At 53.2% G+C, this 55983-nt stretch carries 59 protein-coding genes and 1 pseudogene (1 of these 60 only partly in view); 26 read left to right on the top strand and 34 right to left on the bottom strand.

Annotated features, from left to right (window positions below; genetic code table 11):
• The 4 genes in view from CKK19_RS20410 to CKK19_RS20395 are tightly spaced (at most 17 nt apart) and all read right to left on the bottom strand, a layout consistent with a single transcriptional unit that may run on beyond the window.
• On the bottom strand, positions 1–58 hold the 5' end (the start) of the coding sequence (locus tag CKK19_RS20410) for a PTS lactose/cellobiose transporter subunit IIA (protein WP_014168006.1). Its footprint begins 245 nt before the window's first position; 58 of the gene's 303 nt are visible here — the first part of the coding sequence; it begins with the start codon at positions 56–58; its stop codon lies off the left edge, out of view.
• A 5-nt stretch (positions 59–63) separates the two neighbouring features.
• Positions 64–1440 (bottom strand): glycoside hydrolase family 1 protein, encoded by a 1377-nt coding sequence (locus tag CKK19_RS20405; protein ID WP_022646564.1) that lies wholly within the window; start codon positions 1438–1440, stop codon positions 64–66.
• A gap of 17 nt (positions 1441–1457) precedes the next feature.
• Positions 1458–2783, bottom strand: coding sequence for a PTS sugar transporter subunit IIC (locus CKK19_RS20400; RefSeq protein ID WP_063854020.1), 1326 nt, complete (start codon positions 2781–2783; stop codon positions 1458–1460).
• Positions 2784–2794: 11 nt separating this feature from the next.
• Positions 2795–3109, bottom strand: coding sequence for a PTS sugar transporter subunit IIB (locus CKK19_RS20395; protein ID WP_003861034.1), 315 nt, complete (start codon positions 3107–3109; stop codon positions 2795–2797).
• Between the two features lie 293 nt (positions 3110–3402).
• Between CKK19_RS20395 and CKK19_RS20390 the strand changes: the two genes are divergently transcribed.
• Positions 3403–4353 (top strand): LacI family DNA-binding transcriptional regulator, encoded by a 951-nt coding sequence (locus CKK19_RS20390; RefSeq protein ID WP_022646566.1) that lies wholly within the window; start codon positions 3403–3405, stop codon positions 4351–4353.
• Positions 4354–4403: 50 nt separating this feature from the next.
• Here CKK19_RS20390 and CKK19_RS20385 read toward each other — a convergent pair whose 3' ends face one another.
• The 5 genes from CKK19_RS20385 to CKK19_RS20365 form a co-directional block, all read right to left on the bottom strand.
• On the bottom strand, positions 4404–4700 hold the full coding sequence (locus CKK19_RS20385) for a YicS family protein (protein WP_003861030.1): 297 nt from the start codon (positions 4698–4700) through the stop codon (positions 4404–4406).
• A gap of 120 nt (positions 4701–4820) precedes the next feature.
• Entirely contained in the window at positions 4821–6185 is a 1365-nt protein-coding gene (locus CKK19_RS20380) for an efflux transporter outer membrane subunit (RefSeq protein ID WP_063854021.1), read from the bottom strand.
• Positions 6185–9295: an efflux RND transporter permease subunit gene (locus CKK19_RS20375; protein WP_032626664.1), complete on the bottom strand. Its 3111-nt coding sequence runs from the start codon at positions 9293–9295 to the stop codon at positions 6185–6187. Before CKK19_RS20375 ends, CKK19_RS20380 begins: the two co-directional genes overlap by 1 nt.
• Positions 9295–10416: an efflux RND transporter periplasmic adaptor subunit gene (locus tag CKK19_RS20370; RefSeq protein ID WP_038414997.1), complete on the bottom strand. Its 1122-nt coding sequence runs from the start codon at positions 10414–10416 to the stop codon at positions 9295–9297. The genes CKK19_RS20375 and CKK19_RS20370 overlap by 1 nt, the downstream gene beginning before the upstream one ends.
• 147 nt (positions 10417–10563) lie before the next feature.
• On the bottom strand, positions 10564–11133 hold the full coding sequence (locus CKK19_RS20365) for a TetR/AcrR family transcriptional regulator (RefSeq protein WP_038414998.1): 570 nt from the start codon (positions 11131–11133) through the stop codon (positions 10564–10566).
• Positions 11134–11318: 185 nt separating this feature from the next.
• Here CKK19_RS20365 and CKK19_RS20360 point away from each other — a divergent pair, with 185 nt between their 5' ends.
• The gene (locus CKK19_RS20360) at positions 11319–11738 is read left to right on the top strand and encodes a GNAT family N-acetyltransferase (protein WP_063854022.1); all 420 of its coding nucleotides are present in this window, start codon (positions 11319–11321) and stop codon (positions 11736–11738) included.
• On the opposite strand, the gene CKK19_RS20355 is transcribed toward CKK19_RS20360, so the two are convergent.
• Positions 11735–12382 (bottom strand): TetR/AcrR family transcriptional regulator, encoded by a 648-nt coding sequence (locus CKK19_RS20355; RefSeq protein ID WP_032622106.1) that lies wholly within the window; start codon positions 12380–12382, stop codon positions 11735–11737. The genes CKK19_RS20360 and CKK19_RS20355 overlap by 4 nt on opposite strands.
• A gap of 78 nt (positions 12383–12460) precedes the next feature.
• Between CKK19_RS20355 and CKK19_RS20350 the strand changes: the two genes are divergently transcribed.
• On the top strand, positions 12461–13960 hold the full coding sequence (locus tag CKK19_RS20350) for an MDR family MFS transporter (protein WP_032626657.1): 1500 nt from the start codon (positions 12461–12463) through the stop codon (positions 13958–13960).
• 229 nt (positions 13961–14189) lie between these two features.
• Complete coding sequence (gene nlpA / locus CKK19_RS20345) at positions 14190–14990, top strand: lipoprotein NlpA (protein ID WP_058677108.1); 801 nt, start codon at positions 14190–14192, stop codon at positions 14988–14990.
• Between the two features lie 18 nt (positions 14991–15008).
• On the opposite strand, the gene CKK19_RS20340 is transcribed toward nlpA, so the two are convergent.
• Positions 15009–15689 (bottom strand): EAL domain-containing protein, encoded by a 681-nt coding sequence (locus CKK19_RS20340; protein WP_023298982.1) that lies wholly within the window; start codon positions 15687–15689, stop codon positions 15009–15011.
• Positions 15690–15764: 75 nt separating this feature from the next.
• Positions 15765–16385: a LuxR C-terminal-related transcriptional regulator gene (locus CKK19_RS20335; protein WP_015570093.1), complete on the bottom strand. Its 621-nt coding sequence runs from the start codon at positions 16383–16385 to the stop codon at positions 15765–15767.
• A gap of 569 nt (positions 16386–16954) precedes the next feature.
• Between CKK19_RS20335 and CKK19_RS20330 the strand changes: the two genes are divergently transcribed.
• Positions 16955–17590, top strand: a complete 636-nt coding sequence (locus CKK19_RS20330; RefSeq protein WP_032622107.1) for a LuxR C-terminal-related transcriptional regulator — start codon at positions 16955–16957, stop codon at positions 17588–17590.
• 6 nt (positions 17591–17596) lie between these two features.
• Here the strand turns inward: CKK19_RS20330 and CKK19_RS20325 are convergent, their stop codons facing one another.
• Genes CKK19_RS20325 through CKK19_RS20310 form a run of 4 tightly spaced genes read right to left on the bottom strand, consistent with a single transcriptional unit; the run spans position 17597 to position 22514 of the window.
• A complete protein-coding gene (locus tag CKK19_RS20325) occupies positions 17597–18661 on the bottom strand; it encodes a fimbrial protein (RefSeq protein WP_022646577.1) in 1065 nt (354 codons plus the stop codon).
• A gap of 15 nt (positions 18662–18676) precedes the next feature.
• Positions 18677–21169, bottom strand: coding sequence for a fimbria/pilus outer membrane usher protein (locus CKK19_RS20320; protein ID WP_032626649.1), 2493 nt, complete (start codon positions 21167–21169; stop codon positions 18677–18679).
• A 15-nt stretch (positions 21170–21184) separates the two neighbouring features.
• Positions 21185–21877 carry a molecular chaperone gene (locus tag CKK19_RS20315; protein WP_001223973.1) on the bottom strand — a complete coding sequence of 231 codons (693 nt, stop codon included), beginning with the start codon at positions 21875–21877 and terminating at the stop codon, positions 21185–21187.
• A gap of 52 nt (positions 21878–21929) precedes the next feature.
• Positions 21930–22514: a fimbrial protein gene (locus CKK19_RS20310; RefSeq protein WP_022646579.1), complete on the bottom strand. Its 585-nt coding sequence runs from the start codon at positions 22512–22514 to the stop codon at positions 21930–21932.
• Between the two features lie 374 nt (positions 22515–22888).
• Between CKK19_RS20310 and CKK19_RS20305 the strand changes: the two genes are divergently transcribed.
• From CKK19_RS20305 to CKK19_RS20240, 14 genes are all read left to right on the top strand, one after another.
• Positions 22889–23701 carry a winged helix-turn-helix domain-containing protein gene (locus tag CKK19_RS20305; protein WP_022646580.1) on the top strand — a complete coding sequence of 271 codons (813 nt, stop codon included), beginning with the start codon at positions 22889–22891 and terminating at the stop codon, positions 23699–23701.
• A gap of 18 nt (positions 23702–23719) precedes the next feature.
• Positions 23720–24190, top strand: a complete 471-nt coding sequence (locus tag CKK19_RS20300) for a hypothetical protein (protein ID WP_022646581.1) — start codon at positions 23720–23722, stop codon at positions 24188–24190.
• Between the two features lie 227 nt (positions 24191–24417).
• Entirely contained in the window at positions 24418–25041 is a 624-nt protein-coding gene (locus CKK19_RS20295; protein WP_063854023.1) for a common pilus major fimbrillin subunit EcpA, read from the top strand.
• A 45-nt stretch (positions 25042–25086) separates the two neighbouring features.
• A complete protein-coding gene (locus CKK19_RS20290; RefSeq protein WP_063854024.1) occupies positions 25087–25764 on the top strand; it encodes a fimbria/pilus periplasmic chaperone in 678 nt (225 codons plus the stop codon).
• Between the two features lie 6 nt (positions 25765–25770).
• On the top strand, positions 25771–28365 hold the full coding sequence (locus CKK19_RS20285; protein WP_063854025.1) for a CS1-pili formation C-terminal domain-containing protein: 2595 nt from the start codon (positions 25771–25773) through the stop codon (positions 28363–28365).
• Positions 28343–29941, top strand: a complete 1599-nt coding sequence (locus CKK19_RS20280) for a hypothetical protein (RefSeq protein WP_063854026.1) — start codon at positions 28343–28345, stop codon at positions 29939–29941. Before CKK19_RS20285 ends, CKK19_RS20280 begins: the two co-directional genes overlap by 23 nt.
• Before the next feature lie 6 nt (positions 29942–29947).
• Positions 29948–30601 (top strand): hypothetical protein, encoded by a 654-nt coding sequence (locus CKK19_RS20275; RefSeq protein ID WP_225455210.1) that lies wholly within the window; start codon positions 29948–29950, stop codon positions 30599–30601.
• 73 nt (positions 30602–30674) lie between these two features.
• Entirely contained in the window at positions 30675–30869 is a 195-nt protein-coding gene (locus CKK19_RS20270) for a hypothetical protein (protein ID WP_022646586.1), read from the top strand.
• A 23-nt stretch (positions 30870–30892) separates the two neighbouring features.
• On the top strand, positions 30893–31078 hold the full coding sequence (locus CKK19_RS20265) for a hypothetical protein (protein WP_001196016.1): 186 nt from the start codon (positions 30893–30895) through the stop codon (positions 31076–31078).
• Positions 31079–31145: 67 nt separating this feature from the next.
• Positions 31146–33242 (top strand): peptidase domain-containing ABC transporter, encoded by a 2097-nt coding sequence (locus CKK19_RS20260; RefSeq protein ID WP_023305164.1) that lies wholly within the window; start codon positions 31146–31148, stop codon positions 33240–33242.
• Complete coding sequence (locus CKK19_RS20255; RefSeq protein WP_023305165.1) at positions 33239–33988, top strand: hypothetical protein; 750 nt, start codon at positions 33239–33241, stop codon at positions 33986–33988. The genes CKK19_RS20260 and CKK19_RS20255 overlap by 4 nt, the downstream gene beginning before the upstream one ends.
• A 6-nt stretch (positions 33989–33994) precedes the next feature.
• Positions 33995–35245 (top strand): HlyD family secretion protein, encoded by a 1251-nt coding sequence (locus tag CKK19_RS25390; protein ID WP_023298992.1) that lies wholly within the window; start codon positions 33995–33997, stop codon positions 35243–35245.
• 123 nt (positions 35246–35368) lie between these two features.
• Complete coding sequence (locus CKK19_RS20245) at positions 35369–35821, top strand: STM2901 family protein (RefSeq protein WP_032646726.1); 453 nt, start codon at positions 35369–35371, stop codon at positions 35819–35821.
• Positions 35821–36138: a DUF1493 family protein gene (locus CKK19_RS20240; protein WP_023298994.1), complete on the top strand. Its 318-nt coding sequence runs from the start codon at positions 35821–35823 to the stop codon at positions 36136–36138. The genes CKK19_RS20245 and CKK19_RS20240 overlap by 1 nt, the downstream gene beginning before the upstream one ends.
• Before the next feature lie 24 nt (positions 36139–36162).
• Here CKK19_RS20240 and CKK19_RS20235 read toward each other — a convergent pair whose 3' ends face one another.
• The 5 genes from CKK19_RS20235 to CKK19_RS20215 form a co-directional block, all read right to left on the bottom strand.
• On the bottom strand, positions 36163–36645 hold the full coding sequence (locus tag CKK19_RS20235; RefSeq protein WP_023298995.1) for an Hcp family type VI secretion system effector: 483 nt from the start codon (positions 36643–36645) through the stop codon (positions 36163–36165).
• Positions 36646–36907: 262 nt separating this feature from the next.
• Positions 36908–37996, bottom strand: coding sequence for an AAA family ATPase (locus CKK19_RS20230; protein WP_023305168.1), 1089 nt, complete (start codon positions 37994–37996; stop codon positions 36908–36910).
• Between the two features lie 145 nt (positions 37997–38141).
• A complete protein-coding gene (locus tag CKK19_RS20225; RefSeq protein ID WP_022646596.1) occupies positions 38142–39101 on the bottom strand; it encodes a YbgA family protein in 960 nt (319 codons plus the stop codon).
• 102 nt (positions 39102–39203) lie between these two features.
• Positions 39204–39614: a hydroxyisourate hydrolase gene (gene uraH / locus CKK19_RS20220; protein WP_063854027.1), complete on the bottom strand. Its 411-nt coding sequence runs from the start codon at positions 39612–39614 to the stop codon at positions 39204–39206.
• Positions 39615–39713: 99 nt separating this feature from the next.
• Positions 39714–40439 (bottom strand): MerR family transcriptional regulator, encoded by a 726-nt coding sequence (locus tag CKK19_RS20215; protein ID WP_022646597.1) that lies wholly within the window; start codon positions 40437–40439, stop codon positions 39714–39716.
• Positions 40440–40556: 117 nt separating this feature from the next.
• Between CKK19_RS20215 and CKK19_RS20210 the strand changes: the two genes are divergently transcribed.
• A complete protein-coding gene (locus CKK19_RS20210) occupies positions 40557–41081 on the top strand; it encodes a lipocalin family protein (RefSeq protein WP_022646598.1) in 525 nt (174 codons plus the stop codon).
• A gap of 1 nt (position 41082) precedes the next feature.
• Here the strand turns inward: CKK19_RS20210 and CKK19_RS20205 are convergent, their stop codons facing one another.
• The 6 genes from CKK19_RS20205 to CKK19_RS20180 are packed head-to-tail and all read right to left on the bottom strand — an operon-like array spanning position 41083 to position 47118.
• Positions 41083–42090, bottom strand: a complete 1008-nt coding sequence (locus tag CKK19_RS20205) for a fimbrial protein (RefSeq protein ID WP_022646599.1) — start codon at positions 42088–42090, stop codon at positions 41083–41085.
• The gene (locus CKK19_RS20200; RefSeq protein WP_022646600.1) at positions 42090–42608 is read right to left on the bottom strand and encodes a fimbrial protein; all 519 of its coding nucleotides are present in this window, start codon (positions 42606–42608) and stop codon (positions 42090–42092) included. The genes CKK19_RS20205 and CKK19_RS20200 overlap by 1 nt, the downstream gene beginning before the upstream one ends.
• A complete protein-coding gene (locus CKK19_RS20195) occupies positions 42599–45124 on the bottom strand; it encodes a fimbria/pilus outer membrane usher protein (RefSeq protein ID WP_063854028.1) in 2526 nt (841 codons plus the stop codon). Before CKK19_RS20195 ends, CKK19_RS20200 begins: the two co-directional genes overlap by 10 nt.
• Before the next feature lie 23 nt (positions 45125–45147).
• Positions 45148–45825, bottom strand: a complete 678-nt coding sequence (locus tag CKK19_RS20190; protein ID WP_023299001.1) for a molecular chaperone — start codon at positions 45823–45825, stop codon at positions 45148–45150.
• 53 nt (positions 45826–45878) lie between these two features.
• Positions 45879–46463, bottom strand: a complete 585-nt coding sequence (locus CKK19_RS20185; protein WP_023299002.1) for a fimbrial protein — start codon at positions 46461–46463, stop codon at positions 45879–45881.
• 52 nt (positions 46464–46515) lie between these two features.
• Positions 46516–47118, bottom strand: a complete 603-nt coding sequence (locus CKK19_RS20180; protein WP_063854029.1) for a helix-turn-helix domain-containing protein — start codon at positions 47116–47118, stop codon at positions 46516–46518.
• A gap of 834 nt (positions 47119–47952) precedes the next feature.
• On the opposite strand from CKK19_RS20180, the gene CKK19_RS20175 reads away from it, so the two are divergent.
• From CKK19_RS20175 to CKK19_RS20165, 3 genes are all read left to right on the top strand, one after another.
• A complete protein-coding gene (locus CKK19_RS20175; RefSeq protein WP_063854030.1) occupies positions 47953–48741 on the top strand; it encodes a winged helix-turn-helix domain-containing protein in 789 nt (262 codons plus the stop codon).
• Between the two features lies 1 nt (position 48742).
• The gene (locus CKK19_RS20170; RefSeq protein ID WP_063854031.1) at positions 48743–49222 is read left to right on the top strand and encodes a hypothetical protein; all 480 of its coding nucleotides are present in this window, start codon (positions 48743–48745) and stop codon (positions 49220–49222) included.
• Between the two features lie 242 nt (positions 49223–49464).
• The gene (locus CKK19_RS20165) at positions 49465–50346 is read left to right on the top strand and encodes a GlxA family transcriptional regulator (RefSeq protein ID WP_038415011.1); all 882 of its coding nucleotides are present in this window, start codon (positions 49465–49467) and stop codon (positions 50344–50346) included.
• A 64-nt stretch (positions 50347–50410) separates the two neighbouring features.
• Here CKK19_RS20165 and CKK19_RS20160 read toward each other — a convergent pair whose 3' ends face one another.
• Both CKK19_RS20160 and CKK19_RS20155 read right to left on the bottom strand, forming a co-directional pair.
• On the bottom strand, positions 50411–50710 hold the full coding sequence (locus CKK19_RS20160) for a helix-turn-helix domain-containing protein (RefSeq protein ID WP_045335986.1): 300 nt from the start codon (positions 50708–50710) through the stop codon (positions 50411–50413).
• 123 nt (positions 50711–50833) lie between these two features.
• Positions 50834–51175, bottom strand: a complete 342-nt coding sequence (locus tag CKK19_RS20155) for a SymE family type I addiction module toxin (protein WP_063854032.1) — start codon at positions 51173–51175, stop codon at positions 50834–50836.
• Between the two features lie 128 nt (positions 51176–51303).
• On the opposite strand from CKK19_RS20155, the gene CKK19_RS20150 reads away from it, so the two are divergent.
• The 3 genes from CKK19_RS20150 to CKK19_RS20140 are packed head-to-tail and all read left to right on the top strand — an operon-like array spanning position 51304 to position 54091.
• On the top strand, positions 51304–51465 hold the full coding sequence (locus CKK19_RS20150) for a YlcI/YnfO family protein (RefSeq protein WP_074174428.1): 162 nt from the start codon (positions 51304–51306) through the stop codon (positions 51463–51465).
• Between the two features lie 8 nt (positions 51466–51473).
• Positions 51474–53456, top strand: coding sequence for a DEAD/DEAH box helicase (locus CKK19_RS20145; protein ID WP_063854033.1), 1983 nt, complete (start codon positions 51474–51476; stop codon positions 53454–53456).
• Entirely contained in the window at positions 53453–54091 is a 639-nt protein-coding gene (locus tag CKK19_RS20140) for a hypothetical protein (RefSeq protein ID WP_074174429.1), read from the top strand. The genes CKK19_RS20145 and CKK19_RS20140 overlap by 4 nt, the downstream gene beginning before the upstream one ends.
• A 263-nt stretch (positions 54092–54354) precedes the next feature.
• On the opposite strand, the gene CKK19_RS20135 is transcribed toward CKK19_RS20140, so the two are convergent.
• The 5 genes and pseudogenes from CKK19_RS20135 to CKK19_RS20115 all read right to left on the bottom strand — a co-directional run.
• Positions 54355–54675, bottom strand: a complete 321-nt coding sequence (locus tag CKK19_RS20135; RefSeq protein ID WP_071605960.1) for a TA system toxin CbtA family protein — start codon at positions 54673–54675, stop codon at positions 54355–54357.
• Positions 54676–54716: 41 nt separating this feature from the next.
• Positions 54717–55073: a type IV toxin-antitoxin system YeeU family antitoxin gene (locus CKK19_RS20130; RefSeq protein ID WP_054627869.1), complete on the bottom strand. Its 357-nt coding sequence runs from the start codon at positions 55071–55073 to the stop codon at positions 54717–54719.
• A gap of 31 nt (positions 55074–55104) precedes the next feature.
• Positions 55105–55326, bottom strand: a complete 222-nt coding sequence (locus tag CKK19_RS20125; RefSeq protein ID WP_054627868.1) for a DUF987 family protein — start codon at positions 55324–55326, stop codon at positions 55105–55107.
• A gap of 8 nt (positions 55327–55334) precedes the next feature.
• Positions 55335–55805 carry a RadC family protein gene (gene radC / locus CKK19_RS20120; protein WP_032294514.1) on the bottom strand — a complete coding sequence of 157 codons (471 nt, stop codon included), beginning with the start codon at positions 55803–55805 and terminating at the stop codon, positions 55335–55337.
• Positions 55806–55874: 69 nt separating this feature from the next.
• A pseudogene (locus CKK19_RS20115) lies at positions 55875–55964 on the bottom strand (DUF945 domain-containing protein); the annotation flags it as partial.
• Between the last annotated feature and the right edge of the window lie 19 nt (positions 55965–55983).

The raw sequence follows: 55983 nt of genomic DNA, 5'->3' as shown, positions 1-55983 counted from the left end.
TGCGGGACTGACCGGCGTTGACGATAATTTCCATTACGGCTTCTTCTAATGCGATCATCATTTTTACTCTTTATCAAAGCAATTATTTAAGGCGGTAGCGGCAAACCACTCTCCGCTTTTTTTAATGGTGCGCTGCTGCGTCTCCAAATCGAGCTGAATAAAACCGTAGCGGTTTTTGTAGGCATTGCACCACGACCAGTTATCAATAAACGTCCACATATGGTAGCCCAGACAATTGCAGCCTTCGCTAATACCTTTATGCAGCCACGCTAAATGCTCAGAAATAAATTCGATGCGGTACCGATCGTTTATCTGGCCGTTTTCAATAAAGCGCTGCTCGTTTTCGACACCCATCCCGTTTTCAGAAATAAAACAGCGGGGGTTACCGTAATTGTCGCGCAGGTTAACCAGAATATCGTAAATACCCGGCTCGTAGATTTCCCAGCCGCGGTACGGGTTCATCTTACGGCCCGGCATCTCGTAGCTATCAAAGAACCACTCCGGCATAAACGGCGCCTGCGGGTTCACCGCGCTGTCGCGACACTTCACGCGGCGCGGTTGATAGTAGTTAACGCCGAGCAGGTCGATTTTCCCTTCCGCAATCAGGAAACCGTCTTCCGGCTTGCAGGCGGGTAGCTGATCGTAAGATTTCAGCAATGCCACCAGGTCGGCCGGATACTCCCCGCGCAGCACCGGGTCGAGGAAGCTGCGGTTAAACATCAGATCCGCGATATGCGCCGCCTTCACGTCCGCCGGGTTCTGCGAACGCGGGTATGACGGCGTCAGGTTCAGCACGATGCCGATCTCCCCCGCGTAATGCCCGGCGCGGTAAGCCTGAACGGCCTTCGCATGGGCCAGCACCGTGTGATATGCCACGGTGGCCGCCCGACGAAAATCCACCACGTTCGGGTAATGGAAATCGTACAGATAACCGCCTTCCACCGGCACGATCGGCTCGTTGAAGGTAAACCAGTGCAGCACGCGGTCGCCAAACAGCTCGAAGCAGATCTGCGCATAGCGGGCGTAGGCGTCCACTACGTCACGGTTTTCCCAGCCGCCGATCTCCTGCATCGCCATTGGCATGTCGAAATGGAACAGGGTGATAAACGGCGTGATACCCTGTTCATTCAGCTCATCAATGACCTGATTATAAAAATCGACCGCGTCCGGGTTCACTTCACCGATACCGTCGGGGATCAGGCGCGCCCAGCTAATCGAGGTGCGAAAGCTGTTGTGGTTCAGCTGCTTCAACAGCTGAATGTCCGTTTTCCAGTGCTGATAAAACGTGGAGGTATGCTGCGGTCCCACGCCGTTGTGAAAACGGTTCGGCTCGCGGGAAAACCAGTAGTCCCACGTGGTTTCACCCTCTCGTGTCCCTTCCGTCTGGAGAGCGGAGCTTGCGCTGCCCCACCAGAAGTTATCGGGAAATGCGTATTTCATGACCCTTCCTCTTTGACTTAATTGCTAACTGTTTCAGCGGTGCCGACGGTTGCCTGGGCTTTCTGCTCTTCATTTTTGATGAGCGTACGCTCATAGGCGCGCAGGAATGGCAGGTACATCAGCGCCGACATCACCATGCAGACCAGGCACATCACCACCGGGCTCAGCGCCCAGTTCGCCGCCCACGAGGCGCCAATCGGCGCGGGCGTGGTCCACGGGGTTAACGAAACCACCTGGGCCAGCCAGCCGAGTTTGGTTGCGCCGTACGCCAGGCAGGCATTGACCAGCGGAACAAACACGAACGGGATAAACAGCATCGGGTTCATGATGATCGGCGCGCCGAACAGAATCGGTTCGTTGATGTTAAAGAAGCTTGGCACAATGCCCATTTTGCCGATGGTGCGCAGGTGAGTGGCGCGGCTGCGCAGTAGCAGGAACGCCAGCGGCAGGGTCGAGCCTACGCCGCCAATCAGCAGGTAGTGATCCCAGAAACCTTGCAGATAAACGTGCGGCAGCGCCGCGCCCGCCGCCAGCGCCGCCTGGTTTGCAGAGAGGTTCGCCATCCAGAACGGGTTCATGATGCCGGTGACAATCAGCGACCCGTGGATACCGGCAAACCAGAAGATCTGGCACAGCAGAACGGAGAGCAGAATCGCGGGCAGCGAGTCAGACGCGGACACCAGCGGCTCCAGCAGGTGCATAATCGCCTGCGGGATGATCATCCCGGTCTGCGCTTCAATGAACAGGTTCAGCGGATGCAGGGTACCAATCACCACCATCACCGGGATCAGGATCTCAAACGAACGCGCCACGCCGGTCGGCACCTCTTTCGGCAGGCGGATGGTGACGTTGTTCTGCTTTAGCCACGCGTATACACGGGTGGAGTAGATCGCGGTGATAAGCGCAGTGAAGATGCCCTGACCCGACAGATACTGCGTCGAAATTTTGCCGTCGGCATACGGCGCGGCGACCAGCAGGAAGGCCATAAAGGCCAGCAGACCGGACATCACCGGATCGAGGTTAAACTGACGTCCCAGGCTCGCCCCAATCCCCACCGAGATGAAGAAGGTCATCACGCCCATGCTGAGGTTAAAGGGCAGCATCAGCTGTTCGCGGTAGGTCTCGGAGAAATCCAGCCAGCCGCGGGCGAAGCTGTTGGTGGTATCCGCCGAAAACGGCGGGAAGATAAACACCAGCATAAACGAGCCGATGATCATAAACGGCAGCGCGGCGGTAAAGCCGTCGCGGATGGCAATCACATACTTTTGCTGACCGAGCTTCGCGGCCAGCGGCGTAATTGACTGTTCAATCACCGCGACCATGGATTGATATAACGAACTCATGTGAACACCTTTTAGTGTGCCGCTTCGATGAGCGACAGAGCATAGTCCAGTACTTTATCGCCACGCTGCATGCCGTAATCCATCATGTCGATGGGCTGCACCGGTATGCCTTGCGTCGCTGCCTTGTCTGAGAGCGTCTTTAACATGTATTTCACTTGCGGTCCGAGAAGCACCACCTGATAGTGCGGAAACTGCGTATCAAATTCGGATACGCCATACGCATCTATCTTCACGGGCAAGCCCCGTTCTTTTGCAACATCGATCATTTTGCTGACCAGCAGGCTGGTGGACATCCCGGCAGAGCAGCACAGCATAATCTTGAACATCGACGACCATCCTCAAAATGTAAAAAGTTATTGCGATGATGATTGGACATGATACGGAAACCGGTTTCCATTCATAAAAGACAGAAGTGTGACAACCATCAATATCCACTACTTATGACGCTAATTAACCGGATGTGGGTCACATAATTTGGCTGTTTTGACATCAAATTGAGTGGAAACGGAAAATCGGTTTCCATGGAAAACGGAAACGGATATACTCCGTTCTGGCTATAATGTGAGCCGTAGCGGTGATGGAAATTACAGACGCCAGTTGCGTCTGACAGGGGAGAGAGATGTCTACAATCAACGATGTATCGCGTCTGGCCGGGGTGTCCAAAGCCACGGTATCACGGGTGTTGAGCGGGTCGCGTGGCGTTAAAGAAGCCAGCCGACAGGCTGTTCTGAGAGCGGTGGATGAGCTGAACTATCGTCCCAACGTGATCGCCCAGTCGCTGCTCAGCCAGTCGACGGGCTGCATTGGGGTGATTTGCGCGCAGGAGAACATTAACCAGACCACCGGTTACCTGTACGCGCTGGAAAAACACCTCAGCCAGCATCAAAAACATCTGCTGCTGCGTTTCGCACACACGAAAACAGAAGTGATGAACGCCCTTGAAGAACTCTCCTGCGGCTTATGTGATGACATTCTGGTGATTGGCGCGCGTTTCCCGCTAGACGTGGACATGGACAACGTCATTCTGGTCGACTGTATGGAAGCCGATAACGCCAACAGCATTCAGTTCGATCACGCGTTCGCGGCTGAAACGGCCTGCAACTATCTCACCAGCCAGGGGCGTCGCCAGATAGCACTGATCCACCCGCACGGCAGCGGCTTTGCCGATCAGGTGCTGCTGGGTTACAAACATGCGCTGGAGAAAAACTTCCTGCCCTTTAATCGCAACCTCGTGTTTATGGACGCGACTTCATCGTCCGTTGCGCTTCAGGAATTACTCAACAACGCGTCCACGCTGAATTTCAACGCGCTGCTGGTGGCAGACGAGCAGGAAGCCCAGCGGGTGATCCCGCAGTTACAGGCGTTTAATAAATCGGTACCGGAAGACATCATGGTCTTCAGCCTCGGCGGTTCGCTGCATCTCCCGGGTATTCCGGTGATCCCGGCCATTGAGTATTCCATGGACGCCATGGCGGCGCGCATCGTGAGCTGGCTGACGGCGAAAACGCAGATGCTCGGGTCCTACGTTCTGCGTGGGGATTTGATTATTCCGGATGTGCGGAAGCGTTAAACATGTGATGTAGGCCGGGTAAGGCGCAGCCGCCACCCGGCGCTCAACCCTCAGTAATCTTCCATACAATCCACCTGACTTACTGCATCCCAGTAGGCGTCCAGGTTGTCACGCTTCACGGCGGTGATGGCATTTTTGATCAGCAGCTGATTGGCCTCAGACGACAAAATCATCGCCTGCCAGGCCTTATCGCTCTGCTTTTTCTGCGGGGTACAGGTTTTCTTCACATCTTTCAGGACCTGCTGTTTTATCTGGGCCTCTTTCTCCGGAGCGCTCTTCTCCTGCGCGTGAACAAACGCAGCGAAAATCAGGCAAACGAGCAGGCAAACCAGGTGTGCAGATTTCATTGAGACCTCCGGTAAAGTCACAGGCTTTCCCTGAAATGTATCGTTACATTCAGGCAGGCGATTCCAGCCGAAAGTATGAATTTACTTTTCACCTGGTATGAGAATCGCCCTCTCAGGCCGTTACTGAACCCCTCCACCCAGCGATTGCCACAGCGTGATGCGGTTTTCCAGGTCGGTTTGCTGCAAGGCAATCAGTGATTCCTGTGCCGACCACAGCGATCGCTGCGCGGTGAGCACCGTCAGATAATCGCCCGCGCCAGCCTTGTAACTGCGCGTCGCCACATCCAGCGTTTTTTGCTCCGCCGCCACGTATTCACGCTGGGCATCAAGCTGTTCGCTCAACGTTTCGCGCCGCGCCAGCGCGTCGGCCACGTCCTTAAACGCGCTCTGGATGGTCTTCTCATAGGTGGCGATTAGCCCCTTCTTCTCCGCTTCCGCATAGCGCAACTGCGCCATATTGTTGCCCCCGCTAAACAGCGGCAGGGTGATGGACGGCGCGAACGACCAGACCTTCATCCCGTGGCTGAACAGGGATGACAGCGAATCGCTGCCGACGCCCGCGCTGGTGGTCAGTGAAATGGTCGGGAAGAAGTTGGCGCGTGCCGCGCCGATGTTGGCATTAGCGCTCAGCAGGTTATGTTCCGCCTCCTGAATGTCCGGGCGACGCAGCAGCGCGCTGGAGCTGACGCCCGCCGGGATCAGCGTGATGGCGTTATCGCTCAGGCTCTCCAGCGTGCCGGGCAGCAGGTTCTCGGGCACCGTATCGCCCGCCAGCAGGTTAAGGGCGTTTTTGTCCTGCATCACCAGCGTCTGGTAGCTCGCCACGCTGGCGCGCGCCTGCTGGTAAACCGCCATCGCTTCACTGACGTCCGTGGCCGCTGCCACACCTACTTCCTGCTGGCGCTTCACAATCTTGAGCGAGTTCGCGGCGCTCTCCAGGGTGGACTTCGCCAGCGCCAGATTGCTGTTATCCGCCGCCAGCGTCACCCAGGCCGTGGTCAGCTCGCTGACCATCGTCAGGCGCGTGTTCTGCGCGGTGAACTCGCTGGCAAGCCAGGTTTCACGCGCGGCGCGCGACAGGCTCTGGTTGCGGCCAAACAGATCCAGTTCGAAGCTGGAGACCGTGCCGTTGGCTTCGTCGCTCGTCGCGACGCCGCTCGCCAGCGTACGGCTGCGGGTATGACTCAGTTCCGCGTCCACCGTCGGGAACAGGGACGAGCGCGTTTCGCCATACTGGGCACGGGCGGCGTCGATATCCGCAATCGCTTTTTGCACGTCGCGGTTGCTGTTGAGCGCCATCGTCACCACGCTTTTCAGCCGCGCATCATTCATCACCTGCTGCCACTGGCTCACCACGGCGCTGGCTTCGCCGTGCGCGCCGGGTAGGGTGGCCGGAACGGGCGCGTCCGGGCGCTGATACGTGGGATCTAATGACACACAGCCTGCGCTCAGCAGTGCTAACGCTAAAACAGTTACACGAAACATTATGACCTCCGGTTTGCGTGCTTACCGGAGAACAGACGTTTCACCAGTACAAAGAATAAAGGAACAAAGAAGATAGCCAGCAGCGTCGCGGCCAGCGTCCCGCCGATAATGCCGGTGCCGATCGCCACGCGGCTGTTGGCCCCCGCGCCGGTGGCAATCGCCAGCGGCGTCACGCCTGCGATAAACGCCAGCGAGGTCATGATGATCGGACGCAGACGCGTCTGGGCGGCCCGCAGGGCGGCGCGCGTCAGTGAGTAGCCTTCGGCCACTTTGGCTTCGGCAAACTCGACAATCAGAATGGCGTTCTTCGACGACAGACCGATGGTGGTCAGCAGCGCCACCTGGAAATAGACATCGTTGCTCAGGCCGCGCAGGGAGGCGGCAATGGCCGCGCCCAGCACCCCAAGCGGGATCACGAGGATCACCGAAATGGGCACCGACCAGCTCTCATACAGTGCCGCCAGGCACAGGAACACCACGAGGATGGAGAGGGCATAAAGGCTCATCGCCTGACCGCTCGCCAGTTTTTCCTGCAACGACAAACCGCTCCACGCCCAGGTGCTGCCGGACGGCAGGTTATTCGCCAGCTGCTCCATTTTGCTCATCGCCGTACCGGAGCTGGCGCCGCTGGCGTTCTCGCCCTGAATTTCATACGCCGCCGAGCCGTTGTAGCGCACCAGGCTTTCCGGGCCATACTCCCAGCGGGTGGTGGCGAAGGCGGAGAATGGGGTCATAGTGCTGTCGCTGCCGCGCACATACCATTTGTTGAGATCCGACGGTACCGCGCGATAGTCGCTGTCGCCCTGGATGTAGACCTTTTTCACGCGGCCACGGTCAATGAAGTCGTTCACGTAGGTGCCGCCCCAGGCGCTGGACAGGGTGTCGGTGACGTCGCTCAGGGAGAGCCCCAGCGACACGGCTTTGTTGTTATCGATATCCACCTGAAGCTGCGGCATCTGCGGCAGATCGTTGGCGCGCACGGCGTGCAGCGAGCTGTCCTGATTCGCTTCGCCAATCAGCTGGTTACGCAGTTTCAGCAGCGCGTCGCGGTCGGTGCCACCGCTCGCCATCAGCTCAAAGGTAAAGCCGTTGCTCTGGCCCAGACCGTCCACTGCCGGCGGTGTCATCGCAAAGATGGTGGCATCGCGGATGGCGCTCAGCTCCTGCGTGGCGCGCAGGGCAATGGCCTGCGCGGTGTTTTCCTCGCCTTTACGCTCTGACCAGTTTTTCAGGGAGACGAACGCCATCCCGGCGTTCTGGCCGCTGCCGCTGAAGCTGAAACCTTCAACGGTAAAGATCACATCGGTATTGGCTTTCTCTTTGGTGAGGAACCACTCGCGTACCTGGCGGCTTACCTCTGCGGTACGCACCGCGGTTGCGCCGGCAGGGAGGGTGTACTGCACCATGATTTCACCCTGGTCTTCGGTTGGCAGGAAGCTGCCCGGCAGTTTCAGCATGGCGAACCCCATCGCGCCGCAGAGCAGGGCGAAGATCACCAGCATGCCGCCGGAACGGCGCAGGGCGCGCAGAACCTTATTCTGATAGCCGTGCTCGGTCTTACTGTAGAAGCGGTTAAACGCGCCGAAGAAGCCCTTTTTGTGCGGCGCGGTGTGATTCAGGATCGAGCCGCACAGCGCGGGCGTCAGGGTCAGCGCCACCACCACGGAGAGGAACATCGCTGAAATAATGGTGACCGAGAACTGACGGTAAATGACCCCGGTAGAGCCGCCGAAGAAGGCCATCGGCAGGAATACCGCAGAGAGCACCAGCGCAATGGCGATCAGCGCGCCGGAAATTTCGCCCATCGATTTTTCGGTCGCTTCCCGGGCGGGCAGCCCTTCGTCGCGCATAATACGCTCGACGTTTTCCACCACCACGATGGCGTCATCCACCAAAAGTCCTATCGCCAGCACCATGGCAAACAGCGTCAGGGTGTTGATGGAGTAACCGAACAGCGCCAGCACGCCGAAGGTGCCCAGCAGAACAACCGGCACCGCCAGCGCCGGGATCAGCGTTGCGCGGATGTTTTGCAGAAACAGGTACATCACCACCACCACGAGGATAATGGCTTCGAACAGGGTCTGAATCACGTCCTCAACGGAGATCTTGATGAACTCGGTGCTGTCTTTCGGGTAGGCCACGTCGTAGCCTTCCGGCATCGACTTTTTGAACTCGGCGATCTTGTCTTTTACCGCCGTGGCGGTGTTAAGCGCGTTGGCGCCCGGCGAGAGCATCACCGCCATACCCGCCGCCGGGTGGCCGTTCAGCTTCGCGGTGGCGGTGTAATCTTCGCTGCCCATCTCCACGCGCGCGACGTCGCTGATGCGCACCACCGCACCGTTGGACTGGCTCTTGACGATGATTTTTTTGAACTCATCGACCGTTTGCAGACGCGACTGAGCGCGAACGGTGGCGGTCAGCTGTTGGGCGTTCGACGAGGGCAGCGCGCCGATTTTACCGGCGGAGACCTGCACGTTCTGCGCTTCAATCGCGCTCTGCACGTCGGAGGGCATCAGCGAGTACGACGCCAGCTTAGCCGGGTCGAGCCAGATGCGCATCGCGTATTCTGCACCGAACACCTGCAGGCTGCCGACGCCATCCACGCGCGCCAGCGGATCCTGCATATTACTCACCAGCCAGTCGGCAATATCCGAGCTGCTGGCGGTATCGGTTTTGTCATACACGCCCATGATCAGCAGGAAGTTGCTCTGGGATTTTTCGACGGTGATCCCGGACTGCTGCACCTCGGTCGGCAGGCGTGATTCCGCCTGCTGGACTTTGTTCTGCACCTGTACCTGAGCGGTGTCCGGATCGGTTCCCTGTTCAAACGTGACGTTGATGCTCACCGAACCGTCCGAGCTGCTGGTGGAGGTGAAGTAGAGCAGGTTATCCAGCCCGGTGAGCTGCTGCTCGATCACCTGCGTCACGCTGTTCTCCAGCGTTTGTGCGGAGGCGCCGGTGTAGGTGGCGGAGATTTTGATCGACGGCGGGGCAACGTCCGGGTACTGCGCAACGGGCAGCGTGCGGATCGCCAGTATCCCGGCGAGCATGATGAGAATGGCGATAACCCAGGCAAAGACCGGGCGACGCACGAAGAAACGGGAAAACATCAGGCGTTTCCTCCGTTGGTTTTCATCTCTTCAGCTTTCACTTCCTGCCCGGCGGTGACTTTGTCGGTGCCTTCCACAATCAGCTTATCGCCCGCCTTCAGGCCATTCAGCACCAGCCATTTATCGCCGTAGGTGTCGCCCGTTTCCAGCTGACGCTGCTCGACCTTGTTGCTGGCGTTCACCACCAGCGCGGTGGCGGTACCTTTGGCGTCGCGAGTGATGCCCTGCTGCGGCGCGAGGATCGCGTCATTCATGATGCCTTCATCCACTCGGGCGCGGACGAACATGCCCGGCAGAAGCTGATGCTGCGGGTTCGGGAAGACGGCGCGCAGGGTGACTGAGCCGGTAGACTCATCCACCGCCACTTCGGTTAACGCCAGATGGCCTTTTTCGCTGTAGCTGCTGCCGTCTTCGAGGATCAACGACACGTTCAGCGTATCGCTGTTGCTGGCGAGGGTTTGCTTGCGTAATCGCAGCAGATCGGCGCTGGAACGGGTTAAATCGACGTACATACTGTCCAGCCCGCGAATAGTGGCCAGCGCGGTATCCTGCTGGGCGGTCACCAGCGCGCCGGGGGTCACAGAGGAGATGCCGATACGTCCGGCAATCGGCGCGGTGACGGTGGTCCAGTTGAGGTTAATGCGGGCACTTTCCAGCGCGGCTTTCTTTGACTCGACGCTGGCCTTGTCCTGCGCGCAGGTGGACTTCGCGTCTTCCGCATCCTGACGTGATACGCCGTCATCCTTAACCAGCTGCGCATAGCGCCGGGCTTTCTGGCAGTCGGCCTGCACCAGCGCCTGCGCCTGTTTCAGTGCGGCGGCAGCTTCATCATAAGCGGCGCGGTAGCTGGAAGGATCGATCTGATACAGCGCCTGCCCGGCCTTGACCGTATCGCCTTCGGTGAAGAGCCGTTTCTGAATAATGCCGCCCACCTGAGGGCGCACTTCGGCGCTCATCGCGGCGGCGGTGCGGCCGGTCAGCTCGCTGACCACGGACACCGGCTGGCTCATGAGTGTGACAATCCCCACTTCCGGAAGAGGACGCTGGGGAGCAGATGTTTGCGCATTATCGCACCCTGTCAGGAGGAGTAATGCTGCGATGGAGGTTGTTATGGTTTTCATAATCTTTTTCCAGGGTGAACGAAGCCTGCCCTGTTAATCGCTTAACAGGGAGGAGGGCTAATTAAAAGCACAGCGATCCCGCATCTCTGGCAGAGCCAGAAATGAAAAAAGGGAAATTACTTATTTCCGCTAATTATTCACATGCGATTACTTCGCAGAGAAAAGCATATTTAAAATATTCTGGTATATGGGCTCTAATTGTTCTGACGGTACTTTTAAAGGCGTGAGTCGACGGTAAATCGTGCCTTCGATCATCACGGCGGTAATCTCCACGCAGCAGCGAATATGCTCATCGCTCAGGTGGGGGAACTGCTTTTTCAGGTGCTCACAGGCGTTGGCGAACATGCGGGCTTCGGCTTCGATCAGCATGTTTGCCACCAGCGGATTACGTGTGGCCTCTGCGGACATTTCGAGCATTAGCGCGTCATCATCTTCGTTCAGCGTCTGGCGCCAGGCAAGCGCCTGCGGCATCCCTTCAACCAGGGTTTTGCCCTGCATCTCCTCAATACGTGAGTCGATAATGCGCCGGATCATCTCTTCAATGATCGCGTCTTTGTTACTGAAATAGCGATAGATTTGTCCGACGCTGAGCCTGGCTTCGCTGGCGATCTGCGACATGCTGGCAGCGTGAAATCCACTGGCGCGAAAGCAGCGGCGCGCGGCGGTGATGATTTCGTCCTGCCGTAGTTTTTGTCGTGCTTCCAGCTTTGTGCTCATCGTCGGCTACCGTAAAAAGTGAGAATGATCGTTCTCATTATACGTTTTCGGAGCCTATTGGAAAGGTTTTTTTTATTTACATATTGAATGAATATTTCCTTGTTTAAACAATGGAGGAAATAAGGAGTTTTTATGAAGGTTAAGCTGTGAGATATTCAGATTGCGCTGAAAATAAGGAGAGATTTATGCACCTGAGCATTACAGATAAAGTCACGGCTGAAGAAAAAGAAGAATTATTAACGGGGCTAAGAGCCTATAACGCGCAGTATTTAGATCTGGCGACGTTTAGTGGCGATATTGGCGTATATGTGCGAGACGACAACGGCGTCATGCTGGGCGGGTTAATCGGCGTACGTAAAGGCGACTGGCTGAATATCGACTTTCTGTGGGTCAGCGACAGGGTGCGGGGAACGGGCGTCGGCAGCCAGCTGATCAAAACGGCTGAAGAGGAGGCCCGTCGTAAAGGGTGTCGTCACGCGCTGGTGGATACGGTCAGCTTCCAGGCGCGTCCGTTCTATGAAAAACAGGGTTATCAGGTGCAGATGTCCTTACAGAATTACCCTTATCAGGGAATGCAGAGACACTATCTGACCAGGGATCTTTAACCGCCGATCCCGTTGCCGATCACGGCTAACACGTGGCGCACAACGATCTCCGGCGAGAGGGCATTAAGCCTCTCGTCATTGCGCATGCGAGAGAACGGCACCAGCACCAGGCTCAGCAGCGTCGTGAACAGCAGTTCGGGGGCTAGCGCCGGATTCAGCTTTCCTTCCTGCTGCCAGCCTTTGATGGTTGCCAGCGTGGTGTGATATTTCTCATCGCCAAAGCGCTCCTGCAAATGCGTACGCAGTACCGGCATCTCGCCGATCACCTCCTGCATCCACAGCGGGGCAAACCAGCGATACTTTTCCGCCAGTTCGGCCAGCACCCTGACCATTTCCGTCAGGGCATCCACCGGCGAATCCCGGTTGTCGGCGAAAATCGCCCCGATCCGCTCGCGTAACGGCAGGAAGCGCTCCTCAATCATCGCATCCAGTAACTGTTCTCTGGAGTTGAAGTAGTAGTGCAGCATGGCGGGCGTCACGCCGGCTTCGCGGGCAATAGCGTTCAACGACGTATTGGCGATCCCCTGGCGGGAGAAGAGGTTCAGGGCGATGTCCAGCAGCTGTTCGCGGCTGGCGGTAACGCGCTTGCCGCCGCGCGGACGTCCGGGGCGGCGGGGTTCAGAATTGTCTTTTAGTGCTGGCACGGTCACGCTGTCTCTTGATCTTATCCATAACTTACCTGAATATTAATTATTCGATTAATTAATTTCAAGCGATCTCTTATGGAGTCTGACGTAATGACTCAACCTGCGAAAAAGGCGCCGTCGATTAAGCTGCTGTTCAGCGCGCTCCTGCTGGTGATGCTGCTCTCGGCGCTGGATCAGACCATTGTCTCCACCGCGCTGCCGACCATCGTCGGCGAGCTGGGCGGGCTGGATAAGCTCTCCTGGGTGGTGACAGCCTATATCCTCAGTTCGACCATCGTGGTGCCGCTGTATGGCAAATTCGGCGATCTGTTTGGCCGTAAAATCGTCCTGCAAATCGCAATAGTGCTTTTCCTGGTGGGCTCTGCGCTGTGTGGCCTGGCGCAGAACATGACCCAGCTGGTGCTGATGCGCGCCCTGCAAGGGCTGGGGGGCGGCGGCCTGATGGTGATCAGCATGGCCGCCGTGGCGGACGTGATCCCGCCTGCCGATCGGGGTCGCTATCAGGGGCTGTTTGGCGGCGTGTTTGGCCTGGCGACGGTGATAGGCCCGCTGATCGGCGGGTTTATCGTTCAGCATGCATCCTGGCGCTGGATTTTCTACATCAACCTGCCGCTGGGGCTGTTTGCGCTGCTGGTGATTGGCGCGGTATTCCACGGCAGCGCGCGGCGCAGCAAGCATGAGATTGATTACCTGGGGGCGATTTACCTCAGCATGGCGCTGCTGTGCATCATTCTGTTTACCACCGAGGGCGGTACGATCCGCCAATGGAACGACCCGCAGCTGTGGTGCATTCTGGCCTTCGGCCTGACGGGGATCGCCGGGTTTATTTACGAAGAGCGGCTGGCGTGGGAGCCGATTATCCCGCTGTCGCTCTTCCGCGACCGCAGCTTCCTGCTCTGTAGCCTGATTGGCTTTATCATCGGCATGTCCCTGTTTGGCTCGGTAACGTTCCTGCCGCTCTATTTACAGGTGGTGAAAGACGCCACGCCAACGCAGGCCGGCTTGCAGCTGATCCCCCTGATGGGCGGGCTGTTGCTCACCTCCATCATCAGCGGGCGCATCATCAGCCGCACCGGGAAATACCGTCTGTTCCCGATCCTCGGCACGCTGCTCGGCGTGGTGGGGATGGCGTTACTGACGCGCATTTCAATCACCTCCCCAACCTGGCAGCTGTACCTGTTTACCGGCGTGCTGGGCATGGGGCTGGGACTGGTGATGCAGGTGCTGGTGCTGGCGGTGCAGAACAGCGTGTCAGCCGATCAATACGGCGTAGCGACCTCTGGGGTGACGCTGTTCCGTTCCATTGGCGGGGCGATTGGCGTTGCGTTGTTTGGCGCGGTGTTCACCCATATTCTGCAATCAGGGCTGATCGACAGGCTGCCGGAAGGGGCGGAACTGCCGCGCGAACTTAATCCCGTTGCCATTCACCATCTGCCTGATGCCCTGCGTCTGGACTATCTGGATGCGTTCGGCTCGGCTATCCATGCGGTGTTTATGCTGGCGGCGGGGATTATGGTGCTGGCGTTTGTGCTGTCGTGGTTTTTGCGCGAAGCGCCGCTGCGTCGGCAGGCGTGAGGTTAGCGGTTCTGCTTGCGCCTGGACTACCGTAGCCTGATGCCCATCGCCCGGTGGCGCTACGCTTACCGGGCCTACACTTCGCCCGTTACGTAGGCCGGGTAAGCGCAGCGCCACCCGGCAACAGGCCGCATATAACTTAACCGTCTTACTGATTCCTTTTCGTTTTTTAGCCTGCCGTCTCGTTGTCGATATAGTCTTCAAAACCACTGTCGAAAGGAACTGTCTCGTGAAATTTCAGTTGAGTGCTCTGGTGCTCGCGGCCCTGCTGCTGGCAGGTTGCGATCAAGGCGGCAATGATGCCAAACACATTAAAGTCGGCGTGATTAATGGCGCTGAGCAGGACGTGGCGGAAGTCGCCAAAAAGGTGGCAAAGGAGAAATACGGTCTGGATGTTGAGCTGGTGGGCTTTAGCGGCTCGCTGCTACCCAACGATGCCACCAACCAGGGCGAACTGGACGCCAACGTCTTCCAGCATCGCCCGTTCCTTGCACAAGATAACAAGGCGCACAATTACACGCTGGTCGCCGTGGCCAATACCTTCGTCTTCCCGATGGCGGGTTACTCCCGAAAGATTAAATCGGTGTCTGAGCTGAAGGATGGCGCAACCATTGCGATTCCAAACGATCCCACCAACCTCGGCCGCGCGCTGTTGCTGCTGCAAAAAGAGAAGCTGATTACCCTTAAACCGGATGTGGGCCTGCTGCCGACGGCGCTGGATATTACCGCGAACCCGAAAAACTTACAGATTATGGAGCTGGAAGGTGCGCAGCTGCCGCGCGTGCTGGACGATCCGAAAGTGGATGTGGCCATCATCAGTACCACCTATCTTCAGCAAACGGGGCTGTCTCCGGTACATGACAGCGTCTTTATTGAGGACAAAAACTCGCCTTACGTGAATATAGTGGTCACGCGTGAAGACAACAAAGACGCCGAAAACGTGAAGGAATTTATCCAGTCCTATCAGTCGCCGGAAGTGGCGAAAGCGGCAGAGACCCTTTTTAACGGCGGTGCGGTGCCGGGCTGGTAGGCCACGGTAAGCTGGCCCTCACAGCGTTACGCGGGCATCGGTGCGGCTTTCGGGCCACAGAAAACCCTGGCCAGACTGTGCGCCGGACGCGCGGGCGCGCGCCAGATCCCGCGAGTTTTCGATGCCTTCGATAAGAATTGATTGCGCGATACCTGCCCTGACCTCCTGCACAAACGGGGCAAGCGGCGCGCGCTCGCGCAGCGCTGAGCGGTCAATTTTTACCCCATCCAGCGGCAGCGCAAGCCGCGCGAACGCCTCAGCCAACTCCCGGGTTAAATCGTCCAGCCAGATTTGCCATCCCGCCTCTTTTAACCGAACAAGCGTGGCATGAAGACGATGTTGCTCAGCCTTACTCAGCCGTGTGATGGTGAGAGGATCCTGAATTTCAATCGTTAACCGCTGCTGATGGCGTAACGCCAGCAACAACCGGATAGCGCGTTCGTCGAGAAGGTGCTCTGCCGGAAGGTTTAGCCAGTAAGCGTCCCGGGCGGGTATCTGTAACAGGGTGTTGGCCTGCCAGAAGAAGATTTGCAGCGCGCTGCGCGAAGGCAGAGAAGCAAACAATATCTCCAGATTGACGTTATGGATCTCCACGAGAACTTCATGCGCGAACATCTGGCCCGAATGAAGATCGACAAGCGGCTGGAATCGCAGCCCTGAGATACGTTGCAACAGGGGAGAGGGAAGAACGGTATACATGGAACAGCCTTCAGGAAATGAAAAAAGGTTCCCGCGGACACGGGAACAAAAGGCAAACGACACACGGTCAAATTCTTAATTCAGGATCCAGCGAATGCTCTGGTAAAACGAGGGGCCACGCACGGCCTTAAGCTTGTTCATGGCGTTGTTTTTATAAAAGTAAACCAGCCTGACGTTACACCCCAGCTGACGGGCGATTTGCTTGGTTTTGAGATTACAGGAATAGCCGCGCAATACGCTGGCCTCCTCGCTGGACAGCCTCGCCGGGGTGCGTAAGCGGGTAGTCATGCCTACGTTGTAACGACCAGACTCTTGCGGCGTCTGGCTCATCAGTATTTGCCACAGCGCTTTGATATCCCCCAGGGAGACTCTTTTGCTGATTACCCCATCAACATGTTTGAATTTCAAATAGCCAGCGGATAACGAATAGATATAGATCTTCGCCGTCACTTGTTTCTGTTTAATACAGAGAATGTCGTCATTCGTCGTCACCCGGAAATGACGCGTATTCAACGGATCATAAATGATGATATCAAAGAGTTGTTCACTCATAGCAAGTTCTTCGATATGGGTAAACCCATGGAAAATAACGTCGTGTTTTTCATCAGGCTCACGCTTTCCGAGCGATTGCAGGCCAATCATCGTGAATTCGCAGCTGTCAACAACGGCAACGTGAATTGTTTTTTTATTTTGCATTGGCATTCTCCTTTCGCTGAGTAAACAGTCCATATAAGAGAAAATGGCGGTTCGCACTCTCTTATTAAAAGAATGGCGAGCACTTTTTAAATAACGCGATGCGATGGCATCAATGTAAGCCAATACAAACCGTCGAGTAAAGCTGATGCCAATTATTAGAGGAAGATAAAATTGAAAAATGGTTTTAATGGTATATGCAATTGTTTTAATCTTCTAATAATATTCATGCCAGATTTTTATTCTGTGAATGGGCGATTAATAAGCATCAGAAGGTTGATTGATGGGGTTTATCCACCGTTTTTTCAGTGGCTTACTGCTATTCCTGAAAGAAAAATTGTGATCGCGGCAGGGTTATCGACAAGGTTTTATCTGCAAGAGGAAACGGCGTGCAGAATAAAATAGAATTTTTTCTATAAATTTAATGTCCTTGTTCAGATTTTTAAGCCTGAGAAGGATAAAATCCTGGCGTGAAGAGGTTGTGAGTGATGAGTACATAAACTATTATCATTTTCCTCCGGTCACGAGAATTTAGAAAAGACATGAATAATACTGAACGTATCGTAAGGGTAATGGTGTTTTACAAAATAAATATATTTAAAGAGATAATATTCCGGGCGCTCCATGATCTTTTACCCGATTACGTACTGAACATTACTCAGGTCGATTCCACTGAACAGGCGCTGGCGGCGGTCGCGGATAATAACGTGGATGTTTTCTTCACTGAATTTAATTATCTGCTTAATCATAAAGAGTGGAGTGCGGAGGTCAGCAGCCGTTTTACATCTTTATGTAAAACCCATCACGTCAGGCGTGTTCTGTTGGTGCCCGAGCTGCCTTACGGACTGTTAAAAAAAGTTCTGGAGATGAAATTTGAATTAACCATCAGTCAGCAGGATGAATTGACTGAACTGAAAAAGGAATTACCCGCGTTGCTCATGGCGGACGGGCAAACACCGTCGATCTCTTCGTGGCTCAGGCGGGTAATGCGGTCCGGTTCCCGGGCGCGCTCCATCCTCTCGGCCAGAGAGTGGGAGGTGCTCCATCTTATCGTGGAAGGATTTTCAACGACGGAGATTGCCCGTCATCGAAACCGTTCGGTCAGTACCATTGCGACGCAGAAGCACAATGCGATGAAAAAGCTGAATCTTTCCAACCACAGCGAACTGATTAAGTATGTGCAAGCGGTTGGAAAGATGGAGAAATAGCTCACATCAGGGATAGATAATATTCAGCGTAGCCGATGTATTGATCTTACCCTGGCTCACCTGGGCGGGCGCCCACACGTAATAGTACGCCGCCATCGGAAGGGTGAAATGTTCGTCCAGCGCCGCGCCAGCCGCCACGCTGAAAATCATCGTGGCGTTGCCACGGCTGGTGGTTGAGGTAGAGAAGGTCACCGGCGTTTGTGGCGCGTCACGTTTTATCAGGCGTAGCCCCACGCCCTGCGCCGCGCTACTGCTGCTGTCGATCAGCACCGAGCTGTCGGTTGAGAGCAGCTGCGTGCTGGACAGAAACATCTCAATTGCCCGATCGGAATTGCCGTTAACCCCGACGTTCTGACAGCTCATGTTCAGTGAAAAAGGCGTCAGCCCCGGCTGTGAGGATGCACTGAGCTGGGGAATGCCGAGCGTCGGCAGCGCTACGGTCAGCCCCGCATTATCAAAGGAACAGGTAGTCAGTTTTGGCGCGTATTTGATGATCATCGGCTGACCAAACATATCCCGGTTGTCGTAAGGCCACTTGAACCCGCTGAATAACCACTGCGCTATCTTGATGACCTGATTGATTGGCCAGGTGATGATTTCCCAGAAGGATAACCCACTCATGTCGCTGACGAACAGAACGTCGCTCATGTTCGCCGTATCCCCCGTCAGGGTAGTGCCGCTCTGGTTAACGAGGGTGAAGCGAACCGTAAACGGTGTGTTCAGCTCAGACGCCGTATGGCTACCGCTGGCAGTCAGGGTTTTATTGGCCGGGGGATTGGTGATCTCCGCCCGCACCATATACTTGTTATTGCTGAATCCGAGGATGGTCGCGTATTTGCTGTCGGTCGAGAGGATCGGCGTGTAAGAAAATTCACTGTTACCCGTCGTACAGTTGAATGAGCCGCTGTACTGGGTGCTGAAGCTGCCGGTCCATGTGGGCGTGGCCGGGCTCAGCTTATCCGATAAATCAATGGTAATCGGTGTGCCATAAACGATGCTGCTGCCGGAGCAGGTGGCATAGCTCATCCCACTAATACTGGAGAGGAGCAGGAATATGAATGATCGTAACATTTTGATAATCCGTAATTAATGGCAAACCGATGAGGGGCTGTTCAACCCCCAGGCTGGGGCGGAGATTTCGCACTTCCCGCCCCGGAGATGCACGTTGAGCGCGCGTGGCGGCTGTTCAGCGCGGATATACAGTACGCTGGCCTGGCCGACATACCCGACAGATTCACCGTGTTCATCAAGCACTTCGGTACCAAAGGGCAGCGGTTTGCCGTCGGCACGCGTCGCATGAAGTACCCATGACTGGCGTTTGTCGGTTTCGAAGCGGATATAGCTCACCGCCCCGTCGTAAGGGGCCACGTTAGCCATGTTGCCGATCACCTCCGCGCCAGCGCTGTTTTCCGTTTGCGATAACGTAATGGCGTTTTTGCGATACGGGGTGGCGTAAGGCACCAGCGCCACGCCATCGCGGTTCGTCATAATGCTTTCATCGCCGTTCACCATCAGTCCCTCCGCTTTTGGCGCATCGACGATAGTCATGGTTGTGCCGGTTTCGTTTGAGGCGAGAACGTGCCACGGGTAGGCCACCAGGCTTCCCCGTCCGCTGAGCCCGGTCTGGCGGTAGTCGGAGGATTCGCTGTAAGAGCCACCGAGTGTCGCGAAGTTCGAACGGTACGCGGCGTTAACGCTTGCCGCATTTTTACCCCCCCGCGCATTACTGCCGGAGAGGGTGTAGCTCAGGCGGTTCGACGCCAGCGCGTTCCCGCTCATGCTGATATTGCTCTGCTCGTAATGCGAATCGCTGGCCGTCAGGCTGGAGGTGATCCAGGCATTATTATCAAACAGCGAGAACGGCAGGCTGAGGGAGAGGTAAAGGCGCGTCTCTTCTTCACTGTCCCTGTTCCGTACCCGGCTGGCCGACAGGGTATAGCTGGCGCGGCCGATGGCGTTGGAATAGCCCATCTGGTATTCGCGCGTGGTTTGCTGTGAGTTCCAGTAATCGCGCTGTGTGCCGGAGACAAATACCGTGCCCCAGTTATTGAGCAGGCGCTGATTAAGGTTAAGCGTAAAGGTATTCTTGGGCTGCGCCGCGCGCAGGGCATCCCAGGTGCTTAGCGACATGTCGGGCGCAACGCCAAACCGATCTTCATAGTCGTCGTACTGCGCTCTCAGGCGCTGATACCCTTCGCGCGAATAGAGCGCGTCGCTGAAGCTGTAATAGCCTTTAGTGGAATAGCGATAGGCCGCCAGGGTGAAGTTGGTGGCGGTGGTATCGATAAATTTGCTGTACGACACGCGATAACTCTGACCGCTGCTGGTGCGATCCTGTAGGGTGGTTTTGGCGTGGGTGACATCAAACGAGACCGCGCCAAACGGAAGGTTCCACCCGGTACCGACAAGCCCGGCCTGGTAGTTATCGCTAATAATCGTCCCGGTATACCCGGTGATGAGATTATTAAACCCGTAGCGCAGCGTGGCCTGCATGAATGCGGGTTCGGCATCGAGCGTGTTCTGGTGCACTTTACCCGCCACCACGCTGTACTGACTCACCCCTTCTTTTAGCATCCCGGGCACGGCGGAAAACGGCACCGTGAAGGACTGCTGTGAACCGTCCGCTTCACGCACCACCACCAGCAAATCGCCCGCAGAGCCGGTAGGCTGAATGCTGTCGAGGGTAAACTGGCCCGGCGGTACGTTCTCCTGATAGATCACGTTGCCATTCTGGATAACTTTCACCAGGGCGTTCGTCCGTGCCACGCCGTGAACCACCGGTGAAAAACCCTGCTGTGAATTTGGGCGCATCTTCATGTCCGACGCCAGCGACACGCCGCGCACGCGCAGGGAATCAAACAGATCGCCAGGAATATAAAAGTCACCCAGCGTCAGGTTGGATTTCAGCGAGGCCAGGGGACGGCGCAGGTAGCGGGTATTATTCTGCCAGCTACTCTCTCCGCTGGCCGTTTTCCGCCAGGCGCTGCTGTCGCGAAACTGCCAGCCGAACAGGTTGGCGCCGGAATCCAGCCCGGCATAAAAATCATCATTTGTGTCTTTCGCAGCGCCTTTTGCACGGGTGTTATACCAGGTCGTGTTCCACGAGAGCATCAGCGCCGGGATCCCCTCATCCCAAAACTGGGGGGCAATGTAACCTTCTTCAGTACGCAGCACGGCCGCCTGCGGAACGGTAAGCGCCAGACTCAGGGTGCTGGTATCGGTTTTGACTTCACCGCCCTGAACCAGATCGCGCAGCTGCACCTGCCCGTGCGCAATGGCGGGCGCAGGTACGGACGTGGTGTTGATGCCAAGCGACCGGGCATCTTTCCAGGCAAGGCGGATGTCGTCACGCTGCTCGCCGTAGATGACGGTATAACGTCCCTTCCAGCTGCCGTTTACGTAGATATCCATCTCCTGATTGCCGGCAGGCATGGCGTTGTTTTCGGAAAAGCGAGACAGATCGGACTCACCGGATGCGCCAGCAAGCAGGGAGGGATCAAACGAGACGGCCCCTGATTTATGCGAAAGCAGAAGCGTGCAGACTGCCAGCAGACAGAGTCTGTTTTGTTTCATTTTCATGGTGAGTCTTTCCGATCACTGACTGGTGAAAGTCCGGGTTTTATACGCGCCAAGATCGTCCACATACATCAGCTGGAAGGTCTGTCCGCGCTTAACCGTATTTTTTGCGGCGACCGTCAGCTGCCCAAACGGGGAAACCATCGGGGACTCCTGGAGCAATTTCGTTTTACCCAGCGAAATATTGGCGACCGTAATATGGAACGGACTGTTATTTGTAATGCGAAAGCGATCGCCTTCGGCGGCGAGCGTCAGTTTCGCCACCGCGTCATCCAGCGTGCCTTTCAGCGCAGCGGGCCGGTAAAAAAGTTTGATACGGGATTTAATCGCCAGCTGAACGGTATTCTGATTTTGCAGATTTTCAGGTCTGGGCGGAATGTCGAGAACATTCAGGAAAAAGACGGATTCGCGATCCGCAGGCAAGCTGGACGGCAGCTTTTTAATACGAAGCTGTTGGCCATTATGTTCGTTAACTTTTATCACCGGCGGCGACAGCAGAAACGGCACATTGGCTGTTTCCGGCGTGGAATTAATATCACCGTCATCTATCCAGGATTGCACCAGAGCGGGCGCATCGCCCGTATTCATTAACTGGACGATCACCTCTTTGTTATTTTCAGGATAAAGGACACGGGTGCCATTAATGACAATATTGGCCCATGAGTGACCGGTGCTTAGCAGTAAGCCTGCCAGCAAAATTGCCTTGCGCATGATTGCAACCTTAAATACAGGCTCTGCGAAAACAGAGCCTGAATAATCATTATTACAGGTAGGAAATGGTATACGTTACGTTGGAGCTTAACTCGCCCACGGTGGCGGCAGCGGCGTTCGTTTTATAGTAATAAACATCCAGCGTCAGCGTCTCGGAATCTGGCGCGGTCGCTGTACCCATAATATCCGTAGTGTAAGGCTGGTTCAGGGTAATTGGCGTAGACGAACCTGGCTCCACTAACGCAAAACCGACATTACGTGCCACACTGGCATCGCTTTCATTCACGCTGTTATTCAGCAGGTATTTACCGTCAGTGGAAATATTATCCGCGCTGGAGAAATACACTTTCAGCGGGGTACCGGTTGTTCCGGCTGCTGGTGAACAACCTGAGAACGTCAGCGCAATAGATTTTTTATTCTTAGTGATCAGGCCAACCGTGGTGCCTGCATCTTTTACCGAAATAGGGGAAAGCGCAACGGTAAAGTCCGCGCTTTTACCGCCGTTAATGGTACAGGTTGTATCGGTAATAGCGCCGGTAAAGTTAATGATACCACCCGCTGAATTGTCTGCGGCAACTGCGCTGGTAGAAGCAATAGCGGCGGCCAGCAGTGATACGGTCATGATCGATTTGAACATGATAAACTCCATGAAGATTTGTGTTATTTAAAATGAATGTTAATCGGCTACACATGTCCCTGATGTACCGGCTAGACGCATTGCGACTCGGGAGAATGCTTTGACGATATTATGTTGCACTAAAAAAGTACATAACAAAACATTATTCCAACAACTTCTAAAGTTTAAGATTATAATCTTGCGAGTTAGTTTTTTTTAATGTTTTAACCTAAATGCGTTAGTTCGAATATTTTTATTAATGATTTAATAATTGTTAATTAATGAAGCTTTATGAATTCATCTCTCAATTAATATCACGCGACTTGACCACACAAACTTTAGACTTATTATTGCCTGGCAAATGCACATAATTTTAACAATGGTGTAATAATAATATGAAGTATCTCATTGATCTTACAATGCTTTATGAAGTCGACACCGGTATGATCATGATTAATGGAGAGGAAGAGTCATCCATTAAGTTATCTAACCAGGCGGGTCGTCTGCTTTATGAACTTATCATCAATAATGGTAAAACTCTCGACAGAGACGACCTGATAAAGAAGGTCTGGGAGGATCATGGTTTCTCTGGTTCTTCGGTGAGTCTGAATGTTGCCATAAGTGAAATCAGAAAAGCATTTCGTACATTAGGATGCGATCCTTTACTGATAAAAACGATACGTGGCAAGGGATTTAGCCTTGCCGCGCATATTGAACATCACACGGTCAGGCCGCCGGTCGTTTCAACGCTTAGTGAGCAATCTGCCTCTGAAGCATTCGATACGCTAGCGCATAAGAAAGATGCCGATCCGCCTAAACAATTAATATCGCTGCACAGACTCTTTATTTCTCTTTGCACGTTATTACTGATTACCGTTATCGGCACCGCTGTTTTACTGTTGCACCAAAGGGATTCCTATGCCGAGAGCCTGAAAGATTCTGATATGCATCTGCTCGGTAAAGTGGACCGGTGTACGGTATACCTGATCGATAAGAATATGTATCAGCCGCGACAGCACTACTTTAATCACGTAAAAGAGGTCATTGCCAGTCAACATATCGACTGTCAACACCAGGTTGCAGATGCTTACTATTCCAGGTTTAAAAAGTCGCAGATAGAAAATTATTTCCTGGCCATCTGTTATCAGCAGGACAGTATCGACGATTATAAGAACTGCATTTCTTACAGAAGCCTGACCGGGAGTTAAAATATGTCAAGGACTAAAATGAGTGTACTGTTCAGTATCGTACTGGCGCTGTCTGCCATCGCGTTGTTGTGGATCTATTTTACCAGAACGCAGGATGAGGGGTTTGGCTGCCAGTCAGATACCATTTCCTGGAAAACCTATTCCACGGGTGAGTTAACCGATATGTCGCTAACCACGCTTTTCCTGTTTAACAACAAAGATGTTGTGACGGTTATTCATAAAGGCGTACTCAAGAAAGAGGGCAAAAGCTACCTGATTGACAGAAATTACACGCTCAGCGTGGAAAAAGTCGACGGAAGCAATATCTTTTATATTAAGGATAAAAAGCTGAATAAATCTGAAGATGATGCGGCGCCGGATGGCGTTGTAAACGAAATGTTACTTGATAATATCAACTTCTTCTATATTACCCGCGTTAAACCGCACGCCTGGTTAATTAAGGGGCTGGTTTTGCCTGTAATGATGTGTGTGGCTGTTCCGACGTCCTGATATTTCTCTTTATTGAAAAATCGATATTTATCTATTGCTCGGGAAATTGAGTGATTTACTCAATACGTAACAATAAGATACGAGAAATTTATTTATATTTTTATTGTTATTCTCCGGCGAGTGAATTTTTCTGTATTGCCTCGTTATTTTGCGGCTGTCTATACTCCGCCTCGAAAAAGGGGCTCCCCTTTTTATACACGTGGATTCTTTTTTGAAGGACTAAATAAATGAACAAACTGAACGCTATCGTTCTGGGCTCCCTGCTGTCTGTTTCTGCCCTGAGCGCAGTTAATGCAGCAGAAACGACGGCTTCTGCCACCTGGCAGGCAACCGCGACCAAAGACAGCGAATCCGACCTGGTTGTTACGCCAACGCGTGCTTTGAACTTCGTTTACAGCGCCAATACCCAATCTTTCAACACCGATACCGGTCTGTTTGATGTGGCTATCCGTGGCGATCACTCTACGGCGACCAGCTTCAAACTCGAAGCTATCCTCGACGATTCAAACAACACGCTGTTCAGCGTGGGCGGTGAAGCGACCAAGCTGAAAGTGGGTGCGCGTTGGGGCGGTAACGACCTGGGCTCTATCGGTGGCACCGTGGGGGCGAAATCAACCGCATGGACCACGCTGGTTGATTCTTCTTCTAACACCGGCGTCTCTTCTGGACTGTGGAACCTGACCACCAGCGCAGGCGCGGCGGCAGATACCGAAATTACCGGCCAGGACAAATTCGTCTTCTACGTTGACTCCGCTCAGGACAACGCGGGTACTGCGAAAGAGTTCAAAGACCTGACCAACAGCCTGTGGGAAGGGACCGTATCTGTTGCGTTCCGCGCAACCTGGGGCTAAGGCCTGATCGATCCAGGGGCGCAAGCCCCTGTTTAGGGAAATAGCATGTTTAACCTCAAATCCGCCTTCTTATCTTTATTATTTATCTCTTCCTCCGCGCTGGCCATTAATGTGGGAAAAGTCACCACCATTATTCCTGCGGATGCTGACTCCACCGCCAAGGAAATAAAAAACGAAGCAGACAGCGTGCGTATTGTTTCTGTTCGCGCACAGCGGATCAGTAGCCCAATGGATGAAGGGATCGTCATTAATCCGGAGAAAGTGGACGAGCTGTTGCTGACGCCCACGCGCATGGTAATGCCCGCCGGTACCAGCAATATTGTCAAATTTTACTATCACGGAAACGCCGATAACAAAGAGCGTTACTACCGCATTACCTTCACGGATGAAGGGGTGAGCGAAGAGGTGGACAGCGGTTCACCAAAAAACGGTACCGGGATGACGCGCGCGGTGGTGAGCACCATTCTGGTGGTTCAGCCCCGTGATAAGAAGATCGACTTCGTCTATGTGGCGGGAAAAATAACGAATAAGGGCAACACCGCTTTTCGCGTCAATGCGACCGGAACCTGCCTGAAGCCGAATCCGGAATCACCGACTACGCCGTGTACCAAAAACTTCTACCTGATGCCGGATACCTCGCGCGCTATCGAGGATATCAACGTGACGGATAACCATTTTCATCTCGGAATATGGGACCTGAAACAGTTCATACCTGTTAAGTAAGGATGCATGGTGAAAAATAAATTAGTGTTGCCGGTGATGATGGCTTGCGCATCCGGCACGCTGCCCGCGCTTGCGCATGCAGCCTCAAGCTCCGTGGTTATCGCTAATTACCGTTTTCCCGACTCGCTTTATGCACTGCTGGAGCAGGGGATCAAAATTCCCGTCTATCTGGTGAATACGCGTCCACACTCAGCACAACAAGGGAACCACGAAGGCACGGCGAGCGAATATGTTCGTATCGGTGACGTGACGCTCTTTGCAAAAGATCTGAAGCTGGGGCTGAGGGACGTTCAGGTCCAGGAGTCTGATAACGGCATTCGTCTGTCAAAAGAGATGAGAACGTTATTGCAGAGCATTAACGACAAGCAGTTTGATGACCAGATGCGCATTCCGGTAAGTACGGGGTCCGCGTTCGAGCTGGATCAGAAAAAAATGCGCCTGTTGCTGAATCTGTCGCAGAGCGACTACGGGGTGAATATTCGCCCGCGTGAGGTGGACATTGATGCGCCGGAGTCTGACGACCTGAGCGGCACATTCTCCTACAACCTCGGGGCGTATCACACCGAAAGCGGCTACGGTGACAGCTGGTCATCGGGCTATCTGAACGCGAGAAACTGGATCTCAATGGGCGTTGATCATGTGCTGATCGACGGCTCTGGCTATGTCAACGAGAACAGCAGTGATACCCAGATGAACGCGGTTATGTGGGAGCGCGACTATCAGGGGATGCGCTACGCCGCGGGCATGCTGAACGGCTGGGCGATGCAATCCCTGGCGAGCGTCAGTGGGATTTCCGGCGGTGAAGTCTACGGTGTGTCCATGGGCAACCAGGCCAACTCACGTAAGCGCGATAACACGCTCTCGCTGACGCCGGTGGTGGTCTATTTCCCCACGGCGGGCGAGGCCCGTATTCGTCGGGACGGGCAGCTTATTGGTATTCAGCGCTTTGATGTGGGTAATCACGAAATTGACACCAGCAGCCTGCCCTACGGGATCTACAGCGTCGAAGTCGAAGTGGTGAGCGGAAGCCGCACCGTGTCGCGTAGCATGTACACCGTGAATAAGCCGTTCTCCAGCAACGTGTCGGAAACGCTGCGCTGGCAGATGTGGGGCGGGATGTATAGCCGCGATAAATCCGTCGTCAATTATAAAAAATACGCGAAACACAAAAACGAGCAGGACAACACCTACTACTACGATTATGACACCAAACATAAAGACACCATGTCGCTGGTGGGGGCCTCGTTCAGCAAGCGCAGCGGGATGGTCGACTGGAACGCCTCCACCTACATGATGCGGGAACACATCGTCAGCGAGCTGTGGGCCTCCCTGAACCTGACGGGCTATTTCTCGGTGAATACCCAGACCATGGCCGCCTCCGACGGAACGTACCGCGCCAACTACGGCGCGAATCTCAGCCTGCCGTGGCAGATCGGTTCGGTCTGGTACTCCCATGAACAGCTCTCCAGCGGCAAGTTCCTCGATATCTATGAGAGCAAGGGCAACACCTGGGGCGCCTCCTTTAGCCTGCCGTCGTTCGGCCTGCCCTCAGCGGGCAACCTGAGCCTGATGCGTCAGGAGGACGACCTCTATCGCTATAAACGCTATCAGCTGGACTACTCCCAGGGGTTATACGCCGGTCGCTACGGTACGGCGCGCCTGCGGGTGGGGATGTCGCGCAACAAATACGACGGGTATTACGAAGAGAAAGATCGCTACGTGATGCTCGATTTCGCCATACCGCTCGGCAATACCGTGTCGGTTGGCGTTTCCCACAATCGCGATACCGGCACGGCGCTGAACGTCAGCGCCAGCCGCCAGTTTGAAGGCGATTACCTGAAATCGGCCACCGCCAACGTCTCGAAAGCCTTTAACAGCCGCCAGGATCGCAGCGTAAGCGGCGGCGGCAGCGTGAACTTCGACACGCCGTGGAACAGCAACATCCTCAGCGTCCAGAGCGGCATGAGTAAAGGCTGGAACTCCACGCTGACCAGTGACGGCAGCGTGGGCTGGTCCAAAGAGGCCATCGCCGCCGGGAAAGGCACCGAAAGCGCAGGGGTGATTGTCAGTACCGGTCTCAAATCTGATGAAGCGCTGACCCTGAAGCTTAACGGCCGGGCAGAACGCATCAAAGGGGATAAAACCTGGCTGTCGCTGCCGGCATACCAGGCTTATGACCTGGAAGTGATGAACAGTGAAACCGGTACGGAAAGCTATGAGATTGGCGCGAATGCGCGTCGCCATATCACGGTTTATCCGGGCAATACCGTGGTGATGAAGCCGCAGGTGAAGAAAATCGTCACCCTGTTTGGCCGCCTTGTGGATGCAAACGGCAATCCGATTGGCGCCACGCAGATCAAAAACCACGTTGGGCTGACCCGGACGGAGAACGACGGACGCTTCGTGATCGACGTTGATAAGAACAACCCTGTCCTGAGTATCGCCACGCCGGACGACAGCGTCTGCGAAGTGCGCCTGGACATTGAGTCTAACCGCGGTGCGCTGTGGCTCGGGGACATCTCCTGCGACAAAGGCGATTTCGTCTGGCAGGAAGCAAAAGGAACGCAGGAACGTGACGATGAAAAAGATATTCGCTCTTAATTTGCTGCTGATGAGCGCGGTGGCCCATGCGCAGGAGCTGCCCTATTTCGCCATTAATAATCCGGACAATAACGGTACGGGAAACAGCGCGGGGCTGTTTAGTCTGAACAGCACCTCGACCGCGTTTTTACACGGTTCGCGTGAGTGGCCGACGCTGAGCGCGAAAACGAATAACGGTATCGCCACTTACATCCCGGACAACAGCTACAGCGGTCCGGCAGGCAGCGCGCTGACCATCGACTTTTCGGTGACCGGTTCCAGCGCCTCTCCGTTCTTTAAAGGGACGGCGTGTTCCTCGTCCTGCGGCAACACGGGGTTCACCCCGACGACCCGCTATACCGATACGTCGATGGTGGTTAAGCCGCCGGTGATGGAGCCCGGCACGTCATACGGGCGCTGGGTCCTGGGCGATCCGTTCTTTAACTATCTGCTCAACGCCGCGCCAGGGGATGAAGTGACCATCACCTCCACGCCGCAAATCAGCTCTATCAACAAAGTGACCACCACCAATACGCTTCACAAGGTGGGCACGCTGACCATGACCAACTCCAGGGCGCTCAACCTGGGGATTGACCCGATCAGCGGCGAGGTGACGATTGTCGATGGATCAACGGGGGCAACCTGCACCAAATACACCCGCAACACGGTCTCTGGCGTGCTGTGCGACCTGCTTGAATACACGTTTGTTGGGGAAGATATCTCCGGTTACAACGGGGGGCTGGCGCTCACCTCTTCCCGCGTCAACAGCGTGCTGCAATCGCACATGAACGGCGGCACCGGGCTTGCCGCCGAGCTGACCTTCGATGAAAACACCTGGTACAGTATCTCCGGCGGTATCCTGAGTGATACGCGTGTCCTGGCAAACACCTTCCTCGCGGCGCCGCAGAAAAACGGCGGCAAAGCGTACCTTAAAATATTTTTGCCGAAAGCGTTAATTCTGAGCGTGGCGCAGGCGGGGGACGGCAGCAGCATTGGCAATATCGTCAGCCTGTGCCTGACGCCCGGCAACAGCTCGCTGGCGGCGGATTTCTGCTTCCAGCCGGGGGGCGGCCTGGTGATTAACCCTATTCAGCCGGGGCTGGAGATTACGCCCGACAACCCGGATTACGCCCTCGATCCTGACGGTCTGGGCGGCTCCGGGAAAGGCGCCATCGGCGAAACGCCCATTGAGATCCCCTACACCATCACCTACAGCGGGGCGCAAAAAGATGCGGCGATTGCGGTCACGGTAAAAGTCACCGGGCCTACTCAAAGCCTGAATGGGGTGGACTACTGCGCCTTCAGCGGCAACGGCTTTACGGTTCCCATTCCGGGCAACATGCTGGTGGGGAAAAGCCAGACGCGCATGGCGCATAACTGTAAAGGCGAGGTACTGTCGATCCCGGCGCCAGCCACCCATGCGGAAGAGTGGGACAAAATGAGTTCCGGCGTGACCGATATGTGGCTCTGGAAAACACCGCTGATCCTCCAGTTCGTTATGGATAATCCGGTATCGAAGACCACCTATGACGGAAATAGCTGGTTTGGCGAAGTGACCGCGCAGGGAAGAATAGATGTTAGCGCATCCTGGAATTAATCAACCATGACTGGAAAATTCCTGGCTATTTTTGCAATAAATTGCTTCATTTCCACAGGGGCAAATGCTTTAATTATCGAAAGTCTGAATATTTATTTTCTTCCCGAAAGAGAAGTTGTTTTTCAGCCGATAAAAAACGATACCAGCGAACGTCAGAATTATACCGTTTCGCTTATTCAGGTAGACGTTCCTAAAGAGAAGGGAAAAGAGACCGAAATAAAAGACGGCGAAGTCATGTATTCGCCTAAGCAATTAACGTTGGGGAGCGGTGAGCGCGCGGGTTTTAAATTTTACTATACCGGCCCGCATGACAACAAAGAGCGATACTATCGCGTAAAATTCACCGAGACGCCGCTCCAGGCAAAGGTCATCACGCGCAAAGGCCAGCGCATCCAGTCGGATGTGGTGGTCTCGCTTGAGGCTATTTTGATTGTCCGTCCATGGACACGACATTTTGATTATGCGTTTAGCAACGGGGTGGTGAGTAATACCGGGAATACCTATTTTAAATATGTTTCCTCGGTCGGGTGCAGTACGCAATACAATAATTCAAAATATATTCCTCCAGGGCAACGGCTGGAAATAGATAATGCCGGGCAGGCTGCAAGGCGAATGATTATTTATGGCAATAAAATCATTCCGCTGACCACCTGCCCGTAGCAACCGCTTTCCTTCATAAAAGGAAATTAGCCTTTAGCATCATGCTAAAGATCCATCACTACAGGAGATAAAAATGAAAGCGATTTCATTCGTAGAAGCGAAAGACATTATTGGCGGCGCGTTAAACCCGTTCGCTGGTCTGGTTAAAGGTGCACAGCTGGGTTACGACACTGGCGCCAGCATCATGGGCATGGTTGGCGGTGTGGTTGGCGGAGTTCTGGGTGGCGCAATGGGCTTCCTGGGCGCGCTGGTTGGTAGCTACAACTAATTCACGTTTACAGGAAAAGTATCATGCAAGTTATCGATTTCAAAAAAGCACAGGCCATCATCGGTGGTTGGGATCCGTTTGCTGCCGCTATTCAGGGCGCAAGCGCGGGCTATAACGCGGGCAGCCAGATGTTAGGCGCGCTGGGCGGCACCATCGGTGGCGTATTCGGCCTGGTGGGCGGCTTCATCGGCGGTTTCTTCAGCGCTTAAGCGAGAAGCACGTTGTACGCATGGCCCGCATTGCCGGGCCATTTTTTTATTTCAGCCACGGATCATTATGTTTTCGCTCTTTCAGTATAAAAAACAGGGTAAGACCCCTGTTATTCGCCAGCATGAATTTACCGAATGTGGACTGGCCTGCCTGGCGATGGTGTTGGGGCACTATGACCACCATGTCTCCGTCAGCCAGCTGCGCCGGGAGATTTCCGTTTCCGCCGATGCGGGAACCTCAATGGCGGAATTGTTGACCCTTGCCAGCGATAAAAATATGTCTGGCCGGGTGCTTAAAGGCGAAATCACTGAAATAGAAACGTCTGAGCTGCCGCTCATCGCCTTCTGGCGCGGCAACCATTTCGTGGTCATCGTGAAGATCGACAGCCGCAGCGTGACCGTTCACGACCCGGCCAGCGGCGTGCGTCGTTACCGCCTGAAAGAGGCGGAAAAACTGTTTTCCGGCTATGTGCTTGAGCTTAAGCCCACGCCGTGTTTCGAAAAGAAATCCCCGGATGAAAAGCTCACGCTTGGCCGGTTAGCCAATAAATCTCCGAGCCTGTTCCAGCGCCAGCTGCTGCTGTTTGTGCTCTGTATTTTTACTCTCATCACCATGCTGGCGAGCCCCACCTACGTGCAGCTGATTATGGATGAGGCCATTTCCCGCAGCGACAGCGATCTGGTGATCCTGCTCACCGCGATCTTCGCTATCGTCTTTATCTTTGAAGTCATCGGTAAATTCCTCAAGCAGCTGCTTGAGATCCTGATGCGTAACATTGCCTATGACGATTTAAGCCAGTCCGTGCGCCACTACATGCTGCGCACCCAGACCAGCTGGTTCCGCTCGCGCCCGCCGGGCATCGTGCTGGCTATTGAAAAATCGCTCCACGCCTGCGCGGAGTTCATCAGCAATGGTTACGTGCAAATTCTCTTTTCCAGCCTGATCGCCGTCACCAGCCTGCTGTTTATGCTGCTGTATAACGTCAAAATTGCGCTGCTGACGATGCTGCTGATGGGCGTGTTTTTCCTGATCCGCTTTTCGCTGATCGGCCCCTATCAACGCGCGGTGGATGACTCCATCGAGCGTACCGCCCAGTATGAATCTCTGCTGGTAGAGACACAGAAAGGGATCATTACGCTCAAGGCGAACAATATGGAGCAGGCCCGGGATGCGGTGATGGACAAATCCCAGCGCGAACACATCGCCGGGCTGATGCGTAAAGAGCGGCTGCTGGCCCGCTTTGACGTGGCTTCGCTGCTGGTGATCAATGCCGAGCAGCTGCTGGTGGTCTGCTTTGGCGCGTGGCTGATCCTGGAAGGGCAGATGAGTATCGGGATGCTGTACGCCTATATCAGCTATAAGCGCTATTTTTCCGATGCCATGGTGCAGGTGGCGCAGAAGCTGCTGGACAAAAATGCCCTTAAGGGGCCGCTGGATCGCGTGGGCGACCTGCTGTTTGCCCCCTCTGAAACCAGCCAGTTTGGGAAGCGGATTGTCACCTCGCCGGTCTGTCTGCAATTTGAGGATGTCTCATTTGCTTATCCAGGCCGGGAGGCCACGCTACAGCATATCAACATGACCCTGAAGCAGGGCGAAGAGGCGGTGATTGTGGGCCAGAGCGGGTCGGGAAAAACCACGCTGCTGCGTCTGATCTCCGGCATGTTGCTGTCATCGTCTGGCACGCTGCGGATCAATAAGATCCCCATTGAAGAGTGCGATCTTTCCTCGCTGCGCCAGCACATCCGCATTGTTCATGCAGACGATATTCTCTTCACCGGCTCGATTCTGGACAACATCGCCTGCTTTGACAGCGCGCCGGATAAAGAGCAGGTCATCGCCGCGTGTCGGCTGGCGGAAGTGGACCACGTCGTCGCCCGTCTGCCGCACGGTTACGAAACGGAGATGCTGCCGGGGAACACCTTTTTCTCGGCCGGGGAGATGCAGCGTCTGGTCCTGGCGCGCGCCCTGTACAGCCAGCCTAAGCTACTGCTCTGCGACGAAGTGACGGCGAACCTGGATAAGACCACCGCGCAAAAGGTGCTGGCGAACCTGCGTAGCCTGGGGATTGGCCTGGTATTTGTCACCCACTCGCCGGACGTGGTGGGCTGTCAGGGGCGTCTCTATACCATGGAAAACGGAAGCCTGCGGGAGAGTGCGCCATGATGTTTCTGCCGCGTCTCTATGCCCTACTCTGCGCGCGCCAGGCCGGACGCACCTTAATGGCAAACCGGATTGCGCAAAACTACAGCCAGTTTATGCCCTGCCCGGAGGCCGATGTGCCGGCTGATTTTCTGCATCAGAACGCCCATGAGCTGAGCGGGTTTAACTTCGTGGAACAGATTTTCCCGCCCGCGCTGTGGGCGCGCAACGTTCGCTTCGATCTGCATGCGTACGTGGCGCAGTGGACGCAGGAGCAGGCATTTTACAGTTCATCTCGCACCCTGCTACTGGGCATGCGCTGGGCGGGCTTTGGCCTGATTATGGATGCGCTGCTCGCCACCGCGCCAGATGATGTGCGCTTTCAGTTTATTACCCGTCACCCTGCGCTGCACAAGCTGATGGCCGCACACGACGGACGGCGCGCCGGCTCGTTTTTCGCCCCTCAGCGCCTGGTGACGGTGCTGCTGATGGATGAACGCCTGCCGGATGCGCCACTGTTCCCAATTCAGGCAGGCGATCGCAAGGCGTGGTTAACGGACGTCTCCACGCGGTTTTTATCGCGTTATGGCTACAGCGTCCGAACGCTGCTGCCGGTCTGTTCGCTGCACGCGGCAGAGTTTGGGCTGGAGAGCCAGGCGTATGCGCCAGAGGATTACCGTCTGGCCGCCGCCGACACGCTGAACGCGCTGCGCAAAACCCCCACGCTCTGGAGTGGATGGGACGATCTTTCAGTGATTTATCATGGATGACATATCGTGAAATTAAAAAACCGAAGCCGACAGCGTCGGGCGCTAATCCCGCACCACTTCTCAAAAAGCTATCAAATCAACGCGCCGCGGCTGAAAACCGTGCTGACGCTGTTCATCGCCTTTTTTCTCTGCCTGCTGGTCTTTGCGATTGCTTTCAACTTTTCGGAAACCACGCTGGCACGCGGGGTGCTGATCCCGGCGCAGGGCGATGTGGAGGTGCGCGCCAGAGAGTCCGGAACCCTTGTTGATTTTGCCGTCCGGCCCGGCCAGTACGTGAAGGAAAACGATCCGCTGTTCACCGTGTCGCAGGACTATGGCGGCAAGCAGGGCTCGGTGGTGCAGTTTGACCGCCAGCAGATGGAAGCGGAGAAAAAGCGCAGCGAGCAGCGCATCCAGGCCATTGAGGACTCGATAGCATCGTATCGCAAAAATCTGGCGCAGCAGCTGGCTCTCACTGACAAGCAGATCGCCGTTTCCCGCGATAAGGTGAAGAAGCTGCGCGCGCTGTTAAAAAACAGCACCGACACCTACGAGGCGTGGAAATCCGTCTCCGGGAAGGGCTATGTCTCCAAAGTGGATCTCGATAAAAGCCATAACGATGTGCTCAACGCCCAGCTCAACCTGACGCTGGAGGAGAGCACTATTCTTGAGCTTGAGGCGCGCAAAACCAGCCTGACCGACAGCACCCAGTCGCAAATTGATTCGCTGAGCGAAGAGCAGCTGTACGTGAAAAACCGCATCAGCGAAATCGATCGCAACCTGTCCAGCCGGGGGAGTTCCACCATGGCGATGCTGGCCCCTTCAGATGGCTACGTGGTGGCGATTAACTTCCCGCCAGGCCGGGCCATTACGCAAAACAGCGAGGTGGTGGTGGTGATCCGTAAAAATACCGCGGCGACGATGGAGGGGTACCTGTATGTTCCGGCAACGGGGGTGGGGCGCGTGGCGAAAGGCGATAAGGTTAAGCTGCGCTTCGACTCCTGGCCCGTGGACAAATACGGTTCCGTGGAGGCGACGCTGTCCGATTTCTATGAGGTAAACATTGATGCCCATTCGGCGCTGATCCCGCTCCAGGAAGGGCAGAACTATTACCTGGCTAAAGTGCGCGTCCCCTCCTGGTTTACCGACCCGGACAAGAAAAAGCGCATGCTGATGGGCGGGATGACGGTGAACGCCGATATCGTTATCGATCGTAAACCGCTTATCAATCTGCTGATTGCGCCGCTGGAAAGGGTACGCAAGCGGTTTATCGATTGACCCGATTTCATTTTGAAGCATTTATGCAGGCACTTTTCTGAATTTAATCAAAGTGGTATTGCCTTGTTATCCTTAACAAATATAAGGGTTTAACTTTTATCTCTTTGATTAATGGATTATGCTATGGACACAGTAGAGGAATCTGGCGGGACGTATTTCTATCACGGGAATGCGAACGTAACCCCACAGGAGCTATTTTTGCTGATATTCGCTGAGGGTCTGGCGAACCATCTGGGCGTAACTGTGGAGACTGCTGCAACAATCCTGGCGGGGCAGCCTATATTACCCAAGCGTAAGGTGTTGGGTGCGTCCGGTTCGCGTACAAGTATCGCGTCCAAGGTAGCGCGTCGCATTTTAAAGGGGGTCCACTTTCCTGAAGGCATGAGAGTGGAGACTATCATCGGTATGGGTAAAACCAGACAGACAAATAAGGTTGGGGCCGTCGTGGGAAGAGCAGTTCCCTTTGTTGGCTATGCCCAGGCGGTAATTATCTTTGCCCTAGTTGCCAGAGAAACCAGAAACAAGTACAACCTCATTGCCCGACCGAAAGATCGGATTGCCTGGACCTATTTCTAATGTTGTTGCCGGATGAGCAGGAATTTTTAGATTACATTACTGAGAACTACAGTGAGCGCAAGCGTCCTGCCCTGAAGGAATGGACCTTCCAGGAGCATTTTAACCTCGTACCTGAAGATCTGGAGGAGATGCTGCTCGACCTTTTCAACCGGTATGAAATTGAGCACAGCAACTTTGTCATGGATAACTACTTTGAGCCCGAGCTTTTTTGGTTCCAGTTTGGGCTAAGAAAGAAGTTTCGAGATCGTCAGTACAAGCCGCTAACGCTCGAAATGATAATTGAGTCTGCCAAAGCGGGGCGCTGGTTGTATGATTAAGGGGCTAAGCGCCCCTTGTGCGTTCTATGCTGACTGGCGTTCGTTCCATGCATCGCTGAAGATAATGTTCCCGTCGTTATGCTTCCAGGTAATCTTCTCGTAACGCAGTTCGACCGTTTCCATATGGTTTTCGTTAGGGTTATCCCCTGGCGCCATTGCCGGTGAAATCGAAACTATTCGCACGCCTTCAAGCAGCATGTTGAAGTATTCCTCTTCCTGACCAGAGTAGTTGATCCGATACCATTTTATTTCTGCTGACACCAGGCTTTGACCTGTCGCAACTGCTTTATAAAGATATGGGCTAGAGCAGTCGAATTCTTTAATGATCAGCATAGGGGAATGCATACGTGTACCGGTTATTTTGCCGGTTGCGTTATCTGTTGGGATCATGAGATTGTGGTGGAACCCTTTAACCTCAATGCTGCACTCTCTGTGCTGAACATCAACTCCGCCTTTGATTAATGCTCCACCGTCGTCCTTAAGCCATAAGTATGCTGGTATAGACATTTCCCTATTTCCTTATTTTGTTGAATAACGTCATTATTGCGCTTGAAAACCCCATACCTATTTTTTCCATCAAGTATGTCAATACGCTCCAGCGTATGTCCGCTATCCGCATGGAAAGGTGAAACCAGATCATGTTTACTCCCAATCGATGTCCTTTTAAGACATTGACCAGGCAGATTTTAACCAAAATAAGGAGTTAACTTATGACGCTTCCAGAAAAGATAAAAAGCGGTTCTCTCAGCACTACCGGTGAGGATGACAATTACCCCAGCCGCTCCATCCGCGTCTCCCCCTCCATCATCGACAGCTGATACAGCGAAAACGATCGGTGCTTCTCAATCAACTGTGCCAGCTCCGGCGAGTGGCTGGTGAGCCAGATCTGCGAGTAGCGGCTGGCCTCGGCAATGAGGCTTGCCAGAGCGGGCAGCATCTGCGGATGCAGGCTGTTTTCCGGTTCGTTGAGGGCGATGAATGCGGGAGGGCGCGGGCTTAACAGCGCCACCGCCAGGCACAGAAAACGCAGCGTGCCGTCGGAGAACTCTGCCGGTTCCAGCGGTCTGCTTAGCCCCTCGCGCTGCATCATCATGCGGAAGCGCCCGCCGGTGTTGTCGCTGTAAAACACGCAGCCGGGGAAGGCCTGGTCGAGAATGCGCATCAGCAGCAGCTCGTCGCCAATTTCGACAATGGTCTGAAACGCGGCGGCCAGGTTCGCGCCGTCGCTGGCCAGCACCGGGGAACGAAAGCCCACCTGCGGCGCACGGATCGCCGAGCCGGATGAGACGGAAAACTCATGATAAAAGCGCCAGTTACGCAGGGACTCGCGCATCTGCGACACTTCGGGATAGAGGTGCGGTTCGCCGAGCTGCCCGAACACCGACTCGTTCTCATACAGCGTACCGCTGTGGGTCACTTTTTCGTGATGCACGTTGTTCAGGAAAACCGCCTGATTCTTACGCTTCATCAGCTGTGACGACGGACGACGGTGCTGGCCGCTCAGCCAGATAGCTTCCTCTTTGATCACCGGATCGAGCTGAAACTGTGAGGGATAGGGCAGCTTTTCCACGAACCCGACCTGAAGCTCATATTCATAGGTTTCCGTTTCCACCGCCAGGTTCATGCGCCGCAGCTGATCGCTGCGGGTTTTGCCCGCCCAGAACACTTTCAAAATCCCCCCCTCGTTTGCCAGCGCCTGGGAGAATTGCCCCTGCGCCGCGCTGTGCATCAGGTAAATCGCTTTATAAATATTGGATTTTCCGGTGCCGTTGGGGCCGAACACGATGTTGAGCTGTTCCAGCTCAAGCGACATATCGCGAATTGAGCGGTAGTTCTGAATATGCAGATTTTTGATCATCGGGGTACTCCGCTGTGCATGCTTAACCTGTACAGAATTACAGTATTTTACGCTGAGCGCAAAAAAAAGACGACAGTGAGGGTGTCGTCTAAACGGGGTACAGCTTTGGGCCTCTGTGGGTCAATGGGCCTTCGCTTCTTTCTTATCAGGTAACGGCCAGACGCAGACCCAAATCATCAGGATAGGGATCAAAGTAGTTTTGCGTCATCAGGTACCGGTCAGGGTATTCAGCCAGATAATGCTTAAGCAGCGTCAGCGGCGCGAGGATCGGCAGCAGTCCGTCCCGGTAATGCAGGATCACATCACGCAGTTCTCCGCGCTGGCGGCTGTTCAGCTGGTTACGGAAATAGCCCTGAATGTGCATCAGCACGTTAGTGTGATTCTTCCGCGAAGCGGGTTTTTTAAGGATATTCATCAGTTTGTCGCGATAGGCCACGAAAAACGCGTCCAGATCGTCCCACTCATGCAGTGATGCCACGAACGGACCAATTTCACGGTAGCCTGCCTGATGGTGCGCCAGAAGCTGAAGCTTATAGCGGCTGTGAAAGTCCAGCAGGGCACGGCGCGTCAGGCCATTTTTACGCATTACGTTCAGTTCGTGGAGAGCAAAAACGCGCTCAACAAAGTTTTCCCGCAGTACCGGATCGTGCAGGCGACCGTCTTCTTCGACGGGCAGCCAGGGGAAAGTTTCAAGGAGGGCGGCGGTGAACAGCCCGACTCCCTCCTTGCGGCCCCGGTTGCCGTTTTCGTCGTACAGCCGCACGCGCTCCATGCCGCAGCTAGGGGATTTTGCACAGACGATAAACCCTGACAGATCGCCGATTTTCGGCAGATAATCTGCCGTAAATGCGGCCATCTTCTGCGTGACGTCATCGTGCGGCGCTTTGCTGAATCGCATTTCTGTCTCGCCGCCAGTGGTCATCACCAGGCGCAGCGCCGGACGAGGCGTGGGCAGGCCGATAGCCATTTCAGGGCATACCGGGCGGAAAGCGACCCACTGCGCCAGCTCATCCATCACAAAGCCCATACGCTTATGTCCGCCGTCAAAGCGAACGGCGGAACCGGTCAAACATCCGCTAATACCCAGCACAGGTTTTGTTGTCATGATGTGCACCTCCCGATCTCATATCTAAAAGTTACACAACAATGCGTATTTGTCCAAGTATTGACGGGATTATTTTTTAATCGTCTTTAAAATCAAGAGCAATCAGCTGCCCTTGTAGGTTGAGTAACCGTACTGGCTGAGCAGAAGCGGGATGTGCAGTTTTTCATTGGTGCGGGTGACGGTGAACAGCACCGGCACTTCCGGGAAGAAGGAGTCCAGCTTTTTGCCGTGGAAGTAATCTGCGGTTTTGAAGGTCACTTTATAGACGCCTGGCGTCATATCCTGATCCTGCGGATAGAGCGATTTAATACGCCCGTCGTGGTCGGTTTTACCGCTGGCAATCGGGGTCCACTTGTTCTGCTCCTGCTTTTCCAGCGTGACGGCCACATCCGCTGGCGGCATACCGGTTTGCTGGTCCAGAACGTGGACGCTCAGGGTGCCTGCCGGGGCGCTGAATGCGGCAGGGGCGAAAGCCATTGTAGCCAGTATCATCAGAGGGAGTGTCTTTTTCATCGTGTTTTCCTGTTGAGTTGTCGGTGACAGGAAAACGTTAGCACTCGCTGCGCGAAAAAATATTCAACTTTTCGTGAAGTTTGCCACAGCAGAAAATAATCAGAGGATAATTACCTCAAGGGAAACCTGCTGCTGCCACTGCGCAACCTGCTTTTTCCGCGCGGCGGTAAGTTTACCGCTGGTAACCAGCAGCCATTTGCGATCCGGAAAAATTTCCGGGGCCAGCGCGGCAGGGGGAACCGGCAGTATGTCGATGCGGTGGCCCTGGCCGGTGCGCGTCAGGGCTTCAAGCCAGATCTCACACGGGTCGTTCAGATGCCAGCCGCTGATGAGGATGTTATCGCCCGGCGCTTTTTTATCGCCCTCAAGGCAAAACGAGGTGTAGGCGATGAGGATGCCGTCGAGGATTTCACGCAGCGTCATGGCGGCGGCGACGTTGGCCGATATCTGGCTGCGCAACGGACGCAGCACGTTAGTGACCAGCTCTGGCCTTGGGTATTCGCGTCCGGCGTCGTAAATCATCTGACGCAGGGATTCAATTTTCCCCTCCTGCAACTTTTGCAGCATGGCCTGTTGCAGGGTTTGCCAGTTATTGGCGCGGCGCGGCACAGGGCGTTCCAGCAGTGATTTTACCTGGCCGATGGGTACGCCTTTTTTAACCCAGTCGAGGATTTTCAGCGCCTGCTGAACGTCCTCATCGCTGTACAGGCGGTGACCGCCGTCCGTACGCTCGGGTTTGAGTAATCCATAGCGTCGCTGCCACGCCCGCAGCGTGGTGGCGGTGATGCCGCTGAGTCTGGCGAATTCGCCGATGGAGTAAGCCATGTCTGCATCCGAAGAGAAGGAGTAGTCTCAATATACTACGAATATTCCCCGACGGGATGAAGCGCCGCACGGGTGCGCTACACTTAACGTCCAACCGCGTAAATGAAAGGAGTTCTCATGAGGCTATGGCCTGTCGTTACCGGTGTCGCCATTGCGCTGACGCTGGTTGCCTGTAAATCTCCCACGCCGCCGAAAGGCGTGCAGCCCATTACCGGCTTTGATGCCAGCCGCTATCTCGGCAAATGGTATGAAGTCGCCCGACTGGAAAATCGCTTCGAGCGCGGTCTGGAACAGGTGACCGCGACGTACGGCAAGCGCAGCGATGGCGGTATCAGCGTACTGAATCGTGGCTATGATCCGGTGAAGAACAAGTGGAATGAGAGCGAAGGAAAGGCGTACTTTACCGGCGAACCGACTACGGCTGCGCTGAAGGTATCGTTCTTCGGCCCGTTCTACGGCGGCTATAACGTGATCAAGCTGGACGATAAGTACCAGTACGCGCTGGTCAGCGGCCCGAACCGCGACTACCTGTGGATTTTATCGCGCACCCCGACCATTCCGGAGGCGGTAAAACAGGACTACCTGAATACCGCACGCGATCTGGGCTTCCGGGTCGATCAACTGGTGTGGGTTAAACACTGACCTACTGATACGAAAACGTAATGCTCGCCAGGGCGTTAGCCGAGCCGGGGACCAGCTCTCCGGTTCGGATGTACTGCGCCTGGAACGGCAGCGACAGCGTTTGTGCTGCGCTGGTGGTCTGGATGAAAAACTGTCCCGTCGTGCCTGCGGCCGAGCTGTCTGGCCCCATCATCAGCGGCCCGGTACCGTTATAGAAAAACTGCACGCCAATGCCGGAGGCCGTGGAGTCCCCGGTCAGCGTCACGACCGACGAGGTATTTGACGGCGTGGTCTGATCGGTCATTACTGCGTTAACCGCCACGTTCTCATCGCAGGTCAGGCTGACGTTAAACGCCTCCGATGGCGAGGTGCTGCCTACGCTGGGTAGCGTGTGAACATCAATGGTGCCCAGGTCGACGTTGGCGCTTTTCGTGCCTACCGTGCAGCCGCTTGCCGTCACCGTGATGGTGGTCGGGTTGATGATCACCTGCGCGGTTTTCACTTCGTTGTTATAGGCCGTCAGGATCGCCGCATTAATGGTGGGGGTCTGGTATACGCCGGATTTCAGCGGAACGCCGGTCTTGATAAACGTCACTTTTGCCGACCAGCCCAGTGTGGAGGCGTAACCGTTAGTCCCGTCGGCCGGATAACTCTGCGTAATGCCCGTCTGCATCGGGACATAGGTGGTGCCGTTATAATCTTTAAGCCCAAGAATGAAGCCGATGCCGGGCACGCCCGTTTCAAATACCATGTAATTTGCACCATCAAGAATAACCGTGATGCCGGTGGCCGTTACGCTGCTGCTCGGCTCCAGCGTCCCTTTGGAGCAGGTAAAAACCAGGCCGCACCAGAACACTTCCGAGACGCTCGCAGTGGCGCTCCATTCAGAGCCGATCGTATTTCCGGGCACGATGGAATCTGCCGGGCCGGACCATGACATGGGTGTTGGCGAAAGGGTGATATCCGATGTCCAGGAGAGGGCAAGCGCCTGAGAGGTCATGAAAAACAGGCCTAAAAAAAGTAAACGCATTATTGATACTCCGTCGTCCAGGTCGCCACTGCCGAAACGTCTCCGGCATTGACCGGCGCACCCGTGGCGGCCAGTCGCGCATAGAAGGTCATTTTTACGCTGTCATCCCCCGCCGCGCCGTAAGCAGTGGTTTGGGTGTCCAGCGGGATAAGTACGCTGTCTTTATCCAGAATCTGCACCGCCACGCCGGTCGCGCCGCCGTCAGCGACTTTCAGAAGCTGCGGGTTTTCGTCATCCGGCGTACCGCTGAAGCGGATTTTCACGCCAGCAAAGGTAGGGCCGCACGCTTCAAGGGTGAGCGTGAAGGGCGTTTTGATATTGCTGACTGCCCCCGCCTCGCTAAATTGCTTTACGCCGAGGGTGCCCAGCGGCACGTTTTGCTCCTTCGAATCTTCCGAGACAATACAGGTATTGCCGATCACGTTGCCGGTCACGGAAACCAGCACGTCATAGCCGTGTACGGGGACGGTGATGAACATCAGCAGGATCAGGGGGAGAAACCGGACGGTTACTGACATATGACCTCCTGGGAATACAGCCCGGTGCGGGCCTGATAATTTTTCGGGTTCAACGCATAGCGGATCGTGCAGCGCTGGGCGCTGTCGCGTCCCCATACGGCATGCAATGTTCCCTTCGCTGACAGGCCGGTCAGATACACGCTGCCGCCATCGCCGACGATACCGCTGGCGTTGTCATCCTCTGACGAGACCAGCGTGCCGAAGGGGAGCACGTCTTTAGCGTGACGCACGATAAACATCGCTTTTGCCCCCTGACGCGTGGTGAGGGTGGCGCGAACCAGTGCCCCGTCGGTGGGGATTTTATTGGCGATGGCGTTCTCAAGCTCCACGTCATTGCCCACGGTGGTGACATCCAGCGCAACCTGATTAACGCGATACGGCGTGGCGTACGGGATCACCGCATAGCCCTGGCTGTCGGTTTTGATGCCCTTGTGGTTGAGCACGGCGACATGGCTGGCGCCCGGGGCTTTCACCAGGATATTGGTGTTCCCGAGCGGCTGGCTCAGCGTCAGGCCATCCTCATGCAGCACCGCACCGCCGCTCATCCCGTAGCTGAGGTTGCGGGAGTTACTGGCGTAGCTGTAGCCCAGGTTATAGTCTCCCCACGCGCCCTCGTATTGCAGCGCGGCATCGCCGCCGTAGTGCTGCTGCGCGCTGTAGCGCTGGTTGACGCTATAGAAAAGATTCTCCTGTCCCGGCAGATAACCACTGACACCGGTACTGGCGGTGGTGCCAGCGGGATCCGCATGGGTAGCGGTAAAACGGAGGCGGGTCGACAGCGCCGGGTTACCCAGCGGCACCGACAGGGACAACGCAAGGATATTGTCTTTCTTGTTGTCGTACAGGCTAGAGCTACGCTGGGCGCTGATGCCAAGCGACAGATTACGAAACGTTGCGTTCCACGCGAACTGCAAACTTTGCGTGGTTTTTGACGTATTCCAGTAGGTTTGTTGATCCCAGGACAGAGACAGCGCGCCGTATTCGCCCATCGGCTGCGACAACAGCAGCTGATTTTTTGCCTTACGCGACATATGCAGGTTGTAAACCGTGTCGTAGTGAGTGGTGACGGTGCCATCGTCTTCCACGGTCTGTTTTGGCGCGCCGCCCGCCATGCCTTTGTAAGTGGTATCGCTGAGAGTATAAAACCCTGCCGTTGAGTAACGCAGCGAGAAGAAATTGACCCGCGTACCGATATCGTTCAGCAGCTTGCTGTACCGCAGGCGCACCGAATCCCCGGTGTAGTGCTGATTATCAGCCAGCTGGCTGCGGGCATGGGTGAGGTCGAGGGAGTAGGCGCCAAAGCGGCCGAGATTCTGCCCGATACCGAAGGCCAGGCCGTTGTAGCGATCGGAAAACTGCGCCCCGCCATAAAACGTGAGACCGTATCGCCAGCCCAGGAACAGCTCGCCCTGCGCGAAGGAGGGCGAGATCTGATTGCCCGCAGGGCGGTATTTCCCGGCCCCCAGAGCATATTTCACCTGACCGTTACGCACCAGATTCGGCACGCTGGCAAAGGGCAGGGTGTATTGCGTCTGGCTGCCGTCGCTCTCCTGAATGGTGACCGCGAGATCGCCGCCGGAAGAGGTTGGATAGAGATCTTTCAGCACAAACGCCCCCGGCGGAACCGAGGTTTGATAGATAACGTTACCGTTCTGGCGAACCGTCACCGTGGCATTGCTGCGCGCGATGCCGCGCACTTCAGGCGCGTAACCGCTCAGGCTGGCGGGCAACATATTGTCATCGGTCTTCAGGGCAATCCCACGCAGGCCAACGGCGTCAAACACCTGCGATGAGGTGAACGTTTCACCGGCATAAACCTGGGCACGCAGGGCGCGGATATCCCGCTGTAGCCAGGTCTGGACGTGGGTGAGCTCGTTACTCTCTTTGGTCCACGTGGTGAAATCACGCAGCCGCCATGCGCCCAGGTTGGCGCCGCTGTTCAGGCTCACAAACAGCTGTTGTTCCCGCGTGCGCGTCTCGCCCCGGTAGTCATTATTCGCGCCATTGACCACATAGTTCAGCCACGCGGCAGGGATGCCGGATTCCCAGCTCTCCGGGCTGACGTACCCGCGCGGCAGAGCGCGCATCGCGCTTTGCGGTACGGTGAAGTTGAGGGTAAGCGTCCTCTGGTCAAAATCAAACCGGGTATCGGCGAACGACCGGGTTAAAAAAATGCAGCGCTGCGCAGGCGACAGCTCACCCCCTTTCGCCTGACGGCTGTCGATGCCAAGTGCGGCGAATTGCGCAGGCGTAAGGCACGGCAGGGCTTCACCGGCGGTGTTTTCAGCGACGCGAAACGTGACGTTACCTGTGAACGCGAACTGGGTGTTGATATACACGTTAAGATTGTACTCGCCCGGCGGCAACGCGCTCCCGGCGTTGACCCAGGCGAGATCGGCACTGTTTGCCTGTTCGCCGTTAAGAAACGCAGGATTAAAGTGCAGCTCGCTTTCGGCAGCCACGGCTTGCCGAATCACCAGGGCGATCGCCGTGGCGCACAGGATTTTAATTTTCATGTGGTCACGCCTTACTGTTTTTATTATTGGGACAATGACGTGCGGGTAACGGGCGTCCAGGCCCCATAATCGTTAATCGTCTGGTAGCTCATGCTGCTCGCATGGCTGAAGGTGTCTGCCAGCGTCACGCTGGTTTTCGGCGGCACCATGACGGGCGACACCGGCCTGCCATCAATTTTCAGGTTAATGGTGGTGAGGTAATACGGCGTTGGGTTGGTCAGCGTGACCTTGCCCGCGCGGTAGGCGCCTGCAAGGTTTTTCCATGCCTCTCCTGCGCCTTCCCGAAGCGACTCAGGGCGATAAAAGACCTTGATGCGGTTGGCAGAGGCGAATTGCAGCGAATTGCCGGAACCGTTTTTAACCTGCTGTGGGATAGCTTTGACCGTCATCCAGTACAGCGTTTCGCGATCGGCTGGCAGTGCGTTGCCGCTGAACATGATTTTCACCGCGCTTTCGCTGGCGGGCTTCATGACGTACAGCGGCGGCGTGATGACGAAGTCGTTGGTACGGCTCCCTTTCTCGTCTTCCATCCATGACTGGATCAGGAACGTGGCATCAGGGTGGGTATTTCTTACCTGCATCATCGTCTGCGTCGTCGCGCCTGCGTAGACCAGCCGCGTTGCACCCAACCCCACGCCGCCTGCATACACGGCGGATGAACATAACGTGCCAGCCAGACAAATCCATGTGTTTACGCGCATTGTGCGTCTCCTGAAAGCTGAGTCAGACCCGGCCAGCAGACCGGGCCTGAAGATTACGAATAGGTCACGGTGTAGGTTGCGACCGCGCTGGCATCACCCGCCGTGGCGTTGCCCAGTGGGGAGTAATATTTCGCGCTGAAGTTCAGGGTGTTCGCCCCCGCACGCAGGGGGATCGCTGCTGCCGGCTCACCCAGCCTGACGACGTTGCCCTGTTCATCATAAAGACGGATAGCGACATGCTGCGCCGAGCCCGCGCCGCCGTTTACTCCCGCGGCCAGGCTATTCACATCGGTACTGTCCGGCGTACCGGTGAAGGTGATAGCCACAGTCGTTGCGGCAATGGGGTTATCTTCCGTGGACGCGGAGGTATCGGCGATTTCGCAATCTTCCAGCGTGATGGAGAAGGCTTTTGCGGTACTGGCTTCACTGCCTGCGGCAGCCAGCGTGGCGGTACGCACTTCACCCATGTCGACGTCGATATTCGCGCTACCGGCGCTGATGGCACAGGCGGAGGTCACCACTTTACCGCTAAAGTTAACCGTGCCGCCGCTGGTGGTGGCGGCCAGTGCTGAGCCCGCTGGCAGCAGGGCGGCAATGCTTAATGCCAGCAGAGAATGGCAAGTAAGGCGTGCTTTCATTTCATGGTTCCTTGGTTTTTTTATTACGAGATTTGCTCTGAAAGCGGCAGGTCTAACTGGTTAAAAAGACCAGCAAATCTGTCTTATTCCTGAGCCCGAGTTTTCTTATCGCTGAGCTTTTTAAAGCGCTCACGCGGCGATAAGAAAGTTTCTCCAGTTCTGCGATGTAACGTATATCCAGTCCGTTCCTGAGTTCCTTTAATACCCTCCTTTCTCCAGGCGTCAGCGATAACGCCGCTGGCTGCTTTTGGGGCCGATAATGGCTATCGACCATTTTTGCTAGCTTTATCCGCCACTGATAAACCGTGTTCTGTAGCGAGATATAGGCATCAATATCTTCCCTGGCCCATAACAGGGAATGGGCATAGGTTGAATACAGGCAGATAATCACCTCTGGATGCGTGGCTTTGATTTTTTTTAAATATTTCAGTGAGCCATACCCTGTATGGTATTTCTCTGCGCCGGATATAAATAAGATATCGATACGAATCGACGACAGCGCCTTATCCAGTTCCTGATAACCTCCTTCGATGATAATGATGTGAAGGTCGTCGCGGATGCTGCGTAATAACGTTTTAATGCCGTTTCTTGCATAATGATCGCCGCCCATCAATGCAACAGTAATATGCTGTGTTATTTGGTTATTGTTCGTCATGTTATTCCTCGATTTATAATAGTAATCAGGCGAATTATTTATAAGGGTATCGCCAGTATTCTCGAAGCAATGACGTATTGCATAGTGTAGGCCTACTATACGTCGGCCAATAAAGAGGTAATCTGAATTAATCTAAAATTGTATTAATTACTAAGATCGAGACCGGTTACGACGCTTCCCTCTGATTGGTCTTATTCCGCTTCGCTTTCTGTAAATTATGATAGCCGCTATTTTTAATGAAAATTTAGCTTTGATAAATGTTTTGTAAGGAGTTTGTCGTCTGGTGTCAGTGCGGGTGTGAAGTTGCTGACGGGGAATAACAATTTACGAATGTTATCATCGATAAAAACTGATAGAGAGGTGGGTGAAAAGCATACAAAAACCATATAACTTACTGATATTGGTCAGGTTGAGAAAACTTAAGGCTTAAGAGTACTGAATATTTCAGACACGTATGTCCGTGGCGTACAATGTTTTTTTATGTAGATATTTGTCAATGTCAAGAGGCGAGGGGTGCGCCAAAAGGAGAGGCTCTGATAAATGAGATGCTGCCGATAGTCAGATACTTCTGTGGAGCGGAAATTCACTTCACAAAACATCATAATGAGGATGATCGCGGATGAATCGGCTCTGCAAGCCCCATTCTACAAGGGTTGAGTTCTTATGCAGGTTCAGTGAAGCTTAAGGGATGAAATATAAATTAAGATTTTTCGCCAATGGCGAAGATATACAGCATGCCGTTAATCAGTCACATTAATCCCGACGCGAATGTCATCACATACATGCGGTGACTCAGGTTCAACATCTGTTAACCGGAGAATTCATACTGCCCCTATGCATAAGCATTACATTATAAATAATATCGTCGAATTTCATCCTGCGGCCAGCACGTTACGTGATATCAACAATCCTGACCGTGTGGTTGTGTTAAATTCGCCAGCAGGCCGATGCCTGTTGTTATTAATCGACAGAGCGGGGTCGATTGTCACTCAGCAAGAGTTCCTTGATATTGTCTGGCAAAGCCGCGGCATGCTTGTCTCCTCCAATACCTATTACCAGAACATCTCCATTCTGCGCAAAGGGCTCAAAAAGATTGGTTTTGAAACTGACCCTATCGTTACCATTCCCCGTATTGGGCTGACGCTGGCAAGCGACACGCAAATAACCGTCAGAGAGCCTTCGCCTGTCGCGCCTCAACCCGCAGAGGGACAATGTGAGGAGGTGCCAGCGATCGAGGAGGTCTCTGCATCCTCCGCGCCAGCAGCGCCCGTTGCCAGGAAGTCCACGCGCTGGCTGGCTGTCGTCATGGGGCTGTTGATCATCCTGGCCGTGGGAGGCGTGACGGGATATATGAACGTCAGGGAAAACCGTTTTGTTGAGGATTATCGTTTTGCGGCATCCGTCGGGGCCTGTCGCGTTTATCTTGCGAACGACATTCAGACTCACGCTGAACGCGCTTCCGCGCTGACCTATGTAGAACAATTCAAGGCTGAATGCGCGCAATATCCCTGGGTTTACATCAGCTGGTACGCCCTGCTTCCTCGTGCGTCGGTTATTCGCTGCGACCGGCCAATGAAAGAACCGAACCGCTGTATATCTGATTATTTCCTGAAGGATAGCTAGCATGACTCGTTTTCGGCAGATGCTGTATGTCATCGTGACGGGCCTCGTCACGGCAGGCGTGCTGACGGGCTATTACCTGTGGCACCGATCTTACGTTCAGCCTTTTTCATGCCAGGCTAATCTGGTACAGCACCATCCGGATGAGACGCTGACGGTCTGGCTGAATTACACCTTCGACGGGAAATTCGGCACCCTGAGCATGAATGGCCGGGCAAAGAGCGATCCGGGTAAAACCATCGACAGGAAAATTTCCTTTCGGGTGGAGAGAAAAGATCGCCTCTATTTGCTGACGTCAGAAAACAATATGACGTTCCCGGACGATAATGTCGAAGACAGCTGGCTGGAAAAATATGAACCGCAATTTTTTGTGTATCCGGGCAAGAGTATTTATATGCGTATCAATGAACAACATAATGGTAACTATATCTTTACCTTAGGAACATTACCGACATATGTGTGTCGTGGTTCAAAAAAAGAATGATGTAAACGAGAAAAGCATTATATTTTCCTCCCGTCTCATTTATGCTTGATTTAAAATATCAGTATTATCTTAGAAATATAAAGTGCGACAGATCATGTTGCGATAATGTAATTAATTTTAAATTTGGCAAGTAAATGAAAAGTGTATTTGACTCCTCCGATGGGGGGAAATCAGTACCGGAAAAGTGTCTGCATATTGGGTTGATATTATGGCCCCGTTATTCACTTCTGGCGGTATCTGGATTGCTGGAAGCGCTGCGTTATGCAGCGAAAGCTCAGGATAAATTAGCATTTAAAATCAGCCTGATAAGTGAATTTCCTGATATCCCGATTATCAGCAATGCGGGGATTATCATGAGGCCGGATTCTCCCCATGGGCCGCCGGACAGTTTTAACTACCTTGCTGTTATCGGCGGTGAATTGCAGTATCTGGACTTAGGATATCAGGGGGATAAAGCGTATCTGGCACATGCCCACCATGCCGGGGTTCCGCTCATTGGCATTGGCACCGGCAGTTTTGTCCTCGCACAGGAAGGATTGCTGAATGAACGACGAGCGTCCATCCATCCTTTCCACCTTGATGCATTTCGGCAGGCTTTCCCGCTGGTTTATGCTGAGCAAGGGTATGATTTCATCGACGATGGCGATGTGCTGACCTGCCCGGGCGGTATTTCCACCCTGACGCTGGCAACTGAGCTTATCCGCGCCCATGCCGGGGATGATATCGCCAGCACCACCTGTCAGCGTTTGTCGCTCGTTCCGCATGAAATTGCCACCCCACGTCCGGCGAATCTTGCGCTTATCCCTGACTCGCGGTTGCGCCGCGCCGTCATGCTGATAGAACAGTTCCTGACCCGGCCGCTCACCACCGCCGGGCTTGCGCGAGAAGTGGCATTGAGTGAACGCCAGCTCAACCGTCTGTTCCACGCAGAATTCGGCAAAACGGCCCGCGAATTTATCCGCAGCGCCAGACTGCGCTATGCTTGCTGGCTGCTGAAGAACTCGCAGCAAAGCGTGACGGATATTGCGCAGCGGATGGGATTCAGCGACTGCGCGCACTTTATTCGTCATTTTCAGACGGAGTACGGTTGTACGCCTGGGGTATGGCGCACGTCGCAGAATTAATTTTCTGAGGTGGATGTAAAATGCGGCTTATATAGTTGCGCCATCAACTGCGGATACAATCGCGTTAGAGATGAAACGCAACCCGCTTGCCAGTGGGGAGTTCCACGTTAATGCTAAGTTTTCCGCCCATCGCTTCGATGTAACGCTTAAGCGTAGCAATCTTAAGATCGTTTCCACGCTGCTCCAGCTGTGTTACCGCAGGTTGACTTACGCCCATAAGATCGGCGACATGTTTTTGCGAAAGCTGGAGCTCTTCACGCAGAAGTTGCAGACCGGTTTCGAGGAACATTTCCTCTGCCATCTCCTGAATGCGCTGTTGGCTTTCCGGTGAGCGTGACGCAATCACTTCATTTAAGGTTTTCACTTGGCTGCCTCGCTGGCAGTTGTTCGATAAAACCGAACAACTGCATTTTCGACCCGTTAACCCTTATCAGAAATGCTTCATAAGGATAATGTCTGTAAGCTCGTAGTATGCCAGAAATAGCCGCTACGCCAGATGGTTTGTATTTGATTTTGTGAGGCGCTTTCCAGCATGTGGAATTTGGATCGCTGCAAGCGCGTCCTCTATCTCAATAAGCTTTGCTTTCGTCCGTTTATAATCATCCTGCAAACGCTGCTCCTGCTCGTTATACGCCACCAGAACGATGCATCCTTTCATGACCTTTACTGTGACCTGCTGTCCGGTATCAAACCCCGCCGCGCGCAGCCACTTGCCGGAAAGGATGATTTTTGGTGTAGATTTGTCGTAAACATTCGGGCGGTATCCCACAATTAACGAACGCTCGGTTCCGGATTGGTCGGTGTCTGGGGTAGAATGCGAATCAGCCATAATCAACTCCTTGATAGTTGGTGAGGTTAGACGCCCTTTAGTGCTCCAACACTGCTGGGCGTTGTCAAAATTCCGAATCCATGTGGTAGGTACCACATGCAGATAAATTAACCGAAGTGGTACCTACCATGCAAGAGAAAAAGAAACCTAATTTTGACCGCACCAAGAGCACGATGAAGAATATTCGGTTTGAGGATGAGCTTCTGGAGCAGATTGAAAAGGCAGCGGGAAAGGGAAACTTTAGTAAGTGGGTTAAAGAAGCTTGCCGCCTTAGACTACTTAATAATTAGGAGAAAAAATGTCTGGATATTGCTTTTATACACATGATGCAGAAGCTTTAGCTGAAAGAGCTAATATAAAAGAACAGATAGAAGAATATGCAAACAAAAGGAAAAAACAAACATATGTTCTTTGTAAACCCTTATCGAAGGAAGATATAACCTACGATTATGAAGATGCGATAGCAATATTTTCATCAGGAATGAAACCTTGCTTAGTGAACATTGGTGAAGACACTGATCTTTTTGAAGATTTTGTTGAGGATTTTAAAGAGGATGTTTCATTCTTAGCCGAGAAGTTTAAATATAGGGAGAAAATTGGCAGAAAAAAATCTTGGCAATCTTTATTTATTGAAACAGATGCAAAAAACTTAAGCTTTGAAGATTATCAAGTTGATAAGGCAGAGGCTAGGGTCGTTGATTTGCTGACTTCCTTAATGGTCGGAAGCATTAATGATGTATCTAAAATAAAGATGGATACTGATAATCTCCTTGACAGTGTAAAATCAAAAATTATATTGTTTGATACTGATCAGACTAGCTTTGTATTTAAAAGTGGTCATAATAAAAAATATGTAATTCAGGGTTTGGCCGGTTCTGGAAAAACAGAGCTACTTTTACATAAATTAAAAGAAATATATTCTCAGGATTTAGAAGCAAAAATTGCTTTTACCTGTTTCAATAAAATCCTTGCTTCTTCAATGAAAAGCAGAATTCCTGATTTTTTCGATTTTATGCGAGTTGAGAGACAAATAGACTGGAATAATAAGCTTTTTTGTTTTCACTCATGGGGAAGCGGGAAGGATCCATTCTCTGGTATGTATAGATATATCTGCTATTTTTATGAGATATCTTTTGGAAGCTTAGCCGCCGGTACTTTTGATGATTTATGTAAGAAAGCTATTTTAGATATTAAAAGTCAAGGGGGTGATATAAAAAAAGCTTTTGATTATGTATTTATAGATGAAGGACAAGATTTCTCTTCAAGCTTTGTAGAGTTATGTGAACTAGTTACAGAGAAAAAAGTGTTTGTGGCTGGAGACGTTTTTCAAAATATTTTCAGGCCAATAGATGAAAATGTAAATAGAGCCGATATGCTTTTGAAAAAATGCTATCGTACTGATCCTAAAAATTTAATGTTTTCTCATGCTCTTGGTATGGGACTTTTTGAGCAACCGGTGCTGAGATGGTTGAAACCAAATGAATGGGATGCGTGTGGTTATAACTATGATGAAAATGATGGTAAGGCATTGTTAAGTAGAGATCCTTTAAGGCGTTTCGAAGATATTCCTGCTGATTATAAAAGCACACACATTCACTCATTAGATGAAAGTGACACTATTTCTGGAAGAATAATTTCAGTAATTAATAATATACGTAATAGACATCCTTCAACCGAGCAAGGTGATATTGCAATAATTTTCATTGATCGTGGCCAATACATTTATGAGGCAATTTCGCGATTGCGATTGGATATTAAACAGCAATTGAATTGGGACTCAAATGTCTCATTTGAATCAAAGTCTCGGCAAATGGATAAGCTATTTATATCTAATATAAACAATGCAAAAGGTTTAGAGTTTCCTTTTGTTATATGTTTTGCTAGAAAACTTCAAAGACATCCCTCATTTAGAAATGCACTTTATACGATGATGGCTCGCTCCTTTTTAGAGAGCCATCTTATGTTAAGTCATTTTGCTGAAAAAGAAATAACAACACAAGTTACTAATGGATTAACCGGTCTTACTCAAAATAATAATTTATGTGTAAGGATTCCAACACCAGAAGAAATCAACAATCAAAACGATTTTATTGTTCTGGAAGATGGTTTTTCTATTGAGAAAATTGTTAAAGATTATTGCATTCCTCGCTCTGCATCACCAAGGTTGATTGCAAAGGTGATTAGTAGTGTTACAAAAATAATTGAGGATATTGATGATTATTCTGAATCATACTTAATGAAGCTTATTGAGTTAGAATATGAAAGGAATAAAATATTATGAGTGTATTTCTTTTCTCTGATATACCCGATTATCATACAAGTAAATTTGTATCAGTACGTGACACCTTTGACAATTTAACCAATTTATTGTTGGTTGTCGAAATAATTAATTTATGTGGTCATTGCCGAACAGTTAACCATAATGATTTCGATTTCGCAGTATATTCTGGAGCATATGCTAGGATATTGGTTAAGAAATCTGATGGTTTTTTTACAATGTCATTACCTTTTAAAGTAATTGACTATGGTGGTAATGTTGTTTTTAACTACGAAGACTATAATAAAGTTGTTAATGCTGAGTTCATATCAATGATGAGAAACGCTATTGGTGCTTGTCGAGATTATGGGTATTCGCATGAAGAGGTAATATTTTCTCTTACAGAAAATTTCAACCTTGAGTATCGTGAAGCTGCTAATTATTGCGATATTTTTACTTCTCTAATAACAGATGATCACGGATACTTTAGATTTGATGATGATCCTGATAATGAAAATGGAAGAATTCATCCTCGATATCATTTTGATCTTTTTTATAAAAATTCTACAACAATTAAGATTGGTGTTAGTCAAAATATAACAGCACCATATTTTCTCAACTTATTCGATAAATCGGTAAGTAAGTACTATCTTGTATAGCTATTCCGAAGATCTTTTATTGCCCTCTGAGTCTTAAATAAATGCTCAGAGGGTTATTAAAATATAACCTAAAATAGTTAATTTAAGGATAAGCGTTAGAGTTTATATGAAATGAGGTAACTTTAGAGAATTTTGGCGGAGATCACAGGAGTCGCATTTGGTGGTTAATCATGTTGAATTTATTGATTATTTTCCTATGCGCTTTACTGATGTGCCCCCGATTATGCCCCCACATGTTTTTCCTTAAGGATCAGTTGGCTGATTTATGGGCGTTTCAAGCCAAGGTTGGACTGTGCCCGATGAACATCCAAAGATGTTATCCAGGGTTCTTGATCCTGCCAGGAGAAACTCTTCTGGTCAATGCGCACAAGCTCGAATCGTTCCACAAGGAAATTAACAGCATCAGTAAGATTCACTCCCGCCTCTATATGTTCCTGAATCGTCGTATCGTTACTGAACGGTGTGTCGTTGATCGTGAGGCCGTAATGATGCTCTAAAATATACGTTAATAGTTTTTGCCAAACTTGGACAGGAGACAGGCGTGACGAAACCGTCACTGTTTTCGGTACAGTCGAAATATGCATGAGTTGATTCCCTGATAAAAGTAGAGGAAGGTGTTAACTGGTTATAGCTGATGGGGATAAATGGCGATATAAACGTAGCCATAAGAGCCGAGAGTGTCAGCTTCACAAGTAAGTCCATTGTGATGCAGTGTGACGCAGTGCTGGTTGTGAGGATCAAGCTCGCCAGTTGTCAGCATCCGCTCAAGCTGTTTCACCATTAGTGGAAACGCTTGGTCCAGACTCAATGCTTCTGCGTCACTGAATGAGCCATTAAATCCTGCCCGGTCAGCCAAAAAGTATATGCGGTTGCCTTCCTGTACCAGACGAGCGCCGAAGCACGGCGTGATATTACGTTTTAATCCCCACTGAAGGCAGGATGTGTTCTCCGCCGATGTGCCGGATATGGTGGTCGACTGCATTAATATACTCCTTAATGATTGAGTGGGATGATTAGTTCACCGTCACGCAGCGAAGAATAGCGTACGGGCCTGCCCGGTCCTGACGACGTTCAACAAAAACAGCGAGTACGCCGCTGATATGCTGAACTTCATGTCCATAGTAATGGCATACACTGCCATGCCACTGGTAGTGACCTGTACAGAAGGCAGATAGCCTGGATTCGGGATGCTGACGATAAATATGCATCGCCTGGCTCTTACTGATGATTTTCATTCTGCACCTCATAACAAGCCACATTCAGCAAAAGACACCACTTCGTTCCCGACCACAAGATGATCCAGCACACGCACTTCCACCAGAGCCAAGGCTTTAGCAATTCGCTGCGTGACATGTTTATCCTGCTGGCTGATTTCTGTCGTGCCGGACGGGTGGTTATGCGCCAAAATGACCGCAGCAGCGTTATGTTTCAGGGCTGATTTAACCACTTCGCGGGGATGCACTTCGGTATGGCTGAGCGTGCCGGTAAACAGTGTTTCTCGCTCCAGCAGGCAATGCTGATTGTCGAGATACATTACGATGAAGACTTCCCGCTCCAGGTGAGCCATCTGCAGTTGCAGCCAGGTTTTTGTAAGGCTGGTAGAGGTAAATGACTCACTCGGTTGACGCTGGTATTTCTCCAGCAGACGTAATGCTCGCTGGATGACTCGCTGCTCGTTTGCAGGAAATACCGGGGATAAATTGATCGTAGACATGGTTGCTCCTTAGAAAGAAAAGCCCTTCCGAATCTTCGGAAAGGCGTTAAGGGAAAATAGTGGAAGAGATCATGAAGCAAGCTGCAGCATATTCTCAGCCATCACCCAGAGGGCCCGGTTGAGCTTCACATCACCGTCAATACCTTTCACTGCTCGGGTTGAAGTGGTTTACTGAATT

The sequence above is a fragment of the Enterobacter sp. CCUG 70166 genome, from assembly GCF_020224095.1.
Lineage (GTDB): Bacteria > Pseudomonadota > Gammaproteobacteria > Enterobacterales > Enterobacteriaceae > Enterobacter > Enterobacter intestinihominis.
The sequence above is the reverse complement of the archived record's forward strand: the minus strand, read 5'-3'. Positions and strand labels throughout refer to the sequence as shown.

What these genes read in the sequence shown, in the direction of transcription:
- CKK19_RS20365 (WP_038414998.1), bottom strand. Translation starts at nt 11,133, where the DNA reads ATGAGCACAAAGCTGGAAGCACGACAAAAACTACGGCAGGACGAAATC.
- CKK19_RS20305 (WP_022646580.1), top strand. Translation starts at nt 22,889, where the DNA reads ATGAAGTATCTCATTGATCTTACAATGCTTTATGAAGTCGACACCGGT.
- CKK19_RS20395 (WP_003861034.1), bottom strand. Translation starts at nt 3,109, where the DNA reads ATGTTCAAGATTATGCTGTGCTGCTCTGCCGGGATGTCCACCAGCCTG.
- CKK19_RS20275 (WP_225455210.1), top strand. Translation starts at nt 29,948, where the DNA reads ATGACTGGAAAATTCCTGGCTATTTTTGCAATAAATTGCTTCATTTCC.
- CKK19_RS20200 (WP_022646600.1), bottom strand. Translation starts at nt 42,608, where the DNA reads ATGTCAGTAACCGTCCGGTTTCTCCCCCTGATCCTGCTGATGTTCATC.
- CKK19_RS20315 (WP_001223973.1), bottom strand. Translation starts at nt 21,877, where the DNA reads ATGCGCAAGGCAATTTTGCTGGCAGGCTTACTGCTAAGCACCGGTCAC.
- CKK19_RS20245 (WP_032646726.1), top strand. Translation starts at nt 35,369, where the DNA reads ATGGACACAGTAGAGGAATCTGGCGGGACGTATTTCTATCACGGGAAT.
- CKK19_RS20370 (WP_038414997.1), bottom strand. Translation starts at nt 10,416, where the DNA reads ATGAAAACCATAACAACCTCCATCGCAGCATTACTCCTCCTGACAGGG.
- CKK19_RS20230 (WP_023305168.1), bottom strand. Translation starts at nt 37,996, where the DNA reads ATGATCAAAAATCTGCATATTCAGAACTACCGCTCAATTCGCGATATG.
- CKK19_RS20285 (WP_063854025.1), top strand. Translation starts at nt 25,771, where the DNA reads ATGGTGAAAAATAAATTAGTGTTGCCGGTGATGATGGCTTGCGCATCC.
- CKK19_RS20205 (WP_022646599.1), bottom strand. Translation starts at nt 42,090, where the DNA reads ATGCGTTTACTTTTTTTAGGCCTGTTTTTCATGACCTCTCAGGCGCTT.
- CKK19_RS20175 (WP_063854030.1), top strand. Translation starts at nt 47,953, where the DNA reads ATGCATAAGCATTACATTATAAATAATATCGTCGAATTTCATCCTGCG.
- CKK19_RS20295 (WP_063854023.1), top strand. Translation starts at nt 24,418, where the DNA reads ATGAACAAACTGAACGCTATCGTTCTGGGCTCCCTGCTGTCTGTTTCT.
- CKK19_RS20140 (WP_074174429.1), top strand. Translation starts at nt 53,453, where the DNA reads ATGAGTGTATTTCTTTTCTCTGATATACCCGATTATCATACAAGTAAA.
- CKK19_RS20270 (WP_022646586.1), top strand. Translation starts at nt 30,675, where the DNA reads ATGAAAGCGATTTCATTCGTAGAAGCGAAAGACATTATTGGCGGCGCG.
- CKK19_RS20340 (WP_023298982.1), bottom strand. Translation starts at nt 15,689, where the DNA reads ATGTATACCGTTCTTCCCTCTCCCCTGTTGCAACGTATCTCAGGGCTG.
- CKK19_RS20335 (WP_015570093.1), bottom strand. Translation starts at nt 16,385, where the DNA reads ATGCAAAATAAAAAAACAATTCACGTTGCCGTTGTTGACAGCTGCGAA.
- CKK19_RS20125 (WP_054627868.1), bottom strand. Translation starts at nt 55,326, where the DNA reads ATGAAAATCATCAGTAAGAGCCAGGCGATGCATATTTATCGTCAGCAT.
- CKK19_RS20380 (WP_063854021.1), bottom strand. Translation starts at nt 6,185, where the DNA reads ATGTTTCGTGTAACTGTTTTAGCGTTAGCACTGCTGAGCGCAGGCTGT.
- CKK19_RS20255 (WP_023305165.1), top strand. Translation starts at nt 33,239, where the DNA reads ATGATGTTTCTGCCGCGTCTCTATGCCCTACTCTGCGCGCGCCAGGCC.
- CKK19_RS20360 (WP_063854022.1), top strand. Translation starts at nt 11,319, where the DNA reads ATGCACCTGAGCATTACAGATAAAGTCACGGCTGAAGAAAAAGAAGAA.
- CKK19_RS20195 (WP_063854028.1), bottom strand. Translation starts at nt 45,124, where the DNA reads ATGAAAATTAAAATCCTGTGCGCCACGGCGATCGCCCTGGTGATTCGG.
- CKK19_RS20330 (WP_032622107.1), top strand. Translation starts at nt 16,955, where the DNA reads ATGGTGTTTTACAAAATAAATATATTTAAAGAGATAATATTCCGGGCG.
- CKK19_RS20150 (WP_074174428.1), top strand. Translation starts at nt 51,304, where the DNA reads ATGCAAGAGAAAAAGAAACCTAATTTTGACCGCACCAAGAGCACGATG.
- CKK19_RS20130 (WP_054627869.1), bottom strand. Translation starts at nt 55,073, where the DNA reads ATGCAGTCGACCACCATATCCGGCACATCGGCGGAGAACACATCCTGC.
- CKK19_RS20290 (WP_063854024.1), top strand. Translation starts at nt 25,087, where the DNA reads ATGTTTAACCTCAAATCCGCCTTCTTATCTTTATTATTTATCTCTTCC.
- uraH (WP_063854027.1), bottom strand. Translation starts at nt 39,614, where the DNA reads ATGAAAAAGACACTCCCTCTGATGATACTGGCTACAATGGCTTTCGCC.
- CKK19_RS20190 (WP_023299001.1), bottom strand. Translation starts at nt 45,825, where the DNA reads ATGCGCGTAAACACATGGATTTGTCTGGCTGGCACGTTATGTTCATCC.
- CKK19_RS20235 (WP_023298995.1), bottom strand. Translation starts at nt 36,645, where the DNA reads ATGTCTATACCAGCATACTTATGGCTTAAGGACGACGGTGGAGCATTA.
- CKK19_RS20215 (WP_022646597.1), bottom strand. Translation starts at nt 40,439, where the DNA reads ATGGCTTACTCCATCGGCGAATTCGCCAGACTCAGCGGCATCACCGCC.
- CKK19_RS20375 (WP_032626664.1), bottom strand. Translation starts at nt 9,295, where the DNA reads ATGTTTTCCCGTTTCTTCGTGCGTCGCCCGGTCTTTGCCTGGGTTATC.
- CKK19_RS20225 (WP_022646596.1), bottom strand. Translation starts at nt 39,101, where the DNA reads ATGACAACAAAACCTGTGCTGGGTATTAGCGGATGTTTGACCGGTTCC.
- radC (WP_032294514.1), bottom strand. Translation starts at nt 55,805, where the DNA reads ATGTCTACGATCAATTTATCCCCGGTATTTCCTGCAAACGAGCAGCGA.
- CKK19_RS20300 (WP_022646581.1), top strand. Translation starts at nt 23,720, where the DNA reads ATGAGTGTACTGTTCAGTATCGTACTGGCGCTGTCTGCCATCGCGTTG.
- CKK19_RS20180 (WP_063854029.1), bottom strand. Translation starts at nt 47,118, where the DNA reads ATGACGAACAATAACCAAATAACACAGCATATTACTGTTGCATTGATG.
- CKK19_RS20280 (WP_063854026.1), top strand. Translation starts at nt 28,343, where the DNA reads ATGAAAAAGATATTCGCTCTTAATTTGCTGCTGATGAGCGCGGTGGCC.
- CKK19_RS20390 (WP_022646566.1), top strand. Translation starts at nt 3,403, where the DNA reads ATGTCTACAATCAACGATGTATCGCGTCTGGCCGGGGTGTCCAAAGCC.
- CKK19_RS20325 (WP_022646577.1), bottom strand. Translation starts at nt 18,661, where the DNA reads ATGTTACGATCATTCATATTCCTGCTCCTCTCCAGTATTAGTGGGATG.
- CKK19_RS20210 (WP_022646598.1), top strand. Translation starts at nt 40,557, where the DNA reads ATGAGGCTATGGCCTGTCGTTACCGGTGTCGCCATTGCGCTGACGCTG.
- CKK19_RS20385 (WP_003861030.1), bottom strand. Translation starts at nt 4,700, where the DNA reads ATGAAATCTGCACACCTGGTTTGCCTGCTCGTTTGCCTGATTTTCGCT.
- CKK19_RS20405 (WP_022646564.1), bottom strand. Translation starts at nt 1,440, where the DNA reads ATGAAATACGCATTTCCCGATAACTTCTGGTGGGGCAGCGCAAGCTCC.
- CKK19_RS20265 (WP_001196016.1), top strand. Translation starts at nt 30,893, where the DNA reads ATGCAAGTTATCGATTTCAAAAAAGCACAGGCCATCATCGGTGGTTGG.
- CKK19_RS20260 (WP_023305164.1), top strand. Translation starts at nt 31,146, where the DNA reads ATGTTTTCGCTCTTTCAGTATAAAAAACAGGGTAAGACCCCTGTTATT.
- CKK19_RS20400 (WP_063854020.1), bottom strand. Translation starts at nt 2,783, where the DNA reads ATGAGTTCGTTATATCAATCCATGGTCGCGGTGATTGAACAGTCAATT.
- CKK19_RS20135 (WP_071605960.1), bottom strand. Translation starts at nt 54,675, where the DNA reads ATGCATATTTCGACTGTACCGAAAACAGTGACGGTTTCGTCACGCCTG.
- CKK19_RS20170 (WP_063854031.1), top strand. Translation starts at nt 48,743, where the DNA reads ATGACTCGTTTTCGGCAGATGCTGTATGTCATCGTGACGGGCCTCGTC.
- CKK19_RS20145 (WP_063854033.1), top strand. Translation starts at nt 51,474, where the DNA reads ATGTCTGGATATTGCTTTTATACACATGATGCAGAAGCTTTAGCTGAA.
- CKK19_RS20240 (WP_023298994.1), top strand. Translation starts at nt 35,821, where the DNA reads ATGTTGTTGCCGGATGAGCAGGAATTTTTAGATTACATTACTGAGAAC.
- CKK19_RS20310 (WP_022646579.1), bottom strand. Translation starts at nt 22,514, where the DNA reads ATGTTCAAATCGATCATGACCGTATCACTGCTGGCCGCCGCTATTGCT.
- CKK19_RS20350 (WP_032626657.1), top strand. Translation starts at nt 12,461, where the DNA reads ATGGAGTCTGACGTAATGACTCAACCTGCGAAAAAGGCGCCGTCGATT.
- CKK19_RS20155 (WP_063854032.1), bottom strand. Translation starts at nt 51,175, where the DNA reads ATGGCTGATTCGCATTCTACCCCAGACACCGACCAATCCGGAACCGAG.
- CKK19_RS20320 (WP_032626649.1), bottom strand. Translation starts at nt 21,169, where the DNA reads ATGAAAATGAAACAAAACAGACTCTGTCTGCTGGCAGTCTGCACGCTT.
- CKK19_RS20185 (WP_023299002.1), bottom strand. Translation starts at nt 46,463, where the DNA reads ATGAAAGCACGCCTTACTTGCCATTCTCTGCTGGCATTAAGCATTGCC.